We start from the raw sequence: 56920 nt of genomic DNA on the forward strand, positions 1-56920 counted from the left end.
ACCGCCGAAGGTGTCACCCAGCCAATAGAACAGGGTGTAGAAGTTGTTGAGGATCACGTAGACGAAAGTGATCAGCGTCATGGTCGCCAGGAGGAAAGCGATAAAGCCTTCCTCGAAGTGCTCCCAGCCGCGCCGCAAGGCGTTCATGGCATCTCCGCGAGGTTCTTGTGATTGTCAGGAGTTGGGCGAATCTAACCGAGCCTGGGACGGCGCGATATTCGTCATTGGCAAACGCCGTCTTAGGCGACGGCGAATGAAAGGCCGCTCCGGGTGCGTGGGCCCGGAGCGGCTGTGGGGCTTACGGCTGGTTGGCGGCTTGCGCGGCTTCGATCACGTCGGCGCCGATCTCGGCTTCGAACTTCTTCCAGGCCGGGCGTACGGCGTCACGCCAGGCAGCACGTTGCTCGGGCGTCAGGGTGATGATCTCGCTCTTGCCGGTAGCGACGATGGCCTGACGGGCTTCGGTATTCAGCGCCTCGGCCTGCTTGTTCACCTCGACGGTCACCTCGTCGACGATCTGCTCCAGCTCGCTGCGGATGTCCGCCGGCAGACCGTTCCAGAACTGGGTGTTGGTGATCAGCAGGTAGTTGCCGATGGCATGGTTGGACTCGGTCATGTACTTCTGCACCTCGAAGTACTTCTGCGAGTAGATGTTCGACCAAGGGTTGTCCTGGGCGTTGACCACGCCGGTCTGCAGGCCCTGGTAGATCTCGGCGAAGGCCATCTTGCGCGGCACCGCACGCAGGGCGCTGTATTGCGCGGCCTGCAGATCGGACGGCTGCACGCGGAATTTCTGCCCACGGGCATCGGCCGGCTCGACCAGCGGCTTGTTGGCGGTGAGCTGGCGCATGCCGTTGAGCCAGTAGGCCAGGCCGGTGATGCCCTTGCTCTCCATCGATTTGAGCAGCGCCTTGCCCTTGTCCGAAGACTGGAAGCGCTGCGCGGCAGCGACGTCATCGAACAGGAACATCATGTCGAATAGTTGCAGCTGCTTGGTGTACTGCTCCAGCTTGGACGGTGCCGGCGCCAGCATCTGCACTTCATTGAGCAGCAGGGCTTCCATTTCCTTACCATCGCCATACAGCGAAGAGTTGGCATAGACGTCGACCTTGACCTTGCCGGCCAGGCGCTCCTCCACCAGTTTCTTGAACATCAGCGCGCCCTGACCCTTCGGCGTGCTGTCGGCGGTGATATGGGAAAACTTGATCAAGATCGGATCGGCTGCGTGTGCCGAGAGTGCGCCAAGCAGTGCGCAACCGGCGAGTACACCGGCCAGGCCACGACGGACGAAAGAAAACTTCATGGAAGGCTCCTGTTGTTTTTGTCTGAGCGTCGAGGGAGAAACCCCTTCGATTGGCCCGGACTCTACTCCGCCGTCCCCCCAGGCTGAAATTCACATTTGAACAACCGAGCCTTCGGCATTCACGAAGGCAGCGCAGAACTCTCCCCCGCCAAACCGCTGTTTCTCAGGTGATCGAGCATCTGCTTCGCGGTCAGCGAAAGGTTGTCCTGGTTACGTACCGCCACCTTGAGTTCGCGCCGCGCCCAGGGGTCATGCAGCGGGATCACCCGCACATCGAGCGCCGGCAGGTAGGTACGCACCGCCAGGTCCGGCAACACGCCGACGCCCATGCCGGTGTGGATCATCCGGCAGATGGCTTCGAAGCTGCGTACCTGAATACGCAAGCGCAGGGCCACGCCCTGGCTCTGCGCCGAATGCTGCAGCAGGCCGTGCAGGGACGCGTCCTGCTGCAGGCCGATGAAATCGAAACCCACCGCCTCGCGCAGGAACAGGCCATCGCGCTCGGCCAGGGGATGCTCACGCGGGGTGACCAGCACCAGTTGGTCGTGACGGTAGGTGAACACCTGCAGATCCTCGGCCGGCACATGCCCGGCGAAGATGCCGATATCGGTCAGCCCCTCGCGCACCGCGCGGATGGTTTCGCTGCTGACCCGCTCCTCCAGATCGATCTTCACCTGCGGGTGCAGGCGGCTGAAGCTGGCCAGGTCCTCGGGCAGAAATTCGATCACCGCCGAGGTGTTGGCGTGGATGCGCACATGGCCTTTCACCCCTTCGCTGAACTCGCTGAGGTCGGCGTTGAGCTGCTCGAGGTTGTCCATCATGTTGCGCGCGTGGTGCAGCAGCGCGTGGCCGGCCGGGGTCAGCTCGACGCCCTTGGGCTGGCGATAGAGCAGCGCGATGCCGAGCTGGTTTTCCAGGTCGCTGACGCGCTTGCTCACCGCCGCCAGAGCCAGATGCTCGCGCTCGGCGGCGCGAGTCAGGCTGCGCTCGTCGGCTATGGCGACGAACAGCTTGAGGGTGACGAAATCGATGCGGCGCATGAAGGTCTCCATTTCGTGTCTGGCGAAGCGAGACTGCCAGAAAGCTGATTTACAGCATGCCACTTCGCGATACGCGAAGCCTAGCTTGGCCATTGAGCAATTGTCGGCACCGCGCCGCTGCGCCATTCTGCGCACCACGAGAAACGCACAGGCAAATCGGGTGCAGCCATGACTCAAAACAACACCAGCAACATGGCCCTGCAGGGGCTCAAGGTGATCGAGATGGGCCAGCTCATCGCCGGTCCCTTCGCCAGCAAACTGCTCGGCGAATTCGGCGCCGACGTGATCAAGATCGAGCCGCCTGGCGTCGGCGACCCGCTGCGCAAGTGGCGCAAGATCAAGGACGGCACCTCGCTCTGGTGGCACGTGCAGTCGCGCAACAAGCGCTCGCTGACCCTCGACCTGAAGCAGGCCGAAGCACAGGACATCGTGCGCAAGCTGGTGGCCGAGGCCGACGTGCTGGTGGAGAACTTCCGCCCCGGCACGCTGGAAGGCTGGGGCCTGGGTTATGACGCGCTGAAGGCGATCAACCCGCGACTGATCATGCTGCGCATCTCCGGCTATGGGCAGACCGGCCCCTACCGCGACCTGCCCGGTTTCGGGGTGATCGGCGAAGCCATGGGCGGCCTGCGCCACCTCTCCGGCTACCCCGGCCAGGCGCCGGTGCGCGTCGGTATCAGCATCGGCGACTCGCTGTCTTCGCTGTACGGCGTGATCGGCGTGCTGCTGGCCCTACAGGAGCGTGCGCGCAGTGGCGAAGGCCAGGAAATCGACGTGGCGCTGTACGAGTCGGTATTCGCCATGATGGAAAGCCTGATCCCCGAATACGATGCCTTTGGCTACATCCGCGAGCCAGCCGGCAGCGCCCTGCCCGGCATCACCCCGTCCAACTCCTACCCGTGCAACGATGGCAGCTACGTGCTGATCGCCGGCAATGGCGACAGCATCTACAAGCGCCTGATGAGCCTGATCGGCCGTGACGACCTGGGCAACGACCCGCGCCTGGCGCAGAACGACGGACGCAGCCAGCACGCCGAACTGATCGACGGCGCCATCGCCGAATGGACCGCCCAGCGTGGCCGCGACGAGGTGATCGAAGCGCTCAAGGGCGCGCGCGTGCCGGCCGGCTACCCCTACACCGCCGCCGACATCGTGCAGGACCCGCACTACCTGGCGCGGCAGATGATCGAGCAGGTGCAGACCAGCGTCGGCCCGCTCAAGGTGCCGGGCGTGTTACCCAAGCTCAGCCGCACACCGGGCCGTATCGGCACCGGCGGCCCGCAGCTCGGAGAGCACAACGACGACATTCTCGCCGGGCTTGGCCTGAGCGCGGAACAGGTCGCAGGGCTGCGCGAGCGCGGGATCATCTAACAGCAGCTACCGCTTAGCCCGTAGGGTGTCGCGGGGCCGCCTAGGCCGTGCGCACTACAACAGTTCGTAGGGTGGACAACGCGAAGCTTGTCCACCAAGACAGCAACGCAGCTCAAGCCGGTGCGCACAGCGCACCCTACGCCGCGATTAACCAGGATCATGCCATGAGCAAACGCCTTTACATCCAGGATGTCGCCACCCGTGACGGCTTCCAGATCGAAGCTTCCTTCATCCCCACCGAAGACAAGATCGCCCTGATCGACCGCCTGTCCCACACCGGCCTGGCGAAGATCGAGGTCACCTCCTTCACCTCGCCCAAGGCCATCCCCAACCTGCGCGATGCCGAAGAAGTGATGCGCGGCATCCAGCGCGTGGCCGGCGTGGAGTACACCGTGCTGGTGCCCAACGTGAAGGGTTGCGAGCGCGCACTGTCCTGCGAAGTGGACGAGATCAACCTGGTCATGTCGGCCAGTGACACCCACGGTCTGGCCAACCTGCGCATGACGCCGGAGCAGTCGCTGGCGCAGTTCGCCGAGATCATCGAGGTCAGCCGTGGCAGCGGCGTATTCATCAACGCCTCGCTGTCGACCACCTTCGGTTGCCCCTTCGAGGGCGAGGTGCCCGAGGCCCGCATATACGAGCTGACCGAGCGCCTGCTGGAGATCGGCGTGCAGGGCGTGACCCTCTGCGACACCACCGGCATGGCCGACCCGGCCCAGGTGGAGCGCATCTGTCGCGAGTCGCTGCAGCGCTGGCCCGAAGCAGTATTCACCGCGCATTTCCATAACACCCGCGGCATGGGCCTGGCCAATGCCCTGGCAGCCCTGAACGTCGGTATCGACCGCTTCGACGCCTCCCTTGGCGGCCTCGGTGGCTGCCCTTATGCGCCCGGTGCCAGCGGCAATATCTGCACCGAGGACCTGGTACATATGTTCCAGCGCATGGGTCTGGAGACGGGGGTGAATCTCGACGCCCTGCTCGACGCAGCCGCCACTCTGCCCGGCCTGATCGGCCACGACGTACCCGGCGCAATCCTCAAGGCCGGCAAGTCGGACCGTCGTTATCCCAAGCCCAAGTGGATGCAGGAAGCCGGGCTCTGAGGCTCGGCCGAGACCAAAAAACGCCCGGTGCAAGCACCGGGCGTTTTCGTTTGCAGCGCAACGTCACTGCTGGTTGGAATTCTCCGCCGCCTGGATCAGCTCGGCGCCGATCTCCTTCTCGAATTTCTTCCACACCGGGCGCATGGCTTCACGCCATTCGGCGCGCTGCTGCGGGGTCAGCTCGATGATCTCGGTGGTGCCGGCCTTGGCGATGTCTTGCTTGGCCGTGCGGTTGAGTTCATCAGCCTGCTTGTTCACCTCGACGGAAACCTCGGCCATGACCTTCTCCAGCTCGCTGCGCACGTCATCCGGCAGGCCCTTCCAGAACTTGGTGTTGGTGATCACCATGTAATCGATCAGGCCATGATCGGACTCGGTCATGTACTTCTGCACCTCGTGCACCTTCTGGCTGTAGTAGTTCGACCAGGTGTTCTCGGTGCCGTTGACCACGCCCGTCTGCAGTCCCTGGTAGACCTCGGCGAAACTCATCTTGCGCGGGTTGGCACGGACTGCCTTGAACTGCTCCTCGAGCACCGCCGAGGCCTGCACGCGGAACTTCAGGCCACGGGCATCGGCCGGATCACGCAGCGGTTTGTTGGCCGACATCACCTTCAGGCCGTTGTGCCAGTAGGCCAGGCCGGTGATGTTCTTGTCTTCCATTGAGGTCAGCAGCCCACGACCCTCCGGGCTGGCCTGGAAGCGGTCGACCGCCTCCATGTTGTCGAACAGAAATGGCAGGTCGAAGATCTGCACCGGTTTGGCGTACTGCTCGAACTTGGCCAGCGACGGCGCCAGCATCTGCACGTCGCCGAGCAGCAGCGCCTCCATTTCCTTGCCATCGCCGAACAGCGACGAGTTGGGGTAGACCTCTACCTTAACCCGACCTGGCAGGCGCTCTTCGGCCAGTTGTTTGAACAGCAGTGCGCCTTGTCCCTTGGGCGTGTTGTCCGCCACCACATGGGCGAACTTGATCAGGATGGGCGCATCCGCAGCCTGGGCCAGGCCGGCACAAGAGAAGATGGCAGCGCAGGCGAGCGCCTTGGCGGTGAGTTTGAACATGACGTTACCTCATTGTTTTTGTAGGTCGGTACGTGGGACGAAATGGCCGGCGGCGCAGTGCCGCCGGCCGGTATTCAGGCCGGGCTCTCGCCGGCGCGTTGCAACAAACGACGAGCGCGACCGAGCACCGGGGCGTCGACCATCTGGCCGTCGACCACGAAAACGCCTTCGCCACTGCTGGCCGCTGCCATCACGCGTCGTGCCCAGGCCAGCTCTTCCTCGGCCGGATGCAACGCGCGATGGATGACCTCCACCTGTTTGGGGTGGATGCAGAGCAAACCGTCGAAGCCCATGTCACGGGCATCGCGCGTCGTGCGAGCAAGGCCGTCACGGTCCTCGATGGCGGGGAACACACTGTCCAGCGGCGCCGCCAGGCCTGCCGTGCGCGAGTGCAGCAACAGGGCATAACGAGCCTGATCGAGGATGCGTTCGGCCGCAGCGCTGCCGCTGCTTAGACCAAGGTCCAGCCCCAGGTCGAGCGCGCCAAAGGACAAACGCTCGACGCCTTCCGCGCGGGCGATTTCCGCCAACGCCAACAAGCCCGCCGCACTCTCGATGATCGGCCACACTGGCTTGCCACAGGCAGCCACGCGCACCACCTGCGCGGCACTTTCCACCTTGGGCAGCAGCACACCGACGACACCGGCATGACGGCCGCACAGTTCGATATCGGCGCCATGGCCGGCATGCTCCGGCGCGTTGATGCGCACCAGCAGTCGGGCCTCGGGGTTGGCGGTGAGAAAGCCATCGAGATGGGCGCGGGCCTCGACCTTGAGGCTCTCCTGCACCGCGTCTTCCAGGTCGACGATCACCGCGTCGGCACCGACGGCAAGCGCCTTGGGAATACGCTCCGGTCTACTGGCTGGCACGAACAGCGCGGTACGAATGATGGATGGGCTCATCACACGGCCCCCTGCTGATGCAGACGCTGGATATCGCCAGCGGCGTAGCCCAGCTCGGCGAGCAGCGTATCGGTGTGCTGGCCCAACGCCGGAATGGCGTCCATGCGCGGCTCGAAGGCGTTGTTGCGCCCTGGCGGCAGCAGTGCCGGCAGGCTGCCGCTGGGGCTGTCGACCTGGCGCCAACGCTGGCGCGCTTCGAGTTGAGGGTGAGCCCAGACGCCGGCCATGTCGTTGACCTGGGCATTGGCGATCTGCGCCAGCTCCAGGCGCTCGATCACTTGCGCGGTGCTCATTCGCGAGAAGGCTTCGACGATCAGCGCACGCAGCTCGCTGCGGTTTTCGGAACGTTTGAAGTTGGCGGCAAAGCGCTCGTCACTGGCCAGTTCGGGCTGCTCCAGCACCTTGGCGCAGAACGCCTGCCACTCACGCTCGTTCTGCAGGCCGAGCATCACCGTGCCGCCGTCGCCAGCCGGGAACGGGCCGTATGGGTAGATGGTCGAGTGCGCAGCGCCAGCGCGCGGCGGCGGCGTGGCGCCGTCGTAGGCGTAGTACAGCGGGTACCCCATCCACTCCACCAGGCTTTCCAGCATCGACACATCGACGCGACTACCGACACCGGTCTTGCCGCGCAGCATCAGCGCTGACAGCACGCCGGTATAGGCGTACATGCCGGCAGCGATATCGGCGATGGAGCAGCCGGCCTTTGCCATCTCCTCCTCGCCAGCACCGCCAGTGACAGAGAGAAAGCCGCCCTCGCTCTGGATCAGCAGGTCGTAGGCCTTCTTCTGCTCGTAAGGGCCGCCCTCGCCATAGCCGGAGATGTCGCAGACGATCAGTTGCGGGAAGCGTTCGTGCAGTGCTTCGAACGACAAGCCCATGCGCGCGGCGGCACCCGGTGCAAGGTTCTGCACCAGCACGTCGGCCTTGGCCAGCAGGCTGCCGAGCACCTGCATCGCATCGTCCTGCTTGAGGTCGAGGGTCAGGCTTTCCTTGGAGCGGTTGGTCCAGACGAAATGCGAGGCCAGACCGTCGACGCGCTCGTCATAGCCACGGGCGAAATCGCCACTGCCGGGACGTTCGACCTTGATCACCCGCGCGCCGAGGTCAGCGAGCTGGCGGGTGCAGAACGGCGCAGCGATGGCGTGCTCCAGGCTGACCACGGTGATGCCATCCAGTGGCCGGGGTTGTTGTGCGTTGTTCATGTCCATGTCCTCGGTCAGGCCAGCTGGCTCAGGTCGTCGGTTTCGCGCAGGCGCCAGACCCGCTCGATCAGCACGCCCGCCTCATCGCTGCTGCGCTTGCCGGCGAAGGCCAGCAGGCGGCGGAACTTGTCTTCCAGCTCGACGCGGCTGAGGGTGTTGCCGGGGTCGCCCTTGGGCTCGTCGATGGCACCACGCAGGGTGCGGCCATCGGTGGTGATCACCTCGACGCGACCCAGCCAGCGCTGCGGATAGGCCAAATCGACTTCAGGATCCAGGCGCATCTGCACCTTGTCGCGGAAGGCGGCCACGGCCGGGTCTTGCAGGGCCAGGTTGGCGAACTCGGTCAGTTGCGCACTGCCATGTACGGCGATCAGGCCGAGCACGGTGCCCATGGAAAACTTGGCCTGGTGCACGGTCTGCGGCACCTTCACCCGGCCAAGCACATCGATGGCACCTTGATGCACACGGGCGATGACGCGCTCGATCTGCTCGTGGCGCAGGCCTTCGCGCTGCATCAGGCCAAGCAGTGCGTCAGCCGCCGGGTGGGTGTGCCGGCAGGAGGCGTGAAACTTGAACGAGGTTTCCACCAGCGCCCAGCGCCGACCGAGACGGTCCGAGAGCTTGCTTGGGTCGGCATCGCGGGACATGCCCGCCGCCATGCCCTGCTCGCCTTCGAGAATGTTCTGCGCGCCGGTCAGGCCCTGCTCGGTAAAGTAGGCGGCCAGCAGGCCATCAGCCGCGGCCTTGGCGGTGTGCAGTTGCTTGGAGTCAGCCGCGTCACGCAGGAATTCCCACAAGCCGGCAGCCTGGGTGCCGGCATTGCCGAGCAGGTGGACGAACTGCTGCTGATCGAAGTCCAGCAGCTTGCCCACCGCCACCGCAGCGGCCAGGGTGCCGACGGTGGCCGTGGTGTGGAAGATGCGGTAGTGCGAGCGGCCCAGGAACTCGCCGATGCGAATGCCCGCTTCGTAGCCGGCGACCGAGGCCAGCAGCAGCTCGTGGCCGGACTTGCCGAGATCCTGCGCCGCCGCTAGAGCCGCCGGGAACACCACGGTAGCAGGGTGCAATACCGAGCTGTTGTGCAGGTCGTCCTGCTCTACCAGGTGCGACGATGCGCCGTTGACCAGTGCGGCGAAGTACGCCGAGGTGCCACGACCATTGACCAGGATGCGCGCCGGGCCATCGGCCGGGCCCATCTTCTGCGCATAGGCCTCGAACAGCGGGATAGGCCGCGCGCCTTCGCTGGCCAGGGCCGAACCTAGCCAGTCTAGGAACAGGTCTTCGGTGCGGTCCAGTACGTGCTCGGGAATCTGCTCGTAGGCGAGTTCGGCAAGGAACGCGGCCAGTTGTTGAGTATGTTTGCTCATGGTCGCGGCCTCAGAAGGAACGGGGCAGTTCGAGCAAGTGCTCGGCCACGTAGCTCAGGATCAGGTTGGTGGAGATCGGCGCCACCTGGTACAGGCGGGTTTCGCGGAACTTGCGCTCGACGTCGTATTCGTTGGCGAAACCGAAGCCGCCGTGGGTCTGCAGGCAGGCGTTGGCCGCCTCCCAGCTGGCCTTGGCCGCCAGGTACTTGGCCATGTTCGCCGCTGCCCCAGCGTTGCGCCCGGCGTCGTATTCCTCGCAGGCGCGCCAGCGCATCAGGTCGGCGGCCTCGATCTCGATGTGCGCCTCGGCGATGGGGAACTGCACGCCCTGGTTCTGGCCGATGGGCCGACCGAACACCACGCGATCGCGGGCGTACTGCGCGGACTTCTCGATGAACCAGCGACCATCGCCGATGCACTCGGCAGCGATCAGCGTGCGCTCGGCATTGAGGCCGTCGAGGATGTAGCGGAAGCCCTTGCCCTCTTCGCCGATCAGGCTGCTGGCGGGAATTTCCAGGTTGTCGAAGAACAGCTCGTTGGTCTCGTGGTTGACCATGTTGGCGATCGGCTGCACGGTCAGGCCGTTGCCGATGGCCTCGCGCAGATCGACCAGAAAGATCGACATGCCCTCGGACTTGCGCTGCACCTCGGCCAGCGGCGTGGTGCGCGCCAGCAGGATCATCAGGTCGGAGTGCTGCACGCGGGAGATCCACACCTTCTGTCCGTTGATGACGTACTTGTCGCCTTTCTTGACCGCAGTGGTCTTGATCTTGGTGGTGTCGGTGCCGGTGGTTGGCTCGGTGACGCCCATCGACTGCAGGCGCAGCTCGCCGCTGGCCAGCTTGGGCAGGTAGTAGCGCTTCTGCTCCTCGCTGCCGTTACGCAGCAGGGTGAACATGTTGTACATCTGCCCGTGGATGGTGCCGGAGTTGCCGCCGCAGTGGTTGACCTCCTCGAGGATCACCGAGGCTTCGGCCAGCCCCAGCCCCGAGCCGCCGTATTCTTCCGGGATCATCGCCGACAGCCAGCCGGCTTCGGTCATGGCCGTGACGAAGGCCTCCGGAAAGCCCTTCTCTTCATCGATCTTGCGCCAGTATTCGGCCGGAAACTCCGCGCACAGGGCTCGTACGCCTTCACGGATGGCGTTGAGTTCTTCGTTGTTATAAGCGTTCATCGGTGTCCCTCGGAAATCGCGTCGTGGCACCCGCCGGGCACCCACGAATCAGTGTTTGCAATCAGAAATCAGTCGAACTGCACGTCGGCGCGCTGCGCCAGGCCGGCCTCGTTGCCCGCCCACAGCTCGGCCTGGCCCTCGCCGCTGATGCGCCCGCCCACCTCGAACGGCTGCGGCGCGATCAGCGGACGCAGGCCGCGGTAGGCGAAGCGGCGCAGACGCGCCTGCGGGTTGGCGCGGCAGAAGGCGCGCAGGTTCAGGGTGGCGGTCAGCGGGCCGTGCACCACCAGACCGCTATAGCCTTCGGTTTCGGTGACGTAGGGCCAGTCGTAATGGATGCGGTGGCCGTTGAACGTCACGGCGCTGTAGCGAAACAGCAAGGTGCTGGACGGCGTGACCGCCTCGCGCCAGTCGCCTGCAACCAGCGGCTCGCCACTGCTGGCCTTGGGCGGGCTGGGCTCGCGGTATACGATGTCCTGCTCCTCGCGGATGGCCAGCTGGCCGTCCTGCAGGTAATCGTGCTGCACCGTGACGAACAGCAGCGCGCCGGTACGGCCGTGCTTTTCCTCGATGTGCTTGATGGTCGAAACCCGGCTGGCTTCGCCGCCCACGCGCAGTGGCTGGATGAACTCGACACGACCGCCAGCCCACATGCGATTGCGGTTGTCAGCCGGCGGCAGGAAGCCGCCGCGCGCCGGATGGCCGTCCTCGCCCAAACCGTTCTCGGCGACCGGCTCCTGAAAGAATGCCCAGTGCCATAGCGGCGGCAGCGCCTCGCCATGGGCCGGCGTGGCTTCGCCGAAGGTGGCGGCGATGCGCTTGACCAGATTGCGGCTGAGTTGGTCGTGGACTTCTTCGCTACGACCGATCCAGGCGGAAAAAGCAGAATCACTCATGAGGCAGGTTCCAGCTCGGTTCTTGTGTGAGCTGGAGCATGCGACGCAGCATGCGTTCAGAGAATCCGCATTTATTTAAACCGGCGTTCGGATATGCTTAACACCATATTTCTATATGGGAGGGGCTTTAGCCGCGATGTTTTCCGGGGAAGCCAGGGCGTCGCGGCTAAAGCGGATCGCCGCCCGGCCCCTCCCACAGAAGCAGAGGAACCCATGCATTTCGATCTGCCCGACCTGCGCCTGTTCATCCACATTGCCGAGTCGCCAAGCCTGACCCAGGGCGCGCGCAAGGCGTTTCTCTCGCCGGCCGCCGCCAGTGCGCGGATCAAGGCGCTGGAGGGCCAGCTCGGCAGCCGTCTGCTTTACCGCGACAGCCGTGGCGTCGAGCTGACCCCGGCCGGACAGCGCCTGTTGCAGCATGCGCGGCTGATCATGCGCCAGGTGGATTACCTGAAAAGCGAATTCACCGAGTACGGCACCGATGCCGCCGGGCATATCCGCATCTTCGCCAACACCACGGCAGTGACCGAATTTCTCCCCGAGGTGCTGGCCGGTTTTCTTGCCGAACGTCCCGGCGTCACCGTCGACCTGCAGGAGCGCCTGAGCCGCGATATCGTCCGTGGCGTGCTCGATGGCGCGGCGGATCTCGGCATCATCGCCGGCCCGGTGCAGGCGCCGGGTTTGCAGGTGCTGCACTTCAGCACCGACCGCCTGGTGCTGGCCGTGCCACTGGGCCATACGCTGGCGCAGCGGCAATCGGTGAGTTTCAACGACACGCTCGCTTACCAGCACATCGGCCTGCATGAAGGCAGCACCTTGCTGAGTTTCTTGCGCGAACAGGTGGAAAAGCTCGGCGGCAACCTGGCCCTGCGTATCCAGGTCTCGAGCTTCGAGGCGATCTGTCGGATGATCGAAGGCGGCGTAGGTATCGGCATCATCCCCGAATCGGCCGCGCGCCGGCACAGCCGCACCATGCAGCTGGCGATCCTGCAGCTGGACGAAGCCTGGGCGGTGCGCGAGCGCAGCATGCTGGTACGTGAGCTGGATGCACTACCGGGCAGCGTACGTGCGCTGATCGACCGGCTGAACCAGGGCGTCTAGCGCCAGGCGAAATTCCGGGCAAAAAAAAGGGCGACCAATTGGTCGCCCGCCCATTCAAGGCATTCCTCGAAAGGAATGCGGAAACGCTTGCACCCAAATCACGCAGGATGATCGGGACGGCCTCAGTGTCGCCGCCGGTGCCTGCCCTGCCTATTGCACCAAGGTCGTAGGGCACGTGACCAATGGCGGGCCATACTCCGGCAACATTTCGCCGGCCATGGAGACGCCATGAACACCGAGCACCTCGCCCTGTTGCAGCAGGCGCCAGCCAGCACTCACGACGATGACACCTGGGCCAGGCTGTGCTGCGAACAAGCCCTGCTGGCACTCGAAGAAGGCTGTTATGCGGTCGGCGCGCTGCTGGTGGATGGCGCAGGTGAATTGCTGTGCAGCGCTCGCAACCGGGTCTTCACATCGGCCTACGCCAGCGCCGCCCACGCCGAGATGCAGGTGCTCGACCAGCTCGAAAGCGAGCATGCGCAAGTCGACCGCCGAGGTCTGACACTCTACGTCAGCCTCGAACCCTGCCTGATGTGCTACGGCCGTATCCTGCTGGCCGGCATCACCCGCGTGCGCTATCTGGCACGCGACCGCGACGGCGGCTTCGCCCTGCGTCACGGCCGCCTGCCTCCGGCATGGGCCAATCTCGCTTCCGGTTTGTGCGTGGTGCAGGCCAAGGTCGATCCCTACTGGCTCGACCTGGCCGAGCAACTGATCGAGCGCCTGCAAGACCGACGAGCCATGCGCGAGCGCGTGCTCGCGGCCTGGCGCGGCGGTCGTTGAAAACCGCAGGGGGCGCCGTACGCACCAAAAATCGCAGACATCAGCCTGGGCTAGCGGAGCGTTGGTGCGCGCGGCGCACCCTACGTCTATTCCTTGCCCAACCCGTGCTGCCGTAGCTTGTTGGCGATGGTGGTGTGGGAAACGCCGAGGCGCTTGCCCAACTGACGGCTGCTCGGGTGATCACGGAACAACCGCTCCAGCACCGCCTTCTCGAAGCGGCCGAGAATATCGTCGAGGCTGCCTTCCACCGAAAACTCGCCCAGCGGCTGTGGCGCACCGTAATCCGGCAGGCGGATATGCTCGGCCTTTACCGTGCCGCCGTCGCACAACGAAACCGCCTGGAACAGCACGTTCTCCAACTGCCGCACGTTGCCCGGCCAGTGGTAATGGGCCATGCGCTCGAAGGCCTGCGGCGCCAGCTTTGGCAGTGCGCAGCCGATCTGCCGGCTGGCGGAATCGAGAAAGTGCTCGACCAGCGGCGCCAGACCGTCGAGGCATTCGCGCAGCGGCGGGATATGCAGGCTGAGCACATTGAGGCGGTGGTAGAGATCCTGACGAAACTCGCCGTGGGCGCAGAGTTCGGACAGGTCGACCTGCGTGGCGCAGATCACCCGTACGTCCAGATACACCTCCTCGTCGCTGCCGACACGGCGGAAGCAGCCATCCTGCAGAAAGCGCAGCAACTTGGCCTGCAGACGCGGGCTCATCTCGCCGACGCCGTCGAGAAACAACGTGCCGCCAGCAGTCAGTTCCAGCAGGCCGAGTTTGCCTTCCGGCCGCGCGCCCTCGAAGGCGCCGGGGCCGTAGCCGAACAGCTCGGTCTCGGCCATGGACTCGGGCAGGCCGGCGCAGTTGAGCGCCATGAACGGCGACTGCCCACGCGGGCTGGCCAGGTGACAAGCGCGCGCCAGCAATTCCTTGCCGGTGCCGGTTTCACCCTCGATCAGCAGCGGCGCATCCAGCGGCGCCATGCGCCGCGCTTCCTTGACCACCGCCGCCATCACTTTGGAGCTCTGGAAGATCGAGTCGAAGCCGCGCAGCTCCTGTTTGCGCACGTGGTAGATGCGCTCACCGACGCGATCGGCGCGGTGCAGGGTCAGCACCGCACCAGCCAACGCTTCGCTGTCGTCGTGTTCATTCTGTAGCGGGGCGATATCGGCGAGAAACACATCGCCCTTGATCTTCACCCGCAGGCCGTTGATGCGCGTCTTGTTGGCGCGCACCAGCTCCGGCAGGTCGAAGTCTTCGGCGTAGCGCGACAAGGCCATGCCCGGCACCTCGTCCACGCGCACGCCGAGCAACTGCGCGGCGCTGCGGTTGGCGGCGACGATACTGCCGCCCATGTCGATGGACAGCACAGGGAAGTCCAGTGCACCAAGCAACGCATTGAGCTCCAGGTGACGCCGTTCGCTGGGCATCAGCCCCACGCGTTTGACGCCGAATACGCCGGCAATGGCCTCGAACTTCGGCCTCAACGACTGAAACTGCAGATTGATCAGATTCGGACAGTGCAGGTAGATGGCGTTGCCCTGCTCGCCCCCGACTTCGCCACGGGCGACGTTGATGCCGTAGTCGACCAGCAGGTTGAGGATGTCACGCAGGATGCCGACACGGTTCTGGCAGTGGACCTTGATACGCATGGCTCAGGCTCTTGTTGTTATGGCCGCCGCCAGGTCGCTGAAATCGACGATGGCAGCATAATTTCCGTCAAGAATATGTGACAGTTAAACACAGCAGCAAGCCGATAAATCGCCATTCCGCCAATATCGTAATCAAAAGTTTACAGATTCCCCGGCTAATCCTGAGCCGCGCTGCTTCTGGCCACCGTTTCAACCTGAGCAATCAGCGGCATGCTCGGGTCAAGACAAGAACAACAGCCCCCTGAAGGAGGCAGCGATGAAGAGTACGCAGTACCTGGCCCGGGAACCGGACGAGAGTGGCTTTATCCATTACCCGGAAAGCGAGCATCAGGTGTGGAATACCCTGATCACCCGCCAACTGGAAGTGATCGAGAATCGCGCCTGCCAGGAATACCTGGACGGTATCGAGCAACTCGGCCTGCCCATGGAGCGCATTCCGCAGCTCGACGAGATCAACCGTGTGCTCGAAGCCAGCACCGGCTGGCGCGTGGCTCGGGTGCCGGCGCTGATCCCGTTCCAGACCTTCTTCGAGCTGCTGGCCAGCAAGCAGTTTCCCGTCGCCACCTTTATCCGCACGCCCGAGGAGCTGGACTACCTGAAGGAACCGGACATCTTCCACGAGATATTCGGCCACTGCCCAATGCTCACCAACCCCTGGTTCGCCGAATTCACCCACACCTACGGCAAGCTCGGCCTTCAGGCCACGAAAGAGCAGCGCGTCTATCTGGCGCGGCTGTACTGGCTGACCATCGAATTCGGCCTGCTCGACACTCCGCAGGGCCGGCGCATCTACGGCGGCGGCATCCTCTCCTCGCCGAAGGAAACTCTCTACGCCCTGTCCGACGCCCCCGAGCACCAGCCCTTCGATGCGCTGGAAGCGATGCGCACGCCGTATCGCATCGATATCCTGCAGCCGGTGTACTTCGTCCTGCCCGAGCTCAAGCGCCTGTTCGAGTTGGCTCAGGAAGACATCATGGCGCTGGTGCATCAGGCCATGGCGCTCGGCCTGCACGCGCCGAAATTTCCGCCGAAAGCCGCGTAGCCTTTTGGCTCCCTCGCCCATTCATTGGCGAGGGAGCTGTTCGATACCTCTTACCTTCTATGCTCTGACCTCTAATCCTCAAGGAGCCTGAAATGACCAGCCTTGCCCAAGCCCAATGCGAAGCCTGCCGCGCCGATGCGCCGAAAGTGACCGATGAAGAACTGGCCGAGCTGATCCGCGAGATCCCCGACTGGAACATCGAGGTGCGTGGCGACCATATGGAGCTGGAGCGCGTGTACCTGTTCAAGAACTTTCGCCATGCCCTAGCCTTCACCAACGCCGTTGGCGCCATCGCCGAGGAAGTGGGTCACCATCCGGCGCTGCTCACCGAATGGGGCAAGGTCACCGTCACCTGGTGGAGCCACGAAATGCGCGGCCTGCACCGCAACGACTTCATCATGGCCGCGCGCACCGACGTGCTGGCTGCCAGCGCCGAGGGCCGCAAGTGAGCTATTTCGCCCAAGTCGCCCGCGTGCCGGGCGATCCCATCCTCAGCCTGATGGAAGCCTATCGGCTCGACAGTAACCCGGCGCGCCTGGACCTGGGCGTCGGCGTCTACAAGGACGCCCAGGGCCTGACGCCGATCCCGCGTGCGGTGAAACTGGCCGAGCAGCGCCTGATCGACCTTGAACAGACCAAGACCTACATCGGCGGCCATGGCGACGCCGCGTTCGGCACGCTGCTCAGCCAACTGGTGCTGGGTGCGGGCTCGGCACTGCTCGCCGAGCAGCGCGCCGGCGCAACGCAAACACCAGGTGGCACCGGCGCCCTGCGTCTGGCGGGTGATTTCATTCGTCACTGCCTGCCGGGGCGCGGTATCTGGCTGAGCGATCCAACCTGGCCGATCCATGAAACCCTGTTTGCCGAAGCCGGGCTCAAGGTCGGCCACTACCCCTACGTCGGCGCCGACAATCGCCTCGACGTGGAAGCCATGATCGCCGCCCTCACCCACCTGCCCAAGGGCGACGTGGTACTGCTGCATGCCTGCTGCCACAACCCCACCGGTTTCGACCTTACCCCGCGCGACTGGAAACGCGTGCTGGAGGTGGTCAAGGCACGTGAGCTGCTCCCGCTGATCGACTTCGCCTACCAGGGCTTCGGTGATGGCCTGGAAGAAGACGCCTGGGCCGTGCGCCTGTTCGCCGCCGAGTTGCCGGAGCTGCTGATCACCAGCTCCTGCTCGAAGAACTTCGGCCTCTATCGCGAACGCACCGGTGCCCTGATCGTCTGCGCCAGCGACGCCGAGAAGCTCGTCGACATTCGCAGTCAGCTGGCCTCCATCGCCCGCAACCTGTGGTCGACGCCGCCTGCCCACGGCGCGGCGGTAGTGGCGCAGATACTCGGCGACGACGAGCTGAAAGGCCTCTGGCTGGACGAACTGGACGGCATGCGCCTGCGCGTCGCCAGCCTGCGTCGCGGCCTGGTCGAAGCACTTGCGCCGCACGGTTTGAACGAGCGTTTCGCGCATATCGCCGAACAGCGCGGCATGTTCTCCTACACCGGCTTGTCGCCGCTGCAGGTGCAACGTCTGCGCGAAGAGTTCAGCGTGTACATGGTCGGCAGTGGCCGCGCCAACGTCGCGGGGCTGGATGCCAGCCGGCTGGATCAACTGGCCAGCGCCATCGCTCGGGTCTGCGTGAACTGAGTCAGCAGGCGGCTGGTCTTAGAGCCTGTTTACGATCTCGCGAGCTAGAGCGATACAAGGCAAAAACAAGCGAGGAAGCGCAGTTTACGAGCGGTAAATGAGCATTCCGACCGGGCTGGCGCTCCAGCTTGTTTTTAACGCAGTAGCGCCGACGCGCAGCAGATCGTAAACAGGTTCTTAGAGACCGCCGCCTGCCAGCTTCACAGCTATAGTGCGGTCATCGCCATTCACGACGGATTCGCCAATGGCCGTACCCAGCAACATTCTTTTTCGCGCCTACCAGCGCATCATCCACAGCCTGGCGTTCTATCCGACGCTGATCGCCATCGGCTTTTTCCTGCTGTGTCTGCTGACCATGGCCGCGGAATACCAACCATGGATGATGGCGTTCAAGGATCACGTCGATCTCGGCCTGGTAAGCAATGCAGACAATGCCAGGCTGATCCTCGGCACGCTGGTCACGGGTATTCTGTCATTGATGGTGTTCAGTTTCTCGATGGTCATGGTGGTGCTCAACAACGCAGCCGCATCGCTGTCACCACGGGTGATTCCCGGCCTGGTCAGCAATAAGGGGCACCAGAAAACCCTGGGGTTCTACCTCGGCACCATCCTCTACGCGCTGCTGCTGATCACCACCATCGAGCAGGGCAACAATGAGCGGATACCCAGCCTCGGTGTGCTGATCACCCTGGCACTCGGGATAACCTGCCTGGGCCTGTTCGTGCACTTCATCCGCTCGATTTCGCAGTCGATTCAGGTCGAGCACATCCTCGGTAACCTCTACAGCACCAGCCTGGAAAAGCTCGACGCCTGCGGTGGCAGTCCAGCTTCGCGCGACGCCGCGCCCCAGTGGCCGGATGACAGTGAGTGGATCACTGTGCACGCGCAGCGCAACGGCTACTTCAAGGAGCTCAACGTCAAGGAGGTCAACACGCTGCTGCAGCGCCATCAGATACGGATGACAGTCCTTGCCCACCGCGGTTTCTTCGTCAGCGAGGGGCATCCGCTGTTTCGCCTGGAGCGTCCACTGGACGAGGGAGCCTGCCAGCAACTGCTCGATTGCTTCGACTTTTTCATCGAGGAGTACGCCAGCAGCCATTACTTCTTCGGCTGTCGGCAGATGTCAGAGATCGCCGTGAAGGCGCTGAGCCCCGGCATCAACGATCCAGGCACGGCAATCAAGACCGTGGACCTGCTCAGCGTACTGTTGAGCAGACGCCTGGCGCTGTCCGAACGAGATTTCGCCAGCCTGCCCGACGAGCCACCGCGGCTGTGCTACCAGGAGCTGTCGCTGGACCAGCTACTGCTGCAACTGCTGGGTCCGATACGCACCTATGGCGCCGCCGATGTCTCTGTGCTGGTCAGCCTGCTGCAGGCCTTCAAGAACCTGCTGCATCGCCCTGCCAGCTGCCAGCAACGCGCCGACCTTCTGCGCCATGCACGCAGCGTACGCGACACTGCCGAGCGCCATTTGCGCGAGCGGCGTGATCGCGAGGAAATCAACGATTTCATCACTCGCATCAATCGCGCGTTGCAGGACTCGGATCAGCCGCTGGCGCCCCTGCAGATCGCGAACGAGGCACCATGATGGTGCCAAGTTTGCCGCCAAAAAAATTGCATGACCGTTCATCAGTAAAAATAATCTTTAAAAATCAAATAGATAAAAACGAAACGCAAAAAACATGGCGTACTTCATGCTTGCTATCAGGGGCACAGTTCCCTAGGGTAGTTTGCATGTGGTCCCTGATTGCCCCCATCAGTTCGTTGCTGAGCGGGGTCGCGTTACTCCTGCTTGGCAATGGTCTGCTCAACACCCTCCTGACCCTGCGTGGCGTCGCCGAAGGCTACTCCACCACGATGCTCGGACTGATCATGTCCGGGTACTTCGTCGGGTTCCTCCTCGGTACCTGGCTGGCGACTCCGCTGGTCAAACGTATCGGGCACATTCGCGCGTTCGCCTGTTGTGCCGCTCTGGCCGCCATCGCCGCCCTGCTCCATCTGCTGCTGATAAATCCCTGGGTCTGGCTGGGCCTACGGGTGCTCTACGGCCTGGGGCTGGTGACGCTGTACATGGTCATCGAGAGCTGGCTCAACGCCCAGGCGCCCAACGAGAAGCGCGGCCAGGTGTTCGCCGTGTACATGGCGGTCAACCTTGGCGCCCTGGCGCTGGCCCAGCAGTTGCTGCACCTGGCCGACCCGGTGCGGTTCACCCTGTTCGCCATCGCAGCCATCCTCATCAGCGCTGCGCTGATGCCCATTACCCTGACCCGTCAGGCACAGCCGAGTCTGCCGGAAACGCCGCCGACCAACCTGCGCCAACTGTGGAATATCGCACCGCTGGCGATAGTCGCCGCCGGGCTTTCCGGCCTGGCCATGGGCGGTTTCTGGGGCATGGCGCCTGTCTACGCCAGCCTGGCCGGCTTCGATACCTCCGGCGTCGGCCTGCTGATGACGGCGACCATTCTCGGCGGCGCCCTGCTGCAATGGCCCATCGGTATCTACTCGGATCGTCACGACCGGCGCCAGGTACTGCTCTGGGTGGTGATACTGGCAGTCGCCCTGGCGCTGATCATGAGCCTGCTGCCGGCCGGTCCGCTGCTGCTCGGCGCCATCTTCATCTGGGGTGGCTTGGCCTTCGCCATCTACCCCATCGCCGTGGCGCAGCTGATCGACCAGTTGCACAGCGACGAGATTCTTTCCGGCTCCGCCAGTTTGCTGATGGTCAACGGCATCGGCTCGGTGTGCGGCCCGCTGCTGGCTGGCGTGCTGATGGAGCAACTGGGCGCCAGCGCACTGCCACTGTACTTCGCCTGCACCCTCGGCCTGCTGGCCGCCTACACCTTTTACCGGCTGCGCCATGTCAGCGATCTGGTCAGCGGCGACGCCGCGCACTTCACGCCCATGCTGCGTACCAGCCCTACAGTGCTGGAGCTGATGCCCGATGCACCGCCCCATGATTCGACGGAGGAGACGACAACTCAGTCCTGAAGTCATAGAACCTGTTCAAAGACTCGCGAAGCAGTCTTGGGACAGGTTCTTAAAGGCTGTTTCGGCAAGGCCTTGAGCCTACCCCAAGCAGCCAGAAACCCGGCCCCTCGGCCGCGCGCATTCGCGCCGAGCCGCAGCGGCCACTTCTGGAGAAACAACGATGCTATTAGCTACCGACCTGGATGGAACCTTTCTCGCTGGCGACCCCGAAGATCGCCTGAGCCTCTATCAGACCATCGCCGCCCACCCCGAAATCAAGCTCGCCTACGTCACCGGGCGCAGCCTGGAAGCGGTGCTGCCGCTGCTGGCCGACCCAACGTTGCCGCAGCCGGACTACATCATCGCCGACGTCGGCGCGACCCTGGTGCATGGCGACAGCCTGCAACCGATCCAGCAGCTGCAGAGCGTGGTGGATGCCCGCTGGCCCGGCGAAACCCAGGTAGCCAGCGCCATCGAGCCGTTCGGTCTGGAGCGCCAGGACGTGCCACAGGCGCGTCGCTGCTCCTACTTCTGCACGCCCGAACAGGCGGCCAACCCGGCACTACGCGAGATCGCCGATGAGCTGGGTTGCGACCTGCTGTACTCCGCCGAGCTGTACCTGGATTTCCTGCCCAAGGGCGTGAACAAGGGCAGCAGCCTGCAGGCCCTGGCCGACTGGCTGGAGCTGAGCCACGATCAGGTGCTGGCCGCTGGCGACACGCTCAATGACCTGTCCATGCTCAGCTCCAGCTTCCATGGCGTGTGCGTCGGCGAATCGGAAACCGCATTGCTGGAAGCCACCAACCACCATTCACGCACCCTGCACGCCGAGCGTCCGGGCTGCGGCGGCATCCTCGAAGCCTTTGCCCACTTCGGCTTCCTCGGCGAGCACGGTATCGCCGCCGAACGCCGCCAGGCCGCGCAACCGGGCAAGGCCGAGCTGGTGATGGTCTATCACCGCCTGCCCTATGAGGAATACCGCAACGCGGCCGGCAAGCTGCAGCGCCGCCGCCCCACTTCGCCCAACGGCATCATTCCCACTCTGCTCAGCTTCTTCGGCGACGGCCGACCCGGCTCCTGGGTCGCCTGGGCTGTGCATGAGGATGGCGACGAACCGTTCGACAGCCACACCACCGTGGACGCCGAGCGCTACCCCAAGCTCACCGCTGCGCGGGTCAAGCTGAGCAAGGAAGAAGTCGACATCTTCTACAAGCGCTTCTCCAAGGAAGCCTTCTGGCCGACCCTGCACACCTTCTGGGAACGCGCCACCTTCAACGAGGACGACTGGCAGGTATTCCTCAAGGTCAACCGCGCCTTCGCCGAACGCACCGCGCTGGAGGCAGCCGAAGGCGCCATCGTCTGGCTGCACGACTACAACCTGTGGATGGTGCCGGCCTACCTGCGCGAGCTGCGCCCGGACCTGCGCATCGCCTTCTTCCACCACACCTACTTCCCCTCGGCCGACGTGTTCAACGTGTTGCCGTGGCGCCGGCAGATCATCGGCAGCCTGCTGCAGTGCGACTACATCGGCTTCCACATTCCACGCCAGGTGGAGAACTTCGTCGACGTCGCCCGTGGCGTGTTCCCGCTGAAAACCCTGGAGCGGCAGAACTGCGCGCCGCGCTTCATCACTTACGGTTGCGCCGTGGGCCTGGAGCGCATGACCACCGAACTGGACACCGGCACCCGTCAGGTCAAGCTCGGCGCACACCCGGTCGGGCTCGACATAGACCGCGTGCGAGGCGCCCTGGAGGCGCCGAAGATCAAGGAGCTGATGGGTCAACTGCGTGAGGAAATGAAAGGCGTGAAGCTGATCCTCTCGGTAGAGCGCCTCGACTACACCAAAGGCATTCTGGAAAAGCTCAACGCCTACGAGCGCCTGCTGGCTGATAACCCCGAACTGATCGGCAAGGTTACCTTGGTCACCGTGTGCGTACCGGCGGCCAAGGAGATGACCGTCTACAACGAGCTGCAAAGCCAGATCGAGCAGGCGGTCGGCCGTATCAACGGCCGCTTCGCACGCATTGGCTGGACGCCGCTGCAGTTCTTCTTCCGCAGCCTGCCCTTCGAGGAGGTCAGCGCCTGGTACGCCATGGCCGACGTCATGTGGATCACCCCGTTACGTGACGGCCTCAACCTGGTGGCCAAGGAGTTCGTCGCAGCGCAGGGCTTGCTCGGCGGACGTGGCGTGCTGGTGCTGTCGGAGTTCGCCGGTGCCGCAGCCGAGCTCAAGGGCGCGCTGCTGACCAACCCGCATGATCCGGCCGACCTGGCGCAGACCTGCTACCTGGCGCTGAACCTGCCCAAAAGCGAGGCCCAGGCGCGCCTGCGCGAGCTGTTCGATATCGTCTGCTACAACGACATTCGCCGCTGGGGCGAGGAGTTCCTGGCGGGCGTGCAAGTGCAGGAAGAACCCAAGCCGCTGACGTTGGTGAGCTGAGAAAGCCCTTCGCGGCTGAAGCGGAATACCGCCCAGCCGCTCCTACGGCCTAACTGGTCTGGTAGGAGCGGCTTCAGCCGCGAAGGCGCAGCCTCGTTTCCCCGGATTTCATCCGGGCTACGTTTGCCGAGAAATTCGCCGTCAACCTTCCTGGCTATCGACCACGCAGTTGATCATCCATGGCACACCGAAACGGTCAGTGAGCATGGCGAATTGGGTCGCCCAGAAGGTAGCCTGCAACTCCATCTGCACCTCGCCACCAGCCGACAGTGCCTCATATAGGCGCTCGGCCTCCGGCACGTTGTCCACCTGCAGGGAAATCGAGCAACCCTTGATGCCCTCGTGCGGATACTGCGGGATGGTGTCCGACGCCATCAGGATCTGGTCACCCGCCGTCAGGCACACGTGCATCACCCGGTCATGAAACTCCGGCGGCACCTCGCCGGCATCCGGGCTTTCACCGAAGCGCATCAGTTCCAGCTTGCCGCCCAGTAGCTCGGCGTAGAAATTGAAGGCTTGCTCGCACTGGCCATCGAACATCAGATAGGCATGAATCTTCATCGCTACTCTCCTTGATTTTCACTGCTCATGCGTGCGCGGATACGTTCTTCCTGCTCACGCAACTCGGGGGTGAATTCGGCGCCGAAATCCTCGGCCTCGAAGATCTGTCGAATCTCGATATCGGATTCGCCAGGCATGGGGTTGGGGCAACGCTTGACCCAGTCGATGCAGGCCTGCAGCGACTCGACCTGAAAGATCCAGAAGCCGGCTACCAACTCCTTGGTCTCCATGAACGGGCCATCAATCACCGTGCGCTGCGCCCCGGAGAACCTCACCCGGGCGCCCCTGGAACTGGGGTGAAGACCTTCGGCAGCCTGAATCACGCCAGCGGCTGCCAGCTCTTCGTTGTAACGGCCCATGGCCGTCAGCAGCTCTTCGCTGGGCATCACACCGGCTTCGGAATCGGCTGTCGCTTTGACAATCACCATGAAACGCATCGCCTTTCTCCTTGTTCGAGTCGAAGTCGCGCGCAGGGTGTCTCCCTACGGCTGACAGTGAACCCAGGGCGGGGTTCTATGCAGTAGTCGAACGAGTGAAGAAAGAATCGACAGGCGCTAGGAATATTTTCGTCGGGTCGCCTGATACGACCCGCGGCAGGGATAGAGTGCGCGGCGCTTCAAGGAACGCGCCGCGCAGGCAGGATCAAACGCGGAAGCGACTGACCATGGACTGCAACTGGCCGCCCAGGCGCGCCAGCTCGGCCGAGGATTTGGCCGTTTCGTCGCTGGCAATGGCGGTCTGCTCGGACACATCACGCACGCTGAGGATGCTGCGGCTGATTTCCTCGGCCACGGCGCTCTGCTGTTCCGCAGCAGCGGCGATCTGCTGGTTCATCGACTGAATGTTGGACACCGCCAGGGTGATGCTGCCCAGCGAGTCGCCTGCCTTGCGCGTCAACTCGACACTGCTGTCGGTCAGGTTACGGCTATTGCGCATCACCGCGGCGACCTGCTGAGTGCCGCTCTGCAGGCCGGCAATCAAGGCTTCGATCTCCTCGGTGGACTTCTGCGTACGCTGCGCCAGGCCGCGAACCTCATCGGCGACCACGGCAAAACCGCGTCCGGCCTCGCCAGCGCGCGCCGCCTCGATGGCGGCGTTGAGCGCCAGCAGGTTGGTCTGCTCGGCCACCGACTTGATCACGTCCATGACGCTGCCGATCTTGTCGCTTTCCTGCTGCAACCCATTCATCGCATCGCTGGAGCGGCTGACTTCGGCGGCCAGGCGTTCGATCTGCGAAATCACCTCGGCGACCACCTGATCACCGACACGCGCCTGGCCATCGGCCTGGTTGGCCGCCTGCGAAGCCTGCTCGGCATTGCGCGCGACTTCCTGCACGGTGGCCGACATCTCGTGCATGGCGGTAGCGACCTGATCGGTCTCGCTCTTCTGGCTGTTGGCACCGGCGCTGGTCTGCTCGGTGACCGCCGACAATTCTTCGGCGGCGCTGGCGATTTGCGTGACGCTGTCGCGGATGCCGGAGATCAGCTCACGCAGGGTGCTGGCCATGTACTGGATACCCTGCTGCAACTGACCCATCTCGTCGCGACGGTCGACCTGTACGGTAGCGGTGAGATCGCCCTCGGCAATGCGCTGCACCGCGCCCAGCGTGTCCTGCAGCGGACGGGTGATCTGCCGGGTGATGATCCAGGCAGCCAGCACGCCGAACAGCAGGGCCAGCAACGTGGTAATGATCTGCAGATTGCGTGCAGTGGCGGTTTCCTCGTCACGACGGTCGATCTGGATCTGTACCAGCGCGGCGTTGTCCTTGACGATCTGGTAGCCCTGCTGGGTCAGCGCCACGCGTTCGGCGACGATGATGTCGTTGGCCTGACTGAAACGCTGCACTTGCGCCTGATAGGCATCGAGACCGGCGCGCACAGCGCTGATCGCACCACCCTGCTCGCCGGCGAAGGCCGCAGCCAGCGCCTCGATACTTTGCACGGCACGCTCGCTCTGGGTGCGCATCGCCTGTTCGGTATCGGTATTGGGATTAGCCGTGTAGCCGCGCACTTCGTAACGGGTCAATTGCAGGCTCTCACGCACATCGCGCACGGCCAGGTAACGCGGCGAGCGCCGCTCGTCGAACTCCGGCATCTGCTGCACGGCCTTGTACAGGTTTTCAAGCTCGGCAAAAGCCTGCTTCGCCAGGCTGCCCATCTGCTCGCGAGCAGCGCGTGCCGTGCGATAGGCATCGGCCATGCGATTGAAGGATTGCTTGTACAGCTCGATCTGCTCGGCCTGCTGCGTCAGCAAGCGAACGTTCTCTTCACTGCGGAAACGGCTGCGCACCTCGGCGTGCGCATTGCTGTAGCTGGCCAGCGACTTTTGCACCACCTCGGCCATCTTCTCGTCGCCGTTATCGAGCATGTAACGCAGGCGGTCGACGCGCAGCTCGGTCAGCAGATTGCTCAGGTGACTGATGTCGGCAGTCCAGTTGCTGCGCTGAACCAGACTGCCCATGCTGGTCCAGGCCACGCTGGCGAGGATCAGGGTCAGGGCCAGCACCAGACCGAAGCCGAGCGCCAGCTTGCGGGTCACGCTTAGGTTCGCGAACCAGGTGTTCATAACAATTCTCCAACTGCGGATGTTTCAGGTTTCGCTGGAGAATTGTTTTTGTTGAAGCCAGCACAAGGGATCAGCTGACGTAGTAAGCGACTGGCAGGGCACAGATATTAAGCGGCTGCGACATTCTGCAGCGGCCGCGTATCAGTCCAGCAGCTGCAGGGCCTCGGTGCTGCATTGCTGGATACGTGCCCAGTCGCTGCTTTCCACCCACTCGCGCTGGAACATCCAGGTGCCGCCCACGCACATGACGTTGGGCTGCGCCATGTAGCGCTGCAGGTTGTCCGGGGTGATGCCGCCGGTGGGGCAGAAGCGCACACCGCCGAAAGGCCCGGACAGCGCCTTGAGCGCCGCGACACCGCCACAGATTTCCGCCGGAAACAGCTTGAAGCGGCGATAACCCAGCGCGTAACCGACCATCAGCTCCGATGCGCTGCTCACACCCGGCAGCAGCGGCAGCGGGTTATCCAGTGCCGCCAGCAACAGCTCACGCGTGCTGCCCGGCGTGACGATGAACTGCGCACCGGCGGCGGTCGCCGCGGCGAGCATGTCTTCATCCAGCACGGTGCCAGCGCCAACGCAGAGTTCGGGGCGCTCGGCACGCAGGCGGCGAATCGCCTCCAGGCCGTGCTCCGAGCGCAGGGTCACTTCCAGCACGCGCAGGCCACCAGCGGCCAGGGCGTCGGCCAGCGGCAGGATGTCCGCCTCGCGGGCGATGGTGATCACCGGCATGATCCGCGCCTGCGCGCAGATGCGGTCGATCTCGGCGATTTTGTCGGCCATGCGCGCGCGCTGGCCTTGGTCGAGGCTGGTCATGTCAGGGGCACCAATGGATTTCAAGAGGGGAATTGAGGAAGGCGCGGATCGGCAACTCGGAGGTTTCACCAGGCTGCAGCGCCGCGCTGAGGATGTTCAGTTTCGCCTGGCCCTGGATCGCCAGCAGCGGCAGGCGTGCGCTGGCCAGCACCGGCACGGTCAGGGTCAGGCGTTGCGCCGGCTCGCTCGGGGCAAGCATCGGCAATACGCGGCGCGCGCAGTCCGGCTGTAGCGCCTGATGCAGATTAGGGCTGTACGGGAACAGCGAGGCGGTATGACCGTCATCGCCCATGCCCAGCACCAGCACATCGATCGGCGCCAGCTCGGTAACCGCAGCATCGGCCAGCTCGGCTGCCTGTTCGAGGTTGCCGGCGACCTGATAGAGGCCGAGAAAACGCGTTTCGGCGGCCGGACCACGGAGCAGATGACGACGCACCAGCGCCTCGTTACTGCCCGCGTGATTGATCGGCACCCAACGCTCATCAGCCAGACTCACCAGCACCTGCGCCCAGGGCACGTCCTGCTGCGCCAGCGCCTCGAAGAACGGCACCGGGCTGCGCCCACCGGACACTACCAGCGTGGCCTGACCGCGACTGGCGATGGCCTGGCGCAGCGCATCGGCCACGCGCACGGCCAAGGCTTGGGCCAATTGCTCGGCGTCATCATGCGGGCAGGCCTGCACGCCTGACGGCAGTTTCAGTTCAGAGATCGCCATACCAGCTCCTGCCATCTCGGGTGATCAACGCGACCGACGCCATGGGGCCCCAGCTGCCGGCGGTGTAGGGTTTCGGCGCCTCGCCAAGACGACGCCAGCCGTCGATCAACTGATCGCACCACTGCCAGGCGTATTCGATCTCGTCCTTGCGCACGAACAGGTTCTGATTGCCGCGCATCACTTCCAGTAGCAGACGCTCGTAGGCATCGGGGATACGCGCACTGCGGTAGGTATCGGAAAAACTCAGCTGCAGCGGACCACTGCGTAGCTGCATGCCCTTGTCCAGGCCCTGATCCTTGGTCAGCACCTGCAGCGCGATACCCTCGTCCGGCTGTAGACGGATGATCAGCTTGTTGCCGATCAGCTGGCGTTGCTCCGGGGCGAAGATGTAATGCGGTGGCGCCTTGAAGTGGATGACGATCTGCGACAGCTTCTGCGGCATGCGCTTGCCGGTACGCAGATAGAACGGCACGCCGGCCCAGCGCCAGTTGCGGATGTCGGCACGCAGGGCGACGAAGGTTTCGGTGTCGCTCTGGGTGTTGGAATTCTCTTCTTCCAGATAGCCGGGCACCGCGCGCCCATCGCTGCTGCCGGCCACGTACTGGCCGCGCACCACGCGCTGGCCGAGCTGCTCGACGTTGATCGGCTCCAGCGCCTTGAGCACCTTGACCTTCTCATCACGGATGCTGTCGGCGGACAGGTCACTGGGCGGGTCCATGGCGATCAGGCAGAGCAGTTGCAGCAAGTGGTTCTGGATCATGTCGCGCAGTTGCCCGGCCTGATCGAAGTAACCCCAGCGCCCTTCGATACCGACCTTCTCGGCCACGGTGATTTCCACGTGGGAGATGTGGTTCTGGTTCCACTGGGTTTCGAACAGGCTGTTGGCAAAGCGCAGGGCGATGAGGTTCTGCACCGTCTCCTTGCCCAGGTAATGGTCGATGCGATAGACGCGGTTTTCCGGGAACACCTGAGCCACGGCATCGTTGACCGCACGCGAGGACGAGAGGTCGTGGCCGATCGGTTTCTCCAGCACCACCCGCGTGCCCTCTGCCAGCCCCACGGCAGCCAGGTTGGCGCAGATGCCACCGTATACCGAGGCAGGTGTGGCGAAGTAGGCGATCAACTGATCCTGCGGGCTCACATGCTCGAGCAACGCCGCATAATCGTCGGCCTTGAGGAAGTCCATGCTCAGGTAGCTCAGGCGTGCGAGGAAGCGCGTCATGTCGGCTTCCGTCAACTCCTTGCCTGGCACGTGCAGGCGCAACGCCTGTTCGATGGCGTGCAGGTGACCACTCGGCTCGCCCGTTTCACGGGCCAGGGCGAGAATGCGCGTGCCATCGTGCAGCAAACCGGCGCGATCGAGCTGGTAAAGCGCGGGAAACAACTTGCGCAAGGCCAGATCGCCCAGCGCGCCGAACAAGGCAAAGGTGCAGGATTCAAGCTTCATCGCAGGCATGAGTTTGTTCTTTTATCAAGATGCACTAGAAATACCGGGTGATACTGCTTTTATCAAGGAAAAATGTTGTGATAGCAACAACATTATTCACTACACCCGATAAGTCAGTGGTGGCCACGGGGCGGCATCAGTAGGATAGGCCGGTTGTTTTACCGCCCATCGCCTGTCGCCAAGCCCGTTCAACCGCCTGTTAGGAGCCCTTATGGACCGCGTGCGCAACCTGCTGGAACAGATCCAGAGCCGCCTGGACGACCTGAACAAGGCCGAACGCAAGGTCGCCGAAGTGATCCTGCACGACCCGCAGCAAGCCACACGCTTCAGCATCGCTGCGCTGGCACAGGCCGCCGCCGTCAGTGAGCCGACGGTCAACCGTTTCTGCCGCTCGTTCGGCGCCAACGGCTATCCGGAACTGAAGATGCAGCTGGCGCAGAGCCTGGCCAGCGGCGCCGCCTACGTCAGCCGCGCGGTATCGGCCGACGACGGCCCCGAGGCTTACACGCGCAAGATTTTCGGCAGCACCATCGCCTCGCTGGACAGCGCCTGCCAGAGCCTCGACCCGCAGCACGTCAGCCGCGCCGTCGACCTGCTGATCCAGGCGCGGCAGATCCACTTCTTCGGCCTCGGCGCCTCGGCCTCGGTAGCGCTGGACGCGCAGCACAAGTTCTTTCGCTTCAACCTCGCGGTCTCGGCACACTCCGACGTGCTGATGCAGCGCATGATCGCTTCGGTGGCGCACACCGGTGATCTGTTCGTGATCATTTCCTACACCGGGCGCACCCGCGAACTGGTGGAAGTGGCACGTCTGGCGCGCGAGAACGGCGCTTCGGTACTCGGCCTCACCGCCGCCGGCTCGCCGCTGGCCAAGGCCAGCACCCTGAGCCTGGACATTCCGCTGCCGGAAGACACCGACATCTACATGCCGATGACCTCGCGCATCATCCAGCTCACCGTGCTCGACGTACTCGCCACCGGCGTCACCCTGCGCCGCGGCGTCGACTTCCAGCCACACCTGCGCAAGATCAAGGAAAGCCTCAGCGCCAGCCGTTACCCGGCGGATGAAGAGCCGCTGTAAGGCATCTGCAGGAGCCAGCCTGCCGACGATTCGTCGTATCGGCACGATCCAAAAGGCATCGCCGGCAACCTGGCTCCTACCGTTCTGCTGCACTGCCGGCTAAATACTGTCGTGGCTCGACCAGGCAAATAGCGACGCTTCTGGTAGGCTTGCCGGCTTTTCCGAACCTGCCAGGAAATCCGTCATGCAAGCTCTGATTGCCCTCAGCCGTTTCATCGGCAACACCTTCGCCATCTGGGTGTTGCTGTTCGCCGTCATGGCCTTCTTCCAGCCCAGCTGGTTCCTGCCGCTGACCGCCTGGATCGTGCCGCTGCTCGGCCTGATCATGTTCGGCATGGGCCTGACGCTCAAGGGCGCGGACTTCCAGGAAGTCGCCCGTCGCCCGCTGGCCGTGCTGCTTGGCGTGCTGGCTCAGTTCATCATCATGCCCTGCACCGCCTGGCTGCTGTGCCAGGCGTTCGCGCTGCCGCCGGAAATCGCCGTGGGCGTGATCCTGGTGGGCTGCTGCCCAGGCGGCACCGCCTCCAACGTGATCACCTGGTTCGCCCGTGGCGACCTGGCGCTGTCGGTCTCTATCACAGCCGTCACTACCCTGCTCGCCCCGCTCGTGACCCCGGCACTGATCTGGATGCTGGCGTCGGAATGGCTGCCGGTGTCGTTCAGCGCCATGTTCATCTCCATCCTCAAGATGGTGCTGCTGCCTATCGCCCTCGGTCTGATCGCCCAGCGCCTGCTCGGCGAGCGAGTGAAGACCGCCGTCGAGGTGCTGCCGCTGATTTCCGTGGTGAGCATCGTCGCCATCGTCGCCGCCGTAGTCGCTGCCAGCCAGGACAAGATCGCCGAATCGGGCCTGCTGATCATGGCCGTGGTGATCCTGCACAACGGCATCGGCCTGGGCCTGGGTTACCTGGCCGGACGCCTGTTCGGCATGTCGCTGGCGCAGCGCAAGACGTTGTCGATCGAAGTCGGCATGCAGAACTCCGGCCTCGGCGCGGCCCTGGCCAGCGCGCACTTCAGCCCACTGGCCGCCGTGCCCAGCGCTCTGTTCAGTGTTTGGCACAACCTGTCCGGCCCGTTGCTGGCGACCATTTATCGTCGAATGAGTCAGAGCTCGGAGAAGGCCGCCGACTGACCCAACGCCTCGCACCAATCCAGGGCACCTTGCCCCGGATACGCCAATATGCACAATATTGGCGCACGCGAGGACGACCTCCGCACCCTGAGCCCAGGGTGGCTCATCCGGGGGACGGCCCCTTCAGCCACTGGAGGTGACCATGTCCTGGATCATTCTGTTTCTCGCCGGCCTGTTCGAGGTCGGCTGGGCCATCGGCCTGAAATACACCGAAGGCTTCACCCGCCCCTTGCCAACGGCGCTGACTGTCTGCGCCATGTTGGTCAGCCTCGGCCTGCTCGGTCTGGCCATGAAGGAGCTACCGCTGGGCACCGCCTACGCCATCTGGACCGGCGTCGGCGCCGTGGGCACGGTGATCGCCGGCATCATCCTGTTCGGCGAGTCGATGGCGCTGCTGCGCCTGGCCAGCGTGGCGTTGATCGTCTGCGGCTTGATCGGGCTCAAGATGAGCCACTGAGAAAGCCGGAACTCAACTTCGTGGGAGCGGCTTCAGCCGCGATTCGCCGCTACGACTGCAGGGATGCAGGAGGTAGAGCGAAGCAGGATGCCCGAGCCGAAAGCCCCTCCCACACGCCCCTCGCTATCGCCAATCCCCGCGCAACTCGGCCACCCGCGCCTGCAACGCCTCGCGCTTGGCCTGCTCCGGCGCAATCGGCGCTCCAGCCACCAGGCACACCCGCGACCACAGGCGCTTGAACAGCCCTTTGTGCGGGTCGCGACTGAAGAAGCTGCCCCACAAACCTTGCAGCGCCATGGGAATTACCGGCACCGGGTTCTCTTCGAGAATGCGCTCGACACCCGCCTTGAACTCGTCGATCTCACCATCGCCGCTCAGCTTGCCCTCGGGGAAGATGCACACCAGCTCGCCATTGCGCAGGTACTCGGCGATCTTCTTGAAGGCGGCGTCGTAGATCAGCAGGTCCTCGTTGCGACCGGCAATCGGCACGGTACCTGCGGTGCGGAAGATGAAGTTGAGCACCGGCAGATCGTAGATCTTGTAGTACATGACGAAGCGCACCGGCCGGCGAATGGCGCCGCCGATCAACAACGCATCCACGAACGACACGTGGTTGCACACCAGCACCGCCGCACCCTCGTCGGGAATGGCATCGAGCCCCTTGTGCTCGACCCGGTACATCGAGTGCCCCAGCAGCCAGATGAGAAAGCGCATGCTGAATTCGGGGACGATCTTGAAGATGTAGCTGTTGACCGCGATGTTCATCAGCGACACCACCAGGAACAGCTGCGGAATCGACAGCCCGGCGACGCTGAGAAAGAGAATCGCGACGATGGCCGACGCCACCATGAACAGCGCGTTGAGGATGTTGTTCGCCGCGATCACCCGCGCCCGCTCGTGCTCGGCGGTGCGCGACTGGATCAGCGCATACAGCGGCACGATGTAGAAGCCGCCGAACAGACCGATGCCGAGAATGCAGCCGAGAATCCACCAGGCTTGGCCGTAGCCCAGCAGCGCCAGCCAGTCGTGCGGCGCAGCAGCTTCGGGGAAACCGCCGGAGAACCACCACAGCAGCATGCCGAACAGGGTCAGGCCGATGGAGCCGAACGGCACCAGGCCGATCTCCACCTTGTGCCCGCTCATGCGCTCGCAGAGCATCGAGCCCAGGCCGATGCCCAGCGAGAACACGGTGAGAATCAGCGTCACCACGCTTTCGTCGCCGTACAGCCACTCCTTGGCGTAGGCCGGAATCTGCGTCAGGTAGATCGCGCCGAGAAACCAGAACCAGGAGTTGCCCACCAGCGAGCGCGACACCGCCGGACGCTGACCCAGGCCAAGCTTCATGATCACCCAGGACTGACGAAAGATGTTCCAGTCCAGCGGCAGTTCAGGCATGGCAGCCGAAGCCTTGGGAATGCCATGGCTGGCCAGGTAGCCGAGCAGCGCCACACCGACCACCGAACCGGCGACGATGGGCGCATAGCTGCTGCTGGCCATCATGATGCCGGCGCCGATGGTGCCGGCCAGAATCGCCAGGAAGGTGCCCATTTCCACCAGGGCGTTACCGCCCACCAGCTCCTGCTCCTTGAGGTGCTGCGGCAGGATCGAATACTTCACCGGGCCGAACAGCGCCGACTGCGTGCCCATGGCGAACAGCACAGCGAGCATCAGCGGCAGGTTGTCCAGCAGCACCCCGGCGGCGCCGGCGAGCATGATGCCGATCTCGGCGAACTTGATCTTGCGGATCAGCGCGTCCTTGGCGAACTTCTCGCCAAACTGCCCGCCGAGGGCAGAGAACAGAAAGAACGGCAGGATGAACAACAAGGCGCAGAGGTTGACCAGCAGATCGCGGTCGGCGCCCGTGTTGAGCTTGAAGAGGATGGCGAGAATCAGCGACTGCTTGAAGATGTTGTCGTTGAAGGCGCCGAGCAATTGCGTCACGAAAAACGGCAGAAAGCGCTTCTTGCCGAGCAGGGCGAACTGCGATTGTTGGGTCATCGTCCATGGTCCTCGCGGGGTTCGGTTTTGCCCGCACAGGCATTTGACTGCAAATCCCCCCATGAAAGCCACAGGGCAAATGCGAATGCCTTGGCTAACGAGGAGGTAAGACTGTTCATTTAAAGATGCGCGCTTAGCTCTCCTCTCCCCAGAGGGACGAGGGGGCTAATCGCGTTCCACCATTTCTTGTGTGAACAGCACTACCTTTGTGGGAGGGGCTTCAGCCGCGACAGCAACCGCAAAAAGCTCGCCGCTGAAGCGCCTCCCACACCCGAGTGCGCCTTCACGGCCCCGGCCCAGCAGGGGGCGCCGCCAAACGCAGCGCAAAAAAAAACGGCAGCCCAATCGGGCTACCGTTCTCGAACTCGGAGAAAACGTCAGTGCCCTCGCACTGACTACAACCTCACCTGCACTCCCTGGGGAATGCCAGCGCAGTCTGACAAAAGCCAGCCTCAGCGTCCGTTTAGCTTTGTTACCTGCCTGCAAAGAAATGTAAACGGCAGATGACTGCACGGTCCGCCGCGCGGCACAATCGCGCCCATGAACGCTCACCACCCTGCCTGCTGCAGCCCGCTCGACACGCACAACCCGCTGCCAAACTCGCTTGCCGGCGCGCAGCTGATCAGCACCCGTTTCGACCCCACCCTGTTTGCCGAGGACGATTTCGCTCGCTGCGATATCGCCCCGGTGCGCGGCGTAGCCAAGCGCCAGGCCGAGTATCTGGCCGGACGCCTGTGCGCCCGCGAGGCGCTGCGCCGCGTGACCGGCCAGCCCTGCGTGCCGGCCGTCGGCGAAGACCGCGCGCCGCAGTGGCCACGTGGCGTGGTCGGCTCCATCACCCACGGCGACAACTGGGCTGCTGCACTGGTCGCCCAGCGTGAACAATGGTGCGCCCTGGGCCTGGACGTCGAGCGCCTGCTGCCCGCAGAGCGCGCCCAACGCCTGCAGGGCGAAATCCTCACTCCCGCCGAATTGCAGCGCCTGTCGGGCCTGGACGACGAGGCCCGCGCCACGCGCATCAGCCTGACCTTTTCGCTCAAGGAAAGCCTGTTCAAGGCGCTCTACCCGCTGACCCTGACGCGTTTCTATTTCCATGACGCCGAGCTGCTGGAGATGGACCACGACAGCGCACGCCTGCGCCTGCTGATCGACCTGCACCCGGAATGGCGCACGGGCGCCGAGCTGGATGGCCAGTTCGCGCTGTTCGATAACAAGGTGCTGAGCCTGGTGGCCGTGGCGGCGTGATCATGCAGCACCCACCATGCGTGGATAACTCGGTGCGCGCGGCGCACCCTACAAAGCAGGCGGTCGCAGCGTAGCCCGGGTGAAATCCGGGAACAGGTCGCCGGCCAGCCCCGGATTGCATCCGGGCTACGAGAAATTCGGTACGCTGTTGCGTAGGGTGCGCCATGCGCACCGGGGTCGACACAAGGCCGTGCCCTACTCTCCCTGACGCCGCGGCCACACCAGGCTGAAACGCGCGCCACCGAGGCTGTCGCTGCGACCGATTTGCGCCCGGCCGCCATGCCAGTAGATGATCCGGCGCACGATAGACAGGCCCAGGCCATGCCCGCCAGAGGCCCGTGTGCGGCTGTCGTCGAGGCGCAGGAAGGGGCTGAACAGGCGCTCCCAGGCTTCTTCCGGCACGCCCGGGCCGTCGTCCTCGACGTCGATACGGCAACGCTTGTAGCCGACCTGGCAACTGATCAGCACCTTGCCTTCGGCATAGCGCATGGCGTTGCTGACCAGATTCTGCAGCGCGCGGTGCAGGTAGCGCGGCTCGGCCTCGACCCAGCAGGCGCCCTCGGCCTGCACGCTGAGCACCGCACCCGCCTCCACGCGCACCTTGTTGCTCAGCGGCGCCAACTCGTCGATCACCTGATCGATCAGTGCCTTGAGCTCCACCTGCTGGAAATTCAGCGCCGGCGAACCCTGCTCCAGGCGCGCGTAAGTCAGCATCTCGTCGACCAGCTTGTCGAGATCCTGGATATCGCTGTCCATGCCGTCCATGTACTTGCGCCGGGCATTTTCACTCGGTGCATCGGCGATCATCTCCAGGCCGAAGCGCAGCCGCGCCACCGGCGTGCGCAGCTCGTGGGACACCGCGCGTACCAGCTCGCGCTGAGTGCTCAGGGAGGTCTGCAGGTGCTCGGCCATGGCATTGAAGCTGCTGGCCAGGCGCCCTACCGAGTCCGCGCCGCGCGTCGGCACGCGCGCATCCAGGCGGCCGCTGGCGATGTGCGTGGCCGCGCCCTCGAGCGCACGCAGGCGCTGCTCCAGCGAGCGCACCAGCAGATAGACGATCAAGCCGATCAGGCTCAGCCCCAGCGCACCGATCAGCACCAGCAACTGCGGCGGATAGGGGTTCATCTGATACAGCGGGCCGATTTCAAGTACCCAGGGCGTATCGACGATGCCGGAGAACACATAGATGGAGTCGCCGCCCTTGCCTAGCGCCATCACCGTATCGCCCTCATCGATGCGCCGCCGCTGGTCGAGGTCGATGGTGGCGTCCTCCAGGCGTACCAGTTGCAGGTTGAAGCCGAACTGCTTGGCTGCCTTCAGCTCGGCCAGGCGCTGCGGCTGCTCTTCCACCGGGTAACGGATCAGCTCGTCGATCAGCAGGTAGTTGGTAGCCCGCGCCAGTTGCTCGCTGATCTGCTGAATCTCACCGGTCAGCAGCAACGGCTGCTTGCCGTCGAGCAGGCCATAGACCTTGGCCGAGTGCGGGCCAGTCTGCTGCACCAGCACGTGGCCGCGCTGCAGGCGGTTGCGCTCGCTGCTTTCCAGCGGCACGTCGCTCAGGGCCTGCAGCTCCAGCGGAATGCCAAGCAGGCGCGACCACACCACCAAGGCGCGCCTGCGTTCCACCTCGTTCATCGGCAGCAGGTTGTCCGCCATCAGGCGGAAGGTGCCGCGCGCCAGGCCTTCGCGGTACTGGTCGCCGCGCACCTCGTTGACCAGGTGCAGGGTGCCGACGCCCAGCAGCGCCACCAGCACCAGCGCGGCGAGCATGCCGCCATAGATACGCAGGAAGATGGAATTCATGGCCGCCCGATCAATCGCGCAGGATCGGCGGCGCATCACCGAACGGCAGCGCTTCGGCGGCCTCGGCGACGAACAGGTAGCCCTTGCTGCGCACCGTCTTGATCATCCGCGGATGCATCGGGTCATCGCCGATCTTCGGTCGAATGCGCGAAATGCGCACGTCGATGGAGCGGTCCTGGCCGTCGTACTCGATACCGCGCAGGGAATTGAAGATCTCCTCGCGCGACAGGATGCGCCCGGCGTTGGCCGCCAGCAGCCAGAGCAGATCGAACTCGGCGCTGGTCAGCTCGATGCCCTGCTCGCCCAGCCAGGCTTCGCGCATGGCGCTGTCGATAGCCAGCGCACCAAACTGCAGACGTCGCGGCTGACCTTCATCACGCTCGCTTTCGCTGCCCTCACGGCGGCGCAGCAGCGCACGAATGCGCGCCAGCAGCACACGCGGGCGCACCGGCTTGCACACGTAGTCGTCGGCCCCCATCTCCAGGCCCAGCACCTGATCCATGTCGTCGGTACGCGCGGTCAGCATCAGGATCGGCCCCTTGTAACCGCTGCGTACCTTGCGGCAGATGCTCAGACCGTCTTCACCCGGCAGCATCAGGTCGAGAATCACCAGGTGCGGCTGCTCGGCGAGAATCCGCGCCGCCGCACGCGCGCCATCGGCTTCGATGGCCACACGCAGACCGTTGCCCTCCAGATACTCGCGGGTCAACTGCGCCAAGCGCTGGTCATCCTCGACGATCAGAATCTGCCACGCTTCTTGTTCCACACCCATTCCCCTTCGCATAGCGGCAAGCGCCGCAAACACCGTCGCCATTCTAGGGGCTGAGCGCGTCCCGGCGCGAGCGGCAAACCACCGCCCAGGCCTGGCGCCGGGTTAAGCACAGCACATGCCAAAAGCACTATATATAGTGGTAGTCTGTGCGCCGCCGAACAGCTTCGCCAACTCGCTGAAATCCTTCCCCCAGGGGCGACGAACGGTCATTGGTAGCCAGAGCCAGAGAACACGCGGGCTACGCCGCCAACACCCACAAGGCACTCACAGCTTATCCACAGGCAGTTCTTTTTTTAGCGCCTTGCAATGCCTCCAACAGCGCACTATCTTGTATCCCCATCGCGCAGTACCCACCAGATGTTGGGTTACTGCAGAAAACCGGACACAAAAAGAACGAATCGCGCAAGCCCTTTTCGCAGGGTTTTCCAGGTGTCCCGGCTAACCGTTTCGCCCTAGCCCAGGCCTGGCCTGGGTTACAGCCGCGCAGCAACGCCAGACGTTGCGTGTGAGCTGGTCAGACTGCGGTCTTATCCGCCAGTCGACCACTATATGTAGTAGGCGGGGTGTGGTAATGCCCCGCTGTGACTTATGCGCCAGGACGGCACTTGAAGTCGTGCCTAACCTGCCCGCTCTTGCGACACCCGTACCCGGCCCCGCTGCCGCGTGCGGTTCAGTTGTTAATGGAATGAACGGCGGACAGGGCACAGTTTCTAATCGTGACGTCCAACCAAAAATTACAGAACACGGAGATCTCCATGCATACCGACACTACTCGCGAGAACCCGCAGGCCGTGGCGCCGCAGGCCGCTGAATCCTCTCAGGATCTGGCTGCCACCGCGCCCGGCCAACTGCGTGTGATCAAGCGCAACGGCACCGTCGTCCCTTACACCGATGACAAGATCACCGTCGCCATCACCAAGGCCTTCCTTGCAGTAGAAGGCGGCACCGCTGCCGCTTCGTCGCGTATCCATGACACCGTCGCGCGCCTGACCGAGCAGGTCACCGCTACCTTCAAGCGTCGCATGCCCTCCGGCGGCACCATCCACATCGAAGAAATCCAGGACCAGGTCGAACTGGCCCTGATGCGCGCCGGCGAGCAGAAAGTCGCCCGCGATTACGTGATCTACCGCGAAGCCCAGGCCAACAAGCGCAAGGCCAGTGCCGGCAGCGAAATCACCCAGCCGCACCCGAGCATCCGCATCACCACCGCTGGCGGTGAAATGCAGCCGCTGGACATGGGCCGCCTGCAGACCATCATTCGCGAAGCCTGCGAAGGCCTGGCCGAAGTCGATGGTTCGCTGATCGAGCGCGAAACCCTGAAGAACCTGTACGACGGCGTGGCCGAAAAAGACGTCAACACCGCCCTGGTGATGACTGCCCGTACCCTGGTCGAGCGTGAGCCGAACTACAGCTACGTCACCGCTCGCCTGCTGATGGACAACATCCGCGCCGAAGCCCTGAGCTTCCTCAACATCACCGCCAGCGCCACTCACCACGAGATGGCCGACCTGTACGCCAAGGCCCTGCCGGCCTACGTGGAAAAGGGCGCCGAGTTCGAGCTGCTCGACCCGAAACTCAAAGCGTACGACCTGGAGAAGCTGGGCAAGGCGCTGAACCACGAGCGTGACCAGCAGTTCACCTACCTCGGCCTGCAGACCCTGTACGACCGTTACTTCATCCACAAGGACGGCATCCGTTTCGAACTGCCGCAGGTGTTCTTCATGCGCGTGGCCATGGGCCTGGCCATCGAAGAGCCGAAGAACCGCGAAGACCGCGCCATCGAGTTCTACAACCTGCTGTCCTCGTTCGACTACATGGCGTCGACCCCTACCCTGTTCAACGCCGGCACCCTGCGTCCGCAGCTGTCCTCGTGCTACCTGACCACCGTGCCGGACGACCTGTCGGGCATCTACGGCGCCATCCACGACAACGCCATGCTGAGCAAATTCGCTGGCGGTCTGGGCAACGACTGGACCCCGGTGCGCGCGCTGGGCTCCTACATCAAGGGCACCAACGGCAAATCCCAGGGCGTCGTGCCCTTCCTCAAGGTGGTCAACGACACCGCCGTGGCGGTCAACCAGGGCGGCAAGCGCAAGGGCGCGGTCTGCGCCTACCTGGAAACCTGGCACATGGACATCGAGGAATTCCTCGAACTGCGCAAGAACACCGGTGACGACCGTCGTCGTACCCACGACATGAACACCGCCAACTGGATTCCGGACCTGTTCATGAAGCGCGTCTTCGAAGACGGTAAGTGGACCCTGTTCAGCCCGTCCGAAGTACCGGACCTGCACGACCTGACCGGCAAGGCCTTCGAAGAGCGCTACGAGTACTACGAAGCCCTGATCGAGTACGGCAAGATCAAGCTGTACAAGACCATCCAGGCCAAAGACCTGTGGCGCAAGATGCTCTCGATGCTGTTCGAGACCGGCCACCCATGGCTGACCTTCAAGGACCCGTGCAACCTGCGCAGCCCGCAGCAGCACGTGGGCGTGGTACACAGCTCCAACCTGTGCACCGAGATCACCCTGAACACCAACAAGGACGAGATCGCGGTCTGCAACCTGGGCTCGGTCAACATGGTCAACCACATCGTCGACGGCAAGCTGGACATCGAGAAACTCGGCCGCACCGTGAAGACCGCTGTGCGCATGCTCGATAACGTCATCGACATCAACTACTACAGCGTCGACCAGGCACGTAACTCCAACTTCAAGCACCGTCCGGTCGGCCTCGGCCTGATGGGCTTCCAGGACGCCCTGTACCTGCAGCACATCGCCTACGGCTCCGACGCTGCCGTCGAGTTCGCCGACAAGTCGATGGAAGCCATCAGCTACTACGCCATCCAGGCCTCCTGTGACCTGGCCGAAGAGCGTGGCAGCTACAGCACCTTCGAAGGTTCGCTGTGGAGCAAAGGCATCCTGCCGCTGGATTCGCAGCAGATCCTCATCGAAGCCCGTGGCCAGAAGTACATCGACGTCGACCTGTCCGAATCGCTGGACTGGGCGCCGATCCGCGAGCGCGTGAAGAAAGGTATTCGTAACTCGAACATCATGGCCATCGCGCCGACCGCGACCATCTCCAACATCATTGGCGTGTCGCAGTCCATCGAGCCGACCTACCAGAACCTCTACGTGAAGTCGAACCTCTCCGGCGAATTCACCGTGATCAACCCCTACCTGGTGCGCGACCTGAAAAACCGCGGCCTGTGGGACAGCGTCATGGTCAACGACCTGAAGTACTACGACGGTTCCGTGCAGCAGATCGAGCGCATCCCGCAGGATCTGAAAGACCTGTACGCCACCGCCTTCGAAGTGGAAACCAAGTGGATCGTCGACGCTGCCAGCCGTCGCCAGAAGTGGATCGACCAGGCTCAGTCACTGAACCTGTACATCGCCGGCGCCTCGGGCAAGAAGCTGGACGTGACCTACCGCATGGCCTGGTACCGTGGCCTGAAAACCACCTACTACCTCCGTGCCCTGGCCGCCACCAGCACCGAGAAGTCCACCATCAACACCGGCAAGCTCAACGCAGTGTCCGCTGGTGGTGACGAAGGCTTCTCGGCCAAGGCCCAGGCGCCTGCCCAGCAGGCCGCTCCGGCCCCGGCGCCCGTACCAAAAGCCTGTGCCATCGACGAACCCGACTGCGAAGCCTGTCAGTAATCGTAAGGCTGACGCGTGGATCTGAGCGGCATTCGCGGCGTTACCTGCTAGAGCGGCCCCCATCACGTACATGCGTACGCTCAGGGGCTCCACTCCAGCAGGAGCCTTGCGACTACTCGCTCAGCTGCACGCTCGAAGGTCTGTGAAGCTCTAAAGCAAATCAGCGGTAAATCCCCTCTCCCGCTTGCGGGAGAGGGTTAGGGAGAGGGCAAAACGGTTCGGCTTGTACTTGTGGGAGGGGCTTTAGCCGCGACCCAAAGCCCAGGCAAAACCGTCACTCCTCCCCACAAATTCCCGCCCCTCCTCCTCCGGGTCGAGGGGCAACGGTCAGCCAGCAATCCACCGCCTGCTGACCAGCGGTACCCGTTTACCCTTGCGCGCATCACGCAACGGAACATAATTCAAATTATCTGTATATCCATACAGGCCGGTTTATTCGCCGGCCCTCACGCAGGAGCCAAGCCATGCTGAGCTGGGATGAATTCGACAAGGAAGACGGCGCAGAAGCAGCCGCCGCAAGCAACGCCAACGCACAGAGCGCCGGCACCAATTTCGACAAGCTCGACAGCGAAGCTGCCGGCTCGGTCGAGCAGGCCCGCGCTGTCGACGCCAACGACTCCGACGCCGTGGCCCGCGCCAAGAAGGCCCTGAACGACCTCGACATCCAGGAAGGCCTGGACGACCTCGAAGGCGCCTCCGCACGCGTACAGGTCGGCGACAAGCAGATGATCAACGCCCGCGCCGACCTCAACCAACTCGTACCCTTCAAGTACGACTGGGCCTGGCAGAAGTATCTGGATGGTTGCGCCAACCACTGGATGCCGCAGGAAGTGAACATGAACGCCGACATCGCGCTGTGGAAATCCACGGACGGTCTCAGCGAAGACGAGCGCCGAATCGTCATGCGCAACCTCGGCTTCTTCTCCACCGCCGACAGCCTGGTTGCCAACAACCTGGTACTGGCCGTGTACCGCCTGATCACTAACCCCGAGTGCCGCCAGTACATCCTGCGCCAGGCCTTCGAGGAAGCGATCCACACCCACGCCTACCAATACTGCATCGAATCGCTGGGCATGGATGAAGGCGAGATCTTCAACATGTACCACGAGATCCCGAGCGTCGCGAAGAAAGCCTCCTGGGGCCTGAAGTACACCCGCTCGATCTCCGATCCCAAGTTCGAAACCGGCACTCCGGAAACCGACCGCCAGTTCCTGCGCAACCTGATCGCCTACTACTGCGTACTGGAAGGCATCTTCTTCTACTGCGGCTTCACCCAGATACTCTCCATGGGCCGCCGCAACAAGATGACCGGCACCGCCGAGCAGTTCCAGTACATCCTGCGTGACGAGTCCATGCACCTGAACTTCGGCATCGACGTGATCAACCAGATCAAGATCGAGAACCCACACCTGTGGGATGCCCAGATGAAGGACGAAGCGACCCAGATGATTCTGCAGGGCACTCAGCTGGAGATCGAATACGCGCGTGACACCATGCCGCGCGGCGTACTGGGCATGAACGCCGCGATGATGGAGGACTACCTCAAATTCATCGCCAACCGCCGCCTGACCCAGATCGGCCTGAAGGAAGAGTACCCGGGCACCACCAACCCCTTCCCGTGGATGAGCGAGATCATGGACCTGAAGAAGGAGAAGAACTTCTTCGAGACCCGCGTGATCGAGTATCAGACTGGTGGGGCGTTGAGCTGGGATTGATGTCCAACCCAGAATCTCTTATAAAGGCTGCCTTGAGCAGCCTTTATTTTTAAATGTCCTCCGGAGAATCTTTATGTTTATTACACACATCAAACTAAAGAACTGGAGAAACTTCAGATCATTAAGCGTTTCCCTGAGCGAGACCACTTACATATTGGGCCCAAATGCATCAGGTAAATCCAATCTTTTAGACGCACTTAGATTCTTACGTGACGTAAGCAAGCCGAAAGGCGGCGGACTCCAAACTGCGGTCGCTGAGCGAGGAGGCATTAGTAAACTTCGCTGCCTTCACGCAAGGAAAGACCCGGAAGTCTCGATAGACGTCGAAATGTTAGACCCATCATCTAACAAGAACCGCTGGCGCTACTTACTCTCTTTCAAAGCTGAGGGCAAGGGTGCCCAACGAATTATCATCTCAGAAGAAAAAGTTTGGCTAAACGGAATACTAAAACTCAATAGACCAGATCTAAAAGACAATAAAGATAATCTTTTACTTACCCAAACCCACCTAGAACAAATACAAACAAATGTCGAGTTTCGTGAACTAGCAGATTTTTTTAGCGAAACCACCTACTTACACCTCGTCCCACAACTATTAAAGTTTTCTGAAAAAATAGGTGGACAACGCATTGAAGATGATCCTTTCGGGCAAGGATTTCTCGAACGCTTAGCTAAAACCCCCGAACGAACTAGAACAACGAGACTGGAAAAAATCTCTAAAGCGCTAACTTTAGCCGTTCCACAGTTCCGAGAACTTCGCTTCGAAAAAGACGACGTTGGCAGACCTCACCTATCTGCTTTATATTCACATCATCGCCCTAACGCCGGCTGGCAATCGGAAGAGCACTTTTCTGATGGCACCCTTCGCCTATTAGGCTTACTTTGGAGCTTACTGGAAGGAAACTCATTACTCCTTCTAGAAGAGCCCGAAATATCGCTAAATGACGCAATCGTAAAAGAGATACCGCTAATAATTAAACGGATCCAGTCAAGCAAAAAAGGCAGACGCCAAGTAATAATAACCACCCATAGCGAAGCCCTTTTAAGCAATCCCGGAATTGACCCTTCAGGAATAGTTTTGCTTGAAAGCAGTCCTGAAGGAACTCTAGCTCGTACAGTTGACCCCGTCGAAACGGCTGCACTGGATGCAGGCTTAACTGTCGCAGAGGTAGTGCTACCTAAAACCCGTCCAGCATCAGTGAATCAACTAGGCCTTTGGTGATGACAGGGATTGCCTTAGCAACTGAAGATTATCTCAGCGAAATAGTCTGCTTGCGCCTATTAAAAGAACTTGAGGGAAAATTGACCCCACAGCTTTTATTAAGAAAAGGCGGATCTGGCTACTTAAAATCCAACATACGCAAATGGTGTGAATTATCGAACACACTACCAGTATTAATCCTAACCGACCTTGACAACACCAAGTGCCCATTATTACTGATCCAGTCATGGCTCGAAAAAGATAAAAAACCTGACAACTTGCTAATCCGTGTAGCAGTCAGAGAAATAGAGTCATGGCTAATCGCTGACCATGAAGCCATACAAGATTTTCTTAACTCAAAAGAGCGACTATCAGTTAAGCCCGACGAGATCCAAGACCCCAAACAATATCTATTAAACCTAGCAAAAAAAGCTCCCCGCCAGATTCGTGATGACCTAGTTCAAGTAAACAAGGGAAGTATTAGACAAGGCCTTGGCTATAATAATTTGCTTGCGAAATTTGTAACCGAGACATGGGACCCAGAAAGAGCGGCAGCTAGATCTCCTAGTTTGGCTAAAGCTCGTATGAGGCTATCTGACTTATCAAGCAAGCTATGACGAGGGAGATTACCGGTTGCGGAGCACAGGTATGAACCGCTGATGGTGGATGAAAAAAGCGTCATCCACCCTACGGGTCGCCGACATACCGGGTGTAGGGTGGACAACGCGAAGCTTGTCCACCATGGTTCATATACGAGAAAAAGGGGACAGATTTATTTTCTGTGTCGCGCCCTTCTACTGGTTTCGCCCTTACGGCGAGTCACTTGACTCGCTTCGCTAGCCCTTCGGGCCAGCCTGCGGCTGTTACTCCGCTTCGCTCCGTTTCTCTTTACTCGCGCATAAAGTAACCAAAGAGAAAGCGCGCCCGGCATCCGGGTTTCGCTGCGCTCAACTCCCCTCGCTCCGGCGCTGTTCCGAGGGTCGTCGCGAAGGGCCATCCCTGGCCCATCACTCCTCGTTTGGCATCCATGCCAAACGCCCCTCTCCACAGCACCTCCACTCGGCCTCCTGACGGGATTCGGGGACCGCGGTGTTTGAACGTGTTGTGGAAGGCAGAGCAAAAAAGCAAAAGCAGAGCTTAAAGCGAGGGCATTGCGGCCAAGCCGCAATGCTCTCGCTCTGTTTGGTGCTGGATCGCCGATCTCACAGACGACGCCAAACGCCCCGTCAGGAGGCCGAGTGGAATCGTTGTGTAAGGGGTTGAGCGGCATGGATGCCGCGAGAGCCGCGATGGGCCAGGGATGGCCCTTCGCGGCGGCCCCCTGGAACGACGATGGAGCGAGGGAACCCGACGAAGTCGGGCCGGATGGTAGGGGCAAGACCTCTTGGTTACTTCTGGGGCGTTTGCCAGAAGTGACCCGCCGTAAGGGCGGAACCGGTACTCAAGTCACCACATCTGCGGCGAGTTCACTCAGTAGCAAGCAGCCCGGACAATCGCTGATGGTGGATGAAAAAAGCATCATCCACTCTACGCCTGCCGGCAACGCTGAAGCCATCGAGCTGCCATGGTTGTTGATAGAAAAACACTGCAGCACACTGCGCTTTCATCGTAAGGAGACGACACCAAATGCCGGACACACCCAGCCCACTCCCCTTGATCATCCTCGACGTTCAGGACGCCATCGATCAGCCCGTCTGGAATGACAAAAGTCATCCCGATTACCTGTCCGTCATCCAACGGCTGCTGCAATTCTGGCGATCAAATGGCTGGCCCGTCCTTCACGTAAAGCACGATGAAAAGACGCCCACCTCCAGCTATTACCTTCACGGCCCCTGGAATGGCATCAAACAGGAAGTCGCGCCGATAGAGGGCGAGGCCGTCATCATCAAGCATGAAAACTGCGCGTTCATCGGTACCCAACTGGATGCCGCGCTGAAGGGAATGAATGCAAATCGCCTCGTGCTGACGGGCGTTGTGATTCACAACAGCATGGATGCCACCATCCGCGCAGGCAAGGCGCTCGGGTACAGCATCATTCTCCCTTCTGATGCCACGACTGCCGTGCCTGTAACAGGGCCGGGTGGAACCCGCTGGGATGCCTCGACCGTATACGAGCTAACCCTGGCCATACTGGGCGCCGAATATGCTGAGGTCATGTCATCAGAAGATGTGATTGCACGGTTTAGTAAGTAGCCCGGACAACCGCTGATGGTGGATGAAAAAGCGTCATCCACCCTACTGACCTTTACCTTTCTTCTTGGCAATCGCCTTCATCCGCGCTGAGGCCTTCTGCACGCAGGCCATCTTCTCGGGCCGTTTCATGCCTCGCCATTTGCGGATTTCCTCGCGCGTGCGCCCACAACTGACGCACAGCTCACTGTTGAGCTGACACAGCGACACGCAGGGATTCTCAATATCCTTTGCCACGCTTGCCCCTTGCCGGTCGTTCGACCGAGAACGCCACGTGGTCGGCGATGCTGGAAACGCTGATGCCCACCTCATCGAAAGCGGCCAACGTCAGCGCCAGCATTCTCGCCTTGTCGGCGCAGGCAAGTGCACGCGCCTTGTTCGCCTCGCTGTCGAACATCCAGGTCACCACAAGGCTCTGCGGAAACTGCTCGTAGTTCACATCATGAGTCAGCCACTGAAAGCCGACGATTTCGCTTTTAGCCGTTTCACAGGCAAGGGTCAGGGTACGAATCAGCTCGCGCTCGATGCCTGAGTATTTTCGTTTCAGCGATGGCACAAGGTTCTTCCGGTCTGGGGCGGTGCGCCGCCATGTTACCCGAGACGCGCTAGGCGAGGATGCTGTACTGGCGTTCCCACGCAGAGCGTAGGAGCGATCAAAAGCGCCCAATCATCAATGCAGATACCCGACCGCCAGCCCTTTGAAAATCCTCCCTGCACTTTACAATCTGCCGCCGAACAAACTGTCGGCGTAATGCCCACCGCTCCCTCGTCATCGATTCATACAGGCCCTTCAGAACATGGCGTTCGACGCCCCGACCATGCTGACTCTCACCGTCGCCCTCGCCGTGGCCGCTGCGCTGTACCTGGCGGTGGAGTGGCGTAACGTGCGGGAGTCGCCCTTGCTGTTCTGGAGTGCGGGCTTCGCGACCATCGCCATCGGCTCGACCCTTGCCCTGCTGCGTGGCAGCGGTCTGATCCTGATCGGCATCTGGTTCGCCAATGGCCTGCTGATAACGGCGCACTGGTTGTTCCTGCTGGGCGTGGCCCGCTTCACCGAAGCGCGCTTCTCGCGGGCCTGGTACCTGATCTTCGTCGCCTGGCTGGCGATGCTGCTCCTGCCGGAGGGGCCGCTGTGGTCCAGGGTCATGCTGTTCACCAACTCGATGCTGGTCGCCCTGGTCACCCTCAAGGCCAGCGCCCTGCTGCGCCCTCATGGCAGGTCATTGAGCGTGGGCGCCGTTCAGTTGCGCTATGTGTTGCTGATGCACGGCCTGTTCTATGCGGCCAAGGCCATGACCGCCGTGATTCCCGGCACGCTGATAGACCTCAGTGCCTTTCGCGGTTTGATCATTCAGATTTCGTTGGTGGAAGGCGCCATGGCGCTGATGCTGATCGCCCTGTCGATGACCGGCACCGTGCGCTGGCGCCGCGAGAAACGCATCGAGCGCCTGGCTGCTCGCGATCCGCTGACCGCGCTGTACAACCGTCGCGCGCTGGAGGCGAGAGCCGGCAACCTGCTGAAGGAAACCTCGCCCACTCGCCCAGGCGCGCTGCTGCTGATCGACATCGACAACTTCAAGCAGGTCAACGATCTTCACGGCCACCTTGCGGGCGACCGCCTGCTGATCGCCCTCGGCGAGATGCTCCGCGCGTTGCTGCCGGAGCGAGCGTTGACGGCCCGCCTGGGCGGCGATGAGTTCGTGATCCTGATGGGCGATGCATCGAATGATCGCGTCGTGGCATTGGGCGATGCGCTGCGCCAGCGCTTCAACCACATGGCGTCGCAAGCCTTTGCCACGCCTCAGGCTGTCACCTTGAGCATCGGTGCCACGCTGTTCGACCAACCACCGGTCAGCCTGGCGGCGCTGATCGAGCAAGGCGACACGGCGCTTTATCAGTCCAAGCGCGGCGGCCGCAACAGCACGCGAGTGGATGACCGCACAGGTGGCGCATCGAGACCGGCCGAATAGAGGTAAAAGCGCACAGTGACGCCGATCCGCCGGTAATCCTGATCGACGTCGAACGCTGGAGTTTGCGACACAGAGCGCCACGCCATGCAGTCCCTCGCAGAGCGTGGGAACGACCCTGTAAGCCTCAGGCGGATCATGAGCGCAGCCCGCGGGTTACAATCCACGGCCCACGCATTTTCCAGCGGACCCCATATACCGATGTTCACCCTTTCCCACCTCAGCAGCCCGCCGCCCGAGTCACTGAAGAGCCAAGTGCAGCAGATGGTGGTGGACTACTTCGCCGATGTCAGCGCGGTACCGCTGCTGCCGAGCAATCCGCTGTATCAGTTGTACCAGTACGTGATCGGCTATGAGCTGCATCTGCACCTGCAGTCCATGAACGGCGACGCCGAAGGCCCCGTGCAGTTGCTACTGGCGCTGGACGATGAAGATCCGGCCCGTGTGCTGGGGTTTGCCCTGTACCTGCCGAGCCCGGACGATGCTGCCGCCTGCACCCTCGCCTATCTGGCAGTGCACAGCGAGTATCGCGCTCAGGGCATCGGCCGGGCGCTGCTGCAACGCGTGCTGGAGCGACGCCCGCACCTGGAGCTGGCCTGCGTGGCAGACAAGGTGCCGCTGTTCGAGGCTCTGGGCTTGCAGGTGCTGGCCGCTCAGGGAGCGCTGGTGGTGATGAACAGCCGCGACTACCGCTCCAGCGGCATGGTCGCGGTCGCCGACCTGGCGCCGGTGTTTGCCTCCACCGAGGTCAGGCAGATTCACGCCTACCTGCTCAAGCAGCACGGCCAGCGCGCCATGCAACAGGCGGAAAAACAGCGTGACGCCCACCTCGATGCACTCGCGCTCCAGGCTCAGGAACTGGTCGACGAGCGCTTGCCCTCGCGCGTGTTGCATTGAGGCGATGCCCCACGCTAGCCGTGGGGTTTCACGAAACGCCGATTGCAATCACCTGTGGCGGTCAGCCGACACCACGCATGCACACGCGCAGTTGGCGGACGTTGAACGCCCGCCAACGCTGATAAAGCATTAATACAGGGACTCTCGCCCGGTGGGCGCAGACCACCAGGCGGCCCATCTAGAGGCATGGAAACGACCATCAGCGAACCAACGGGCATCCCCCTGCATCAAGCAATGGCCTTGGGTCCCACTCAGTTGGATACCTGCTCGAGGAATATCAGCTGCAATGGCTCGCTCAGCAGTTCATCAGCGGTGGCGGCAAACGCCTGAAAATAGGGCGTCGCAAAATGCGCATCCAAGACCGCCTGATCCTTGAAGGCTTCACGCATGTAGAAGGTGCCCGGCTCATCGCGCATTTCGAACAGCACGTAATCAAGATTGCCCGGCTCGGCCCGCGTGGGTTCTATCAGGCTCAGCAAGCCTTCTTTCAGCTCCTGTTGTTTACCGGGTTTGGCCTTGAGTACGGCAAGGGATACCAATGGTTTGCTCATGGTGTTAACTCGTTCGATGGGTTGGCTTGCGCACCCGGCAAGGGCAGTGAACAGCAGCACGCACAGCCAAAGACTAGGGTGTTTGATCATGGATTTCATCGTCATCACTCTTTGTGGAGTGGGCTCATCCTTGTCCATTCAGTCGAAAAGAAACACCGACAGAACGCGCTAATACTTTCTTCGACCTATTGAAAATGAAGCACCCTGAATGGCCACTGGCGATTGCCACCTGAGCACTCCACGACGCACTATCGCCCAAGCCATTCGTTCTACGCTGTGAACAAGGAAGCTCCATGCGCCTCGCCCTCGTCCTACTGCTGTTTCTGTGCCATTGCGTGCACGCCACCGAGACCGTCAACGACGTCACCGGTATGAACCCCATCCAAGTGGCGCAGGTACTGGCGCCCACCGAACTGGAGCAGATCGTCACAGCCGTTAGCGGGCATGCCGGCCCCATCGCCATTGGCGGCGGGCGCTACAGCATGGGCGGGCAAACCGCCACCGAGCAGGCCCTGCAACTGGACATGCGCCAGTTCAACCAGGTGCTGGAATTTTCCGCCGAACGCCGGGAGATTCGTGTGCAGGCCGGCATCACCTGGCGCGAAATACTGGAGTACATCGACCCGCACGGCCTGTCGCCGCAGATCATGCAGTCTTACGCCAACTTCACCGTCGGCGGCGCACTGAGCGTCAACGCCTATGGCCGATACGTCGGCCAGGGCCCGTTGGTGCTCGGCGTGCGTTCGCTACGCCTGGTGCTGGCTGACGGTCAGGTGGTGGATGCCAGCCCGACGCACAACAGCGAGCTGTTCCATGGCGCCATCGGCGGTTACGGCGGGCTCGGCGTCATCGTCGAGGCCACCCTGCCGTTGGTGGAGAACAGCAAGCTGGTGCGTCAGACGCAGCTCATGCCGCTTGGCGACTATGCGCAGTTCTTCGCCAGCCAGGTACGCGGCAACCCAGACATGGTGATGCACAACGGCATTCTCTACACCGACGACTACGACAGCGTACGCGCCGTGTCCTACCTGCGTACGGATGTACCGCTGACCGTCATCGAACGCCTGGTACCGCTAGACCGCGACTACAAGGCCATGCGCGCCGCGCTGGCAGTGGCCAGCAGCAATGGCGGCGCAAAGGTGCGTGAAAGCGTCGTCGACCCGCTGCTGCTCAAACGACCGCAAGTGCAGTGGCGCAACCATGAGGCCAGCCTGGATGTGCGCGAACTGCAGCCAATTTCCGGCACCGACTACAGCTATGTGCTGCAGGAGTATTTCGTGCCCGAAGCCCAGTTGGAGCCCTTTGTCGCGGGCATGAGAGACGTGCTCAAAGCGCACAAGGTGAAGGTCGCCAATATATCCATCCGCCATGCCAAGGCCGACCCGGGTACGCTGCTGGCCTGGGCCCGCGAAGACACCTTCGCGCTGGTGATCTACTACCGCCAGGGCGTCTCGCCCAGCGAGCGCGCCGCCGTAGGCGACTGGACACGACAGCTGATCGATCTCACCATCGCCCACCAGGGCAGCTACTACCTGCCCTATCAAATCCACGCCAGCCGGGAGCAGTTCCTTGCCGCCTACCCTCGCGCCAAGGAGTTCTTCGCGCTGAAAAAACGCGTCGACCCAAGCAACAAATTCCGCAATAAGCTGTGGGATGCCTATTACCTGCAGCCCAGTGGCCACTGATTGAAATCGCGGTTCAACGCTCAGGAGTTCTGCTGTCTGGCATTAACCAGGTCACAGGGCAACTCCCATGCAGCCGCATGGGAGACAGCTGGAAAGCCCAGAATCAAAACCTGCCAAGCCAGTACTGCGGACGGCGGCGGTGATGGGCAACGGCCAGAATCTGAAAGCCGTCAGGCCTTGGCCGGTAAATGATCGATAGCGGAAAACGCCGAAGGGGGACGCTGCGAATATCTGGTTCAAGTTCAATCCGCCAGGCCATGGGTGACTCGCCAATCAATGTAGCCAAGGCCTGAAACTCGTTGATCAATGCCCCACCCAATCCAGGAACCTTCGATTCGTAATAACCGACTGACTCCAGAAACTCGGCTTCCGCTGCCGGGTGGAAAAAATATCTCATCGAATCAGGGCTCTGGCCTTCTTCATTACCTCATCACCCGGCACCGCCTTAATCGAGCCGCTATCGAGCTCCTGTGCACGCCGCTGTGCCTCAAGCAACCAGTCTGATCGCAGTTCGTCTTCCGAAGGGGCATCCAGGCTCAAGACCAGACGCTGGATCAGCTGCGCCCGCTCCTTCTTGGAAAGATGCAGGGCTTCATCCTCGATCTTCTGCAGATCCATGGTTTCACCTCTCGCTTATTTACCGGCAAATCTTGGCATGGATGCTTAGCGGGTGCCACGGCTGCGGCTCCTTAAAAAGTCGTCACAGCGAACACAACCCACCCGGCACCGCCATGATCCACTCCCGCACCGCGAGAATGGTCGGGTCGTTTCTACGGCTCTCCGGGTACACCAGAAAGAACGGCTTGCCTTCCAGTTCCGGGCCGAAGGGTTGCACCAGTCGTCCCTCTCTCAGCTCATCCTCGATCAGTTGCCGGCTCATCAGCGCCACGCCCTGGGCGCCAACGGCCGCCGAGACGGCGTGGGTTTCGTCGGAGAACACCAACCCGGCACCGACATCCAGCCCCGGCACCTGCGCCTGCTTCTGCCAGACGGCCCAGTCCATCGGCGAAGAGATCGCTGCCTGGTTGCGGAAGTGGATCAGCGTATGCCTGGGCAAATCGGCGGCATCGTGCAGTTCCAGTAGCGGGCTGCAGGCGGGCACGAAGGTATTGTCGAAGAGTTTTTCCGCCACCAGGCCTGGCCAGCGGCCGTCGCCGTAGCGAATGGCGATATCCGCCGTGACACCATCGAGCGCCACCGGCTCGTGCGAAGCGTGGATGCGCAGGTCGATCGTGGGGTGGGAGTCGCGCAGCATGCATACCCAGGACAGCAGCCAGCGCACGGCCACTGCCGGCGTAGTGCTGAGGGTGATGGCCTGTCGGCTGGGCGTTGCACTGAGGCGTTCGACCGCGGCGCCGATGCTGTCGAAGGCGCTTTCCAGCGTTTGCTGCAGTTCACGTCCGGCCATGGTCAGCTCCAGTTGCCGCGGCTTGCGCACGAACAGCGCAACGCCGAGGGCGTCTTCCAGCGCGCGAATCTGGTGACTGATCGCGGTGGCGGTAACGGAAAGCTCTTCCGCGGCCTGCTTGGCGCTTTCGTGGCGTGCGGCCGCCTCGAAGGCGCGCAAGGCGGAGAGCGGAGGAAGTCGGCGCCGGCTCATAGATGAATTCCCCTCATCCATTGCGAAAAATATTGATCGTTTGTCGCCCGACCGGGGCGAACTTAGCCTGAGTCTGCTGCCAATCACAGATGAATTCAAATTCAAGCAGGAGACTCATCATGACCCATATTCTGCATCTCGACGCCAGCGCCCGCCCCGGCCTCGCCGGCAAGGACTTGCACGGTTCGCACAGCCGCAACCTCAGCCATCGTTTCATCAGCCAGTGGCAGGCGCGCCGCCCGCAGGATGTCGTCACCTACCGCGACATCGGCCAGAACCCGCCCTCGATCATCAGCCATGACTGGATCGCCTCATCCTTCACGCCCGAGCCGAAACGCGAGGCCTGGATGCACGACACCCTGGCCGAAAGCGATCGCCTGGTGGATGAACTGATCGCCGCCGACCTGCTGGTGATAGGCACGCCGCTGTACAACTTCGGCATGCCCGCCGCGCTCAAGGCGTGGGTCGACCAGGTGGTGCGCCCCGGCCGCACGGTGGACGTGGATGAAAGCAATCCGCTCGATCCCTATGTACCCAGGCTGGCCGACCGGCCGCGCCATGCAGTGATCCTCACGGCGCGCGGTGGTGTCGGTTTCGATGTGGGCGGAGAGATGGCGCACATGAACCATCTGGAGCCGAACCTGATCACCGCACTCGGCTTCATCGGCATCACCCGCGTGCATCAGGTCGCCATCGAAGGTCAGGAAGTCGGCGGTGAACTGCTTGCCGAGTCCGTCAAACAAGCCTTGGCCAAGGTCGATGCGCTGGTAGCCGAGCTGCAGCGTTCATTGCACACCGAGCGCATCGAAGAGCCGGCGTGAGGCAATGGCCAGGCCGAGGATGACGCTGCCTCGCCTCAGCGCTTGGTGCAGGCAAACAGCGCGTTGCCAGAGCTGCCATCCCACGGCGCCAGCCGCTGATAGTCGTGCTCCAGCACCTGCACCTCGAAGTACGGCGCCAGCAGGTTCTGCAACTCGGCGAAGTTCACCGCCACCATCGGGTGTTCGTCGTGCCAGACCTCGGTCTGTTCGGCGAGGGTACGTTCGATACGCAGCCTTAGCGCCTGCTGTTCGCCTTCACCGCGGTAGTACCAGCCGGAGCTGAAGCGGAACTGCCCTTCGGCATGCCGTGCGCTGTGGGCAACGAACGAGGCGTTATCGATGCGCTGCTTGTCCACCGCGTTGAAGCAGAACACCCCGCCAACCGCCAGGGCGCCGTGCACGCTGGCGATACAAGCCTTGAGCCGTTCGATGCTTGCGCTGTAATGGATGGAATAGAGAAAGCAGGTAATCAGGTCCAACGGCTCGTCGACCTGAAAATCGCACATGTCCTGCCGGGCAAAGCGCGCCTCGGGGCAGCGCTGAGCGGCTCGGTCGAGCATCGGCTGGTTGATGTCCAGGCCGCTGCTGGAGTAGCCGGCATCGAGAAAATGGCGCACATGCGGGCCGGTGCCACAGGCCAGATCGAGGTGGCGCTTGCCGCCGTTGCCAAACAGTTGTTGCAGGCGGTGTACGCAATGACTCTGGGCGGCGTAGTCGATGTCCGCGCACATCAGATCGTAGTAACCCGACAAGTCGGTATAGAGGGCATTGCCGGACATGATGACAGGGGCGCGCAGACGAAGGGCGCGCATCATAGCTCAGGCTGATGCCGCCGAGCACTGACTTGAAGTGGCACGCCTTGAAACAGCCATGTTCATTCCGGAAAGGACGCATCTCGCGACAGTCATCATACGACATAGCAAAAGCAAGACACCTTCACCCGAGGTGATTTCCAGCACCAATCAATGCCTGCAAGCACTTTTGGACAGTCAATCTGTCATCGCAGCACTGAATCACTTTCACAGTCATCACACATCATATAAGTTCACAAGGTCGCATCTGCGATCAACAAGAACAACAAGGAACCTCATGATGAATGACGAACAACGCCCCGACGGCTCACGCCGCCACTTTCTCAAGCAGTCGCTGGTCTATTCCGCTGCCGCCGCCAGCGCTGCCTCTCTGCTGCCGCAACTGGCCAACGCCACGCAACCTCTCGATCTGCGCTACCCATCAGGCGCGGTCAAGGCGCTGGACGACAGCTTTATGCAATTGCGCCTGTTCAACGCCAGCGTGGAAAAGCTCGCCGATGGCATCCGCTGGGCCGAAGGTCCGGTGTGGTTCGGTGACGGTCGCTACCTGCTGGTCAGCGACATCCCCAACAACCGCATCATGCGCTGGGACGAGATCAGCCAGTCGCTGGCCGTCTACCGCCAGCCATCGAACTATTCCAATGGCCTGGTTCGCGACCGCCAGGGCCGGCTGATCGCTTGTGAGGGCTCGACCACCCAGGACGTTGGCCGACGCATCACCCGTACCGAACACGACGGCAGCATTACCGTGCTGGCCGATGCGTTCGAGGGCAAACGCTTCAACTCGCCGAACGACCTGGTGGTCAAGCGCGACGGTTCGGTCTGGTTCACCGACCCGCCCTTCCAGACCGGCAACTTCTACGAGGGCTACAAGATCGAGCCGGAGCTGCCCCATGGGGTCTATCGCATCGACGGCGAAACGCAGCAGGTGACCCGTGTGATCGAGGATCTGGCCGGCCCCAACGGCCTGTGCTTCTCGCCCGACGAGAAGACCCTGTACATCGTCGAGGGCCGCGCCAAGCCGCACCGCCTGGTGTGGGCTTATCAGGTGAAAGACGATGGCAGCCTCGGCCAACGCCGCAAACACATCGAAGCCACCGACACCGGCGCGCTGGATGGCATCAAGTGCGACGAGTTCGGCAACCTGTGGTGCGGCTGGGGCAGCAATGGCTCGGCCGAGAGCGATCCGGAAAAGCTCGATGGCGTGCGCGTGTTCAACCCGCAGGGCAAGGCCATTGGTCATATCTCACTGCCGGAACGCTGCGCCAACCTGTGCTTTGGCGGCGAGAAAGGTAATCGCCTGTTCATGGCCAGCAGCCATGGCATCTATTCCCTGTTCGTCAACGCACGCGGCGCCACCTTCATCAACTAACCGCTGCGCCACGGCCTACGCGGCCGTGGCCGGCTTTTCCAAACAGGCTTAGAGCGCTCTATTTCAGTCATTACAGCAAACATCAGCGGCATCGATGTTCACCATCATGCCAATGAAGTTCTCTGAAAAAATCCAGTGCGTAACATCTGCTCCATACCCAACCACAACACCGCTGGAGCAAAACACCATGAAACGCCAACTCATCCTCAGCTTTGCTTTCTCTGTACTGGCAGCCAACGTATTCGCCGCCTCCTCCGCCCAACCTGTAATCGCCGAAGGTGGTTCCGACCGTCTGATCCAGAATCGCGTCGCTGAAGGTGGCTCCGACCGTCTGATTCAGAATCGCGTCGCTGAAGGTGGCTCTGACCGTCTGATCCAGAATCGCGTCGCTGAAGGTGGTTCCGACCGTCTGATCCAGAACCGCGTCGCCGAAGGTGGCTCTGACCGTCTGATCCAGAACCGCGTCGCCGAAGGTGGCTCTGACCGTCTGATCGAAAGCCGCACCGCCTGATACCTTCCTGATGAACTGATCGAGAACGTCGTATGACTCGATGGAACGCGCAGCCCCACAAGGCCGGCCTGATAAGCCGGCCTTGGTTTTTTCAGCACTAGAAAGTCTCGCGCACTGCGCGAATGAGCAGCCCCGTGTCGACCCCAGGCAATCGACCGCCCCGCCCCCGCTCTATGGTGAACGCCCCTTTGATCACTCACCGGAGCGCCCCATGGCCAACAAACCGATCACCGTTCTGCGCGATACCCAGCCGATGCCCGTCGTCGATGCCTGCAAGTGGGAGCGCATAGAGGGTGACCCGCACACCGTCAACCT

51 protein-coding genes and 2 pseudogenes (1 of these 53 cut by a window edge) are annotated in these 56920 nt (G+C 62.5%); 26 read left to right on the forward strand and 27 right to left on the reverse strand.

The window, feature by feature from the left end:
• The 3 genes and pseudogenes from CDO35_RS15100 to CDO35_RS15110 form a co-directional block, all read right to left on the reverse strand.
• Positions 1-147 (reverse strand): annotated as a pseudogene (locus CDO35_RS15100) (C4-dicarboxylate ABC transporter); the annotation flags it as partial.
• Between the two features lie 151 nt (positions 148-298).
• Positions 299-1303, reverse strand: a complete 1005-nt coding sequence (locus CDO35_RS15105; protein WP_099525526.1) for a TRAP transporter substrate-binding protein — start codon at positions 1301-1303, stop codon at positions 299-301.
• Between the two features lie 119 nt (positions 1304-1422).
• Positions 1423-2343 (reverse strand): LysR family transcriptional regulator, encoded by a 921-nt coding sequence (locus CDO35_RS15110; protein WP_099525527.1) that lies wholly within the window; start codon positions 2341-2343, stop codon positions 1423-1425.
• A gap of 168 nt (positions 2344-2511) precedes the next feature.
• On the opposite strand from CDO35_RS15110, the gene CDO35_RS15115 reads away from it, so the two are divergent.
• Together CDO35_RS15115 and CDO35_RS15120 are read left to right on the forward strand one after the other, a co-directional pair.
• Positions 2512-3714 (forward strand): CaiB/BaiF CoA transferase family protein, encoded by a 1203-nt coding sequence (locus CDO35_RS15115; RefSeq protein WP_099525528.1) that lies wholly within the window; start codon positions 2512-2514, stop codon positions 3712-3714.
• Positions 3715-3878: 164 nt separating this feature from the next.
• Positions 3879-4814: a hydroxymethylglutaryl-CoA lyase gene (locus CDO35_RS15120; RefSeq protein WP_099525529.1), complete on the forward strand. Its 936-nt coding sequence runs from the start codon at positions 3879-3881 to the stop codon at positions 4812-4814.
• 63 nt (positions 4815-4877) lie between these two features.
• Here the strand turns inward: CDO35_RS15120 and CDO35_RS15125 are convergent, their stop codons facing one another.
• From CDO35_RS15125 to CDO35_RS15150, 6 genes are all read right to left on the reverse strand, one after another.
• Positions 4878-5873, reverse strand: a complete 996-nt coding sequence (locus CDO35_RS15125) for a TRAP transporter substrate-binding protein (protein ID WP_099525530.1) — start codon at positions 5871-5873, stop codon at positions 4878-4880.
• A 74-nt stretch (positions 5874-5947) separates the two neighbouring features.
• Positions 5948-6775 carry an HpcH/HpaI aldolase/citrate lyase family protein gene (locus tag CDO35_RS15130; RefSeq protein ID WP_099525531.1) on the reverse strand — a complete coding sequence of 276 codons (828 nt, stop codon included), beginning with the start codon at positions 6773-6775 and terminating at the stop codon, positions 5948-5950.
• Positions 6775-7977, reverse strand: a complete 1203-nt coding sequence (locus tag CDO35_RS15135) for a CaiB/BaiF CoA transferase family protein (RefSeq protein ID WP_099525532.1) — start codon at positions 7975-7977, stop codon at positions 6775-6777. The genes CDO35_RS15130 and CDO35_RS15135 overlap by 1 nt, the downstream gene beginning before the upstream one ends.
• A gap of 14 nt (positions 7978-7991) precedes the next feature.
• Positions 7992-9344, reverse strand: a complete 1353-nt coding sequence (locus tag CDO35_RS15140; protein WP_099525533.1) for an MmgE/PrpD family protein — start codon at positions 9342-9344, stop codon at positions 7992-7994.
• Between the two features lie 10 nt (positions 9345-9354).
• On the reverse strand, positions 9355-10518 hold the full coding sequence (locus CDO35_RS15145) for an acyl-CoA dehydrogenase family protein (protein ID WP_074918923.1): 1164 nt from the start codon (positions 10516-10518) through the stop codon (positions 9355-9357).
• 68 nt (positions 10519-10586) lie between these two features.
• Positions 10587-11414, reverse strand: a complete 828-nt coding sequence (locus tag CDO35_RS15150) for an HTD2 family dehydratase (protein ID WP_099525534.1) — start codon at positions 11412-11414, stop codon at positions 10587-10589.
• A gap of 213 nt (positions 11415-11627) precedes the next feature.
• Between CDO35_RS15150 and CDO35_RS15155 the strand changes: the two genes are divergently transcribed.
• Entirely contained in the window at positions 11628-12515 is an 888-nt protein-coding gene (locus tag CDO35_RS15155; protein WP_099525535.1) for a LysR family transcriptional regulator, read from the forward strand.
• A 228-nt stretch (positions 12516-12743) separates the two neighbouring features.
• Positions 12744-13298, forward strand: coding sequence for a nucleoside deaminase (locus CDO35_RS15160; RefSeq protein ID WP_099525536.1), 555 nt, complete (start codon positions 12744-12746; stop codon positions 13296-13298).
• Between the two features lie 86 nt (positions 13299-13384).
• Here the strand turns inward: CDO35_RS15160 and CDO35_RS15165 are convergent, their stop codons facing one another.
• The gene (locus CDO35_RS15165; protein ID WP_017362120.1) at positions 13385-14938 is read right to left on the reverse strand and encodes a sigma-54-dependent phenylalanine hydroxylase transcriptional regulator PhhR; all 1554 of its coding nucleotides are present in this window, start codon (positions 14936-14938) and stop codon (positions 13385-13387) included.
• Between the two features lie 256 nt (positions 14939-15194).
• Between CDO35_RS15165 and phhA the strand changes: the two genes are divergently transcribed.
• From phhA to ggpS, 6 genes are all read left to right on the forward strand, one after another.
• The gene (gene phhA, locus CDO35_RS15170) at positions 15195-15980 is read left to right on the forward strand and encodes a phenylalanine 4-monooxygenase (protein ID WP_099525537.1); all 786 of its coding nucleotides are present in this window, start codon (positions 15195-15197) and stop codon (positions 15978-15980) included.
• Positions 15981-16072: 92 nt separating this feature from the next.
• Positions 16073-16429 (forward strand): 4a-hydroxytetrahydrobiopterin dehydratase, encoded by a 357-nt coding sequence (locus CDO35_RS15175; RefSeq protein ID WP_072426265.1) that lies wholly within the window; start codon positions 16073-16075, stop codon positions 16427-16429.
• A complete protein-coding gene (locus CDO35_RS15180) occupies positions 16426-17625 on the forward strand; it encodes an amino acid aminotransferase (protein ID WP_099525538.1) in 1200 nt (399 codons plus the stop codon). The genes CDO35_RS15175 and CDO35_RS15180 overlap by 4 nt, the downstream gene beginning before the upstream one ends.
• Positions 17626-17869: 244 nt before the next feature.
• Positions 17870-19213, forward strand: a complete 1344-nt coding sequence (locus tag CDO35_RS15185) for a DUF2254 domain-containing protein (RefSeq protein ID WP_099525539.1) — start codon at positions 17870-17872, stop codon at positions 19211-19213.
• Positions 19214-19359: 146 nt separating this feature from the next.
• Complete coding sequence (locus CDO35_RS15190; protein WP_099525540.1) at positions 19360-20613, forward strand: MFS transporter; 1254 nt, start codon at positions 19360-19362, stop codon at positions 20611-20613.
• Positions 20614-20773: 160 nt separating this feature from the next.
• Positions 20774-23032, forward strand: coding sequence for a glucosylglycerol-phosphate synthase (gene ggpS / locus CDO35_RS15195; protein ID WP_099525541.1), 2259 nt, complete (start codon positions 20774-20776; stop codon positions 23030-23032).
• 141 nt (positions 23033-23173) lie between these two features.
• On the opposite strand, the gene CDO35_RS15200 is transcribed toward ggpS, so the two are convergent.
• The 7 genes and pseudogenes from CDO35_RS15200 to zwf all read right to left on the reverse strand — a co-directional run bounded on the left by CDO35_RS15200 (position 23174) and on the right by zwf (position 29142).
• The gene (locus CDO35_RS15200) at positions 23174-23593 is read right to left on the reverse strand and encodes a VOC family protein (protein ID WP_099525542.1); all 420 of its coding nucleotides are present in this window, start codon (positions 23591-23593) and stop codon (positions 23174-23176) included.
• Between the two features lie 2 nt (positions 23594-23595).
• Positions 23596-24030, reverse strand: coding sequence for a YciI family protein (locus CDO35_RS15205; protein WP_099525543.1), 435 nt, complete (start codon positions 24028-24030; stop codon positions 23596-23598).
• A 205-nt stretch (positions 24031-24235) separates the two neighbouring features.
• Positions 24236-25129 carry a methyl-accepting chemotaxis protein gene (locus CDO35_RS23300; protein ID WP_425048543.1) on the reverse strand — a complete coding sequence of 298 codons (894 nt, stop codon included), beginning with the start codon at positions 25127-25129 and terminating at the stop codon, positions 24236-24238.
• A 9-nt stretch (positions 25130-25138) separates the two neighbouring features.
• A pseudogene (locus CDO35_RS23305) lies at positions 25139-26158 on the reverse strand (methyl-accepting chemotaxis protein); the annotation flags it as partial.
• Positions 26159-26299: 141 nt separating this feature from the next.
• The gene (locus tag CDO35_RS15215) at positions 26300-26971 is read right to left on the reverse strand and encodes a bifunctional 4-hydroxy-2-oxoglutarate aldolase/2-dehydro-3-deoxy-phosphogluconate aldolase (protein ID WP_099525545.1); all 672 of its coding nucleotides are present in this window, start codon (positions 26969-26971) and stop codon (positions 26300-26302) included.
• 1 nt (position 26972) lies between these two features.
• The gene (gene pgl, locus CDO35_RS15220) at positions 26973-27686 is read right to left on the reverse strand and encodes a 6-phosphogluconolactonase (protein ID WP_099525546.1); all 714 of its coding nucleotides are present in this window, start codon (positions 27684-27686) and stop codon (positions 26973-26975) included.
• A complete protein-coding gene (gene zwf, locus CDO35_RS15225; RefSeq protein WP_099525547.1) occupies positions 27673-29142 on the reverse strand; it encodes a glucose-6-phosphate dehydrogenase in 1470 nt (489 codons plus the stop codon). Before zwf ends, pgl begins: the two co-directional genes overlap by 14 nt.
• A 211-nt stretch (positions 29143-29353) precedes the next feature.
• On the opposite strand from zwf, the gene CDO35_RS15230 reads away from it, so the two are divergent.
• The 3 genes from CDO35_RS15230 (at position 29354) to sugE (ending at position 31803) form a co-directional block, all read left to right on the forward strand.
• Entirely contained in the window at positions 29354-30214 is an 861-nt protein-coding gene (locus tag CDO35_RS15230; protein ID WP_177429707.1) for a MurR/RpiR family transcriptional regulator, read from the forward strand.
• A gap of 184 nt (positions 30215-30398) precedes the next feature.
• On the forward strand, positions 30399-31346 hold the full coding sequence (locus CDO35_RS15235; protein ID WP_099525548.1) for a bile acid:sodium symporter family protein: 948 nt from the start codon (positions 30399-30401) through the stop codon (positions 31344-31346).
• A 142-nt stretch (positions 31347-31488) separates the two neighbouring features.
• Positions 31489-31803, forward strand: coding sequence for a quaternary ammonium compound efflux SMR transporter SugE (gene sugE, locus CDO35_RS15240; RefSeq protein ID WP_017674886.1), 315 nt, complete (start codon positions 31489-31491; stop codon positions 31801-31803).
• 123 nt (positions 31804-31926) lie between these two features.
• Here the strand turns inward: sugE and CDO35_RS15245 are convergent, their stop codons facing one another.
• On the reverse strand, positions 31927-33801 hold the full coding sequence (locus CDO35_RS15245; RefSeq protein WP_099525549.1) for an MFS transporter: 1875 nt from the start codon (positions 33799-33801) through the stop codon (positions 31927-31929).
• Between the two features lie 540 nt (positions 33802-34341).
• Between CDO35_RS15245 and CDO35_RS15250 the strand changes: the two genes are divergently transcribed.
• On the forward strand, positions 34342-35046 hold the full coding sequence (locus tag CDO35_RS15250; RefSeq protein ID WP_099525550.1) for a 4'-phosphopantetheinyl transferase family protein: 705 nt from the start codon (positions 34342-34344) through the stop codon (positions 35044-35046).
• 195 nt (positions 35047-35241) lie between these two features.
• Here CDO35_RS15250 and CDO35_RS15255 read toward each other — a convergent pair whose 3' ends face one another.
• Both CDO35_RS15255 and CDO35_RS15260 read right to left on the reverse strand, forming a co-directional pair.
• A complete protein-coding gene (locus CDO35_RS15255) occupies positions 35242-36849 on the reverse strand; it encodes an ATP-binding protein (protein ID WP_099525551.1) in 1608 nt (535 codons plus the stop codon).
• Between the two features lie 10 nt (positions 36850-36859).
• A complete protein-coding gene (locus CDO35_RS15260; protein ID WP_017674890.1) occupies positions 36860-37615 on the reverse strand; it encodes a winged helix-turn-helix domain-containing protein in 756 nt (251 codons plus the stop codon).
• A 761-nt stretch (positions 37616-38376) separates the two neighbouring features.
• Between CDO35_RS15260 and CDO35_RS15265 the strand changes: the two genes are divergently transcribed.
• The 5 genes from CDO35_RS15265 to CDO35_RS15285 all read left to right on the forward strand — a co-directional run bounded on the left by CDO35_RS15265 (position 38377) and on the right by CDO35_RS15285 (position 46392).
• Positions 38377-41283: a ribonucleoside-diphosphate reductase subunit alpha gene (locus tag CDO35_RS15265; protein ID WP_099525552.1), complete on the forward strand. Its 2907-nt coding sequence runs from the start codon at positions 38377-38379 to the stop codon at positions 41281-41283.
• A gap of 464 nt (positions 41284-41747) precedes the next feature.
• The gene (locus tag CDO35_RS15270; protein ID WP_037000242.1) at positions 41748-42998 is read left to right on the forward strand and encodes a ribonucleotide-diphosphate reductase subunit beta; all 1251 of its coding nucleotides are present in this window, start codon (positions 41748-41750) and stop codon (positions 42996-42998) included.
• A gap of 73 nt (positions 42999-43071) precedes the next feature.
• Positions 43072-44220, forward strand: coding sequence for an AAA family ATPase (locus CDO35_RS15275; RefSeq protein ID WP_099525553.1), 1149 nt, complete (start codon positions 43072-43074; stop codon positions 44218-44220).
• Positions 44220-44816 (forward strand): DUF4276 family protein, encoded by a 597-nt coding sequence (locus CDO35_RS15280; RefSeq protein ID WP_099525554.1) that lies wholly within the window; start codon positions 44220-44222, stop codon positions 44814-44816. Before CDO35_RS15275 ends, CDO35_RS15280 begins: the two co-directional genes overlap by 1 nt.
• Before the next feature lie 1009 nt (positions 44817-45825).
• Positions 45826-46392, forward strand: a complete 567-nt coding sequence (locus CDO35_RS15285; RefSeq protein ID WP_099525555.1) for an isochorismatase family protein — start codon at positions 45826-45828, stop codon at positions 46390-46392.
• A 42-nt stretch (positions 46393-46434) separates the two neighbouring features.
• Here CDO35_RS15285 and CDO35_RS15290 read toward each other — a convergent pair whose 3' ends face one another.
• Together CDO35_RS15290 and CDO35_RS15295 are read right to left on the reverse strand one after the other, a co-directional pair.
• Positions 46435-46626 (reverse strand): DUF1289 domain-containing protein, encoded by a 192-nt coding sequence (locus tag CDO35_RS15290; RefSeq protein ID WP_099525556.1) that lies wholly within the window; start codon positions 46624-46626, stop codon positions 46435-46437.
• Entirely contained in the window at positions 46610-46945 is a 336-nt protein-coding gene (locus tag CDO35_RS15295; protein WP_099525557.1) for a hypothetical protein, read from the reverse strand. Before CDO35_RS15295 ends, CDO35_RS15290 begins: the two co-directional genes overlap by 17 nt.
• 241 nt (positions 46946-47186) lie before the next feature.
• On the opposite strand from CDO35_RS15295, the gene CDO35_RS15300 reads away from it, so the two are divergent.
• Entirely contained in the window at positions 47187-48359 is a 1173-nt protein-coding gene (locus tag CDO35_RS15300) for a GGDEF domain-containing protein (protein ID WP_099525558.1), read from the forward strand.
• 198 nt (positions 48360-48557) lie between these two features.
• Positions 48558-49253, forward strand: coding sequence for a GNAT family N-acetyltransferase (locus tag CDO35_RS15305; RefSeq protein ID WP_099525559.1), 696 nt, complete (start codon positions 48558-48560; stop codon positions 49251-49253).
• Positions 49254-49504: 251 nt separating this feature from the next.
• On the opposite strand, the gene CDO35_RS15310 is transcribed toward CDO35_RS15305, so the two are convergent.
• Positions 49505-49804: a putative quinol monooxygenase gene (locus tag CDO35_RS15310; protein WP_099525560.1), complete on the reverse strand. Its 300-nt coding sequence runs from the start codon at positions 49802-49804 to the stop codon at positions 49505-49507.
• A 293-nt stretch (positions 49805-50097) separates the two neighbouring features.
• Here CDO35_RS15310 and CDO35_RS15315 point away from each other — a divergent pair, with 293 nt between their 5' ends.
• A complete protein-coding gene (locus tag CDO35_RS15315) occupies positions 50098-51489 on the forward strand; it encodes an FAD-binding oxidoreductase (RefSeq protein ID WP_099525561.1) in 1392 nt (463 codons plus the stop codon).
• A gap of 103 nt (positions 51490-51592) precedes the next feature.
• Here CDO35_RS15315 and CDO35_RS15320 read toward each other — a convergent pair whose 3' ends face one another.
• The 3 genes from CDO35_RS15320 to gcvA form a co-directional block, all read right to left on the reverse strand.
• Positions 51593-51886, reverse strand: coding sequence for a type II toxin-antitoxin system RelE/ParE family toxin (locus CDO35_RS15320; protein WP_099525562.1), 294 nt, complete (start codon positions 51884-51886; stop codon positions 51593-51595).
• The gene (locus tag CDO35_RS15325; RefSeq protein ID WP_072426301.1) at positions 51883-52107 is read right to left on the reverse strand and encodes an addiction module protein; all 225 of its coding nucleotides are present in this window, start codon (positions 52105-52107) and stop codon (positions 51883-51885) included. The genes CDO35_RS15320 and CDO35_RS15325 overlap by 4 nt, the downstream gene beginning before the upstream one ends.
• A gap of 82 nt (positions 52108-52189) precedes the next feature.
• Entirely contained in the window at positions 52190-53089 is a 900-nt protein-coding gene (gene gcvA, locus CDO35_RS15330; RefSeq protein ID WP_099525563.1) for a transcriptional regulator GcvA, read from the reverse strand.
• 119 nt (positions 53090-53208) lie between these two features.
• On the opposite strand from gcvA, the gene CDO35_RS15335 reads away from it, so the two are divergent.
• Complete coding sequence (locus tag CDO35_RS15335) at positions 53209-53910, forward strand: FMN-dependent NADH-azoreductase (protein WP_099525564.1); 702 nt, start codon at positions 53209-53211, stop codon at positions 53908-53910.
• A gap of 35 nt (positions 53911-53945) precedes the next feature.
• Here CDO35_RS15335 and CDO35_RS15340 read toward each other — a convergent pair whose 3' ends face one another.
• Positions 53946-54689 carry a class I SAM-dependent DNA methyltransferase gene (locus CDO35_RS15340; protein WP_099525793.1) on the reverse strand — a complete coding sequence of 248 codons (744 nt, stop codon included), beginning with the start codon at positions 54687-54689 and terminating at the stop codon, positions 53946-53948.
• 313 nt (positions 54690-55002) lie between these two features.
• On the opposite strand from CDO35_RS15340, the gene CDO35_RS15345 reads away from it, so the two are divergent.
• The 3 genes from CDO35_RS15345 to CDO35_RS15355 all read left to right on the forward strand — a co-directional run.
• Positions 55003-56094 (forward strand): SMP-30/gluconolactonase/LRE family protein, encoded by a 1092-nt coding sequence (locus CDO35_RS15345; protein WP_099525565.1) that lies wholly within the window; start codon positions 55003-55005, stop codon positions 56092-56094.
• 187 nt (positions 56095-56281) lie between these two features.
• Positions 56282-56605, forward strand: coding sequence for a hypothetical protein (locus tag CDO35_RS15350; RefSeq protein WP_099525566.1), 324 nt, complete (start codon positions 56282-56284; stop codon positions 56603-56605).
• Between the two features lie 211 nt (positions 56606-56816).
• A protein-coding gene (locus CDO35_RS15355) for a cupin domain-containing protein (RefSeq protein WP_003241790.1) crosses the window boundary here: on the forward strand, positions 56817-56920 show its beginning. 244 nt of this gene lie beyond the right edge of the window; only the first 104 of its 348 coding nucleotides appear in the window; it begins with the start codon at positions 56817-56819; the stop codon falls past the right edge of the window.

The sequence above is a fragment of the Pseudomonas sediminis genome (assembly GCF_002741105.1).
In the GTDB taxonomy this organism is placed as follows: domain Bacteria; phylum Pseudomonadota; class Gammaproteobacteria; order Pseudomonadales; family Pseudomonadaceae; genus Aquipseudomonas; species Aquipseudomonas sediminis.

What these genes read in the sequence shown, in the direction of transcription:
- CDO35_RS15280 (WP_099525554.1), top strand. Translation starts at nt 44,220, where the DNA reads ATGACAGGGATTGCCTTAGCAACTGAAGATTATCTCAGCGAAATAGTC.
- CDO35_RS15315 (WP_099525561.1), top strand. Translation starts at nt 50,098, where the DNA reads ATGCGCCTCGCCCTCGTCCTACTGCTGTTTCTGTGCCATTGCGTGCAC.
- CDO35_RS15115 (WP_099525528.1), top strand. Translation starts at nt 2,512, where the DNA reads ATGACTCAAAACAACACCAGCAACATGGCCCTGCAGGGGCTCAAGGTG.
- CDO35_RS15265 (WP_099525552.1), top strand. Translation starts at nt 38,377, where the DNA reads ATGCATACCGACACTACTCGCGAGAACCCGCAGGCCGTGGCGCCGCAG.
- CDO35_RS15145 (WP_074918923.1), bottom strand. Translation starts at nt 10,518, where the DNA reads ATGAACGCTTATAACAACGAAGAACTCAACGCCATCCGTGAAGGCGTA.
- CDO35_RS15325 (WP_072426301.1), bottom strand. Translation starts at nt 52,107, where the DNA reads ATGGATCTGCAGAAGATCGAGGATGAAGCCCTGCATCTTTCCAAGAAG.
- gcvA (WP_099525563.1), bottom strand. Translation starts at nt 53,089, where the DNA reads ATGAGCCGGCGCCGACTTCCTCCGCTCTCCGCCTTGCGCGCCTTCGAG.
- zwf (WP_099525547.1), bottom strand. Translation starts at nt 29,142, where the DNA reads ATGCCTGCGATGAAGCTTGAATCCTGCACCTTTGCCTTGTTCGGCGCG.
- CDO35_RS15105 (WP_099525526.1), bottom strand. Translation starts at nt 1,303, where the DNA reads ATGAAGTTTTCTTTCGTCCGTCGTGGCCTGGCCGGTGTACTCGCCGGT.
- CDO35_RS15340 (WP_099525793.1), bottom strand. Translation starts at nt 54,689, where the DNA reads ATGTCCGGCAATGCCCTCTATACCGACTTGTCGGGTTACTACGATCTG.
- CDO35_RS15350 (WP_099525566.1), top strand. Translation starts at nt 56,282, where the DNA reads ATGAAACGCCAACTCATCCTCAGCTTTGCTTTCTCTGTACTGGCAGCC.
- CDO35_RS15160 (WP_099525536.1), top strand. Translation starts at nt 12,744, where the DNA reads ATGAACACCGAGCACCTCGCCCTGTTGCAGCAGGCGCCAGCCAGCACT.
- CDO35_RS15310 (WP_099525560.1), bottom strand. Translation starts at nt 49,804, where the DNA reads ATGAGCAAACCATTGGTATCCCTTGCCGTACTCAAGGCCAAACCCGGT.
- CDO35_RS15305 (WP_099525559.1), top strand. Translation starts at nt 48,558, where the DNA reads ATGTTCACCCTTTCCCACCTCAGCAGCCCGCCGCCCGAGTCACTGAAG.
- phhA (WP_099525537.1), top strand. Translation starts at nt 15,195, where the DNA reads ATGAAGAGTACGCAGTACCTGGCCCGGGAACCGGACGAGAGTGGCTTT.
- CDO35_RS15140 (WP_099525533.1), bottom strand. Translation starts at nt 9,344, where the DNA reads ATGAGCAAACATACTCAACAACTGGCCGCGTTCCTTGCCGAACTCGCC.
- CDO35_RS15250 (WP_099525550.1), top strand. Translation starts at nt 34,342, where the DNA reads ATGAACGCTCACCACCCTGCCTGCTGCAGCCCGCTCGACACGCACAAC.
- CDO35_RS15275 (WP_099525553.1), top strand. Translation starts at nt 43,072, where the DNA reads ATGTTTATTACACACATCAAACTAAAGAACTGGAGAAACTTCAGATCA.
- CDO35_RS15120 (WP_099525529.1), top strand. Translation starts at nt 3,879, where the DNA reads ATGAGCAAACGCCTTTACATCCAGGATGTCGCCACCCGTGACGGCTTC.
- CDO35_RS15190 (WP_099525540.1), top strand. Translation starts at nt 19,360, where the DNA reads ATGTGGTCCCTGATTGCCCCCATCAGTTCGTTGCTGAGCGGGGTCGCG.
- CDO35_RS15150 (WP_099525534.1), bottom strand. Translation starts at nt 11,414, where the DNA reads ATGAGTGATTCTGCTTTTTCCGCCTGGATCGGTCGTAGCGAAGAAGTC.
- pgl (WP_099525546.1), bottom strand. Translation starts at nt 27,686, where the DNA reads ATGGCGATCTCTGAACTGAAACTGCCGTCAGGCGTGCAGGCCTGCCCG.
- CDO35_RS15335 (WP_099525564.1), top strand. Translation starts at nt 53,209, where the DNA reads ATGACCCATATTCTGCATCTCGACGCCAGCGCCCGCCCCGGCCTCGCC.
- CDO35_RS15125 (WP_099525530.1), bottom strand. Translation starts at nt 5,873, where the DNA reads ATGTTCAAACTCACCGCCAAGGCGCTCGCCTGCGCTGCCATCTTCTCT.
- CDO35_RS15155 (WP_099525535.1), top strand. Translation starts at nt 11,628, where the DNA reads ATGCATTTCGATCTGCCCGACCTGCGCCTGTTCATCCACATTGCCGAG.
- CDO35_RS15135 (WP_099525532.1), bottom strand. Translation starts at nt 7,977, where the DNA reads ATGAACAACGCACAACAACCCCGGCCACTGGATGGCATCACCGTGGTC.
- CDO35_RS23300 (WP_425048543.1), bottom strand. Translation starts at nt 25,129, where the DNA reads ATGGGTCAGTTGCAGCAGGGTATCCAGTACATGGCCAGCACCCTGCGT.
- CDO35_RS15130 (WP_099525531.1), bottom strand. Translation starts at nt 6,775, where the DNA reads ATGAGCCCATCCATCATTCGTACCGCGCTGTTCGTGCCAGCCAGTAGA.
- CDO35_RS15185 (WP_099525539.1), top strand. Translation starts at nt 17,870, where the DNA reads ATGGCCGTACCCAGCAACATTCTTTTTCGCGCCTACCAGCGCATCATC.
- CDO35_RS15235 (WP_099525548.1), top strand. Translation starts at nt 30,399, where the DNA reads ATGCAAGCTCTGATTGCCCTCAGCCGTTTCATCGGCAACACCTTCGCC.
- CDO35_RS15320 (WP_099525562.1), bottom strand. Translation starts at nt 51,886, where the DNA reads ATGAGATATTTTTTCCACCCGGCAGCGGAAGCCGAGTTTCTGGAGTCA.
- CDO35_RS15245 (WP_099525549.1), bottom strand. Translation starts at nt 33,801, where the DNA reads ATGACCCAACAATCGCAGTTCGCCCTGCTCGGCAAGAAGCGCTTTCTG.
- sugE (WP_017674886.1), top strand. Translation starts at nt 31,489, where the DNA reads ATGTCCTGGATCATTCTGTTTCTCGCCGGCCTGTTCGAGGTCGGCTGG.
- CDO35_RS15165 (WP_017362120.1), bottom strand. Translation starts at nt 14,938, where the DNA reads ATGCGTATCAAGGTCCACTGCCAGAACCGTGTCGGCATCCTGCGTGAC.
- CDO35_RS15285 (WP_099525555.1), top strand. Translation starts at nt 45,826, where the DNA reads ATGCCGGACACACCCAGCCCACTCCCCTTGATCATCCTCGACGTTCAG.
- CDO35_RS15300 (WP_099525558.1), top strand. Translation starts at nt 47,187, where the DNA reads ATGGCGTTCGACGCCCCGACCATGCTGACTCTCACCGTCGCCCTCGCC.
- CDO35_RS15345 (WP_099525565.1), top strand. Translation starts at nt 55,003, where the DNA reads ATGAATGACGAACAACGCCCCGACGGCTCACGCCGCCACTTTCTCAAG.
- CDO35_RS15175 (WP_072426265.1), top strand. Translation starts at nt 16,073, where the DNA reads ATGACCAGCCTTGCCCAAGCCCAATGCGAAGCCTGCCGCGCCGATGCG.
- CDO35_RS15110 (WP_099525527.1), bottom strand. Translation starts at nt 2,343, where the DNA reads ATGCGCCGCATCGATTTCGTCACCCTCAAGCTGTTCGTCGCCATAGCC.
- ggpS (WP_099525541.1), top strand. Translation starts at nt 20,774, where the DNA reads ATGCTATTAGCTACCGACCTGGATGGAACCTTTCTCGCTGGCGACCCC.
- CDO35_RS15215 (WP_099525545.1), bottom strand. Translation starts at nt 26,971, where the DNA reads ATGACCAGCCTCGACCAAGGCCAGCGCGCGCGCATGGCCGACAAAATC.
- CDO35_RS15205 (WP_099525543.1), bottom strand. Translation starts at nt 24,030, where the DNA reads ATGCGTTTCATGGTGATTGTCAAAGCGACAGCCGATTCCGAAGCCGGT.
- CDO35_RS15255 (WP_099525551.1), bottom strand. Translation starts at nt 36,849, where the DNA reads ATGAATTCCATCTTCCTGCGTATCTATGGCGGCATGCTCGCCGCGCTG.
- CDO35_RS15270 (WP_037000242.1), top strand. Translation starts at nt 41,748, where the DNA reads ATGCTGAGCTGGGATGAATTCGACAAGGAAGACGGCGCAGAAGCAGCC.
- CDO35_RS15200 (WP_099525542.1), bottom strand. Translation starts at nt 23,593, where the DNA reads ATGAAGATTCATGCCTATCTGATGTTCGATGGCCAGTGCGAGCAAGCC.